The organism is Nonomuraea sp. NPDC003727 (assembly GCF_053586935.1).
Window position 1 is genome coordinate 453,663 of record NZ_JBSFNE010000005.1, and the last position, 44,956, is coordinate 498,618.

37 protein-coding genes and 1 other RNA gene (1 of these 38 running past the window's edge) are annotated in these 44,956 nt (G+C 71.9%); 24 read left to right on the forward strand and 14 right to left on the reverse strand.

Annotated features, from left to right (window positions below):
- Positions 1-97: the final stretch of a hypothetical protein gene (locus tag ACWDLG_RS16275; RefSeq protein ID WP_449920498.1), read on the forward strand. It extends 176 nt beyond the left edge of the window; 97 of the gene's 273 nt are visible here — the last part of the coding sequence; the start codon falls outside the window, past its left edge; it ends in the stop codon at positions 95-97.
- A 65-nt stretch (positions 98-162) separates the two neighbouring features.
- On the opposite strand, the gene ACWDLG_RS16280 is transcribed toward ACWDLG_RS16275, so the two are convergent.
- Entirely contained in the window at positions 163-1,314 is a 1,152-nt protein-coding gene (locus ACWDLG_RS16280) for an alpha/beta hydrolase family protein (RefSeq protein ID WP_449920501.1), read from the reverse strand.
- A 191-nt stretch (positions 1,315-1,505) separates the two neighbouring features.
- On the opposite strand from ACWDLG_RS16280, the gene ACWDLG_RS16285 reads away from it, so the two are divergent.
- The gene (locus ACWDLG_RS16285; RefSeq protein WP_449920503.1) at positions 1,506-3,167 is read left to right on the forward strand and encodes a BBE domain-containing protein; all 1,662 of its coding nucleotides are present in this window, start codon (positions 1,506-1,508) and stop codon (positions 3,165-3,167) included.
- A 144-nt stretch (positions 3,168-3,311) separates the two neighbouring features.
- Here the strand turns inward: ACWDLG_RS16285 and ACWDLG_RS16290 are convergent, their stop codons facing one another.
- Positions 3,312-4,901 carry a penicillin-binding transpeptidase domain-containing protein gene (locus ACWDLG_RS16290; RefSeq protein WP_449920506.1) on the reverse strand — a complete coding sequence of 530 codons (1,590 nt, stop codon included), beginning with the start codon at positions 4,899-4,901 and terminating at the stop codon, positions 3,312-3,314.
- Between the two features lie 87 nt (positions 4,902-4,988).
- On the opposite strand from ACWDLG_RS16290, the gene ACWDLG_RS16295 reads away from it, so the two are divergent.
- The 3 genes from ACWDLG_RS16295 to ACWDLG_RS16305 are packed head-to-tail and all read left to right on the forward strand — an operon-like array spanning position 4,989 to position 8,767.
- The gene (locus tag ACWDLG_RS16295) at positions 4,989-5,924 is read left to right on the forward strand and encodes a LysR family transcriptional regulator (protein WP_449920509.1); all 936 of its coding nucleotides are present in this window, start codon (positions 4,989-4,991) and stop codon (positions 5,922-5,924) included.
- Positions 5,921-6,763 (forward strand): serine hydrolase, encoded by an 843-nt coding sequence (locus tag ACWDLG_RS16300; protein WP_354911213.1) that lies wholly within the window; start codon positions 5,921-5,923, stop codon positions 6,761-6,763. The genes ACWDLG_RS16295 and ACWDLG_RS16300 overlap by 4 nt, the downstream gene beginning before the upstream one ends.
- 57 nt (positions 6,764-6,820) lie before the next feature.
- Entirely contained in the window at positions 6,821-8,767 is a 1,947-nt protein-coding gene (locus tag ACWDLG_RS16305; RefSeq protein WP_449920513.1) for an acetoacetate--CoA ligase, read from the forward strand.
- A 154-nt stretch (positions 8,768-8,921) separates the two neighbouring features.
- On the opposite strand, the gene ACWDLG_RS16310 is transcribed toward ACWDLG_RS16305, so the two are convergent.
- From ACWDLG_RS16310 to ACWDLG_RS16335, 6 genes are all read right to left on the reverse strand, one after another.
- Positions 8,922-9,560, reverse strand: a complete 639-nt coding sequence (locus ACWDLG_RS16310; RefSeq protein WP_449920514.1) for a GNAT family N-acetyltransferase — start codon at positions 9,558-9,560, stop codon at positions 8,922-8,924.
- Positions 9,561-9,618: 58 nt separating this feature from the next.
- A complete protein-coding gene (locus ACWDLG_RS16315; RefSeq protein WP_449920517.1) occupies positions 9,619-11,031 on the reverse strand; it encodes an FAD-binding protein in 1,413 nt (470 codons plus the stop codon).
- Between the two features lie 73 nt (positions 11,032-11,104).
- Positions 11,105-12,565: an NADH-ubiquinone oxidoreductase-F iron-sulfur binding region domain-containing protein gene (locus tag ACWDLG_RS16320; RefSeq protein WP_449920520.1), complete on the reverse strand. Its 1,461-nt coding sequence runs from the start codon at positions 12,563-12,565 to the stop codon at positions 11,105-11,107.
- Positions 12,562-13,275 (reverse strand): hypothetical protein, encoded by a 714-nt coding sequence (locus ACWDLG_RS16325; RefSeq protein WP_449920522.1) that lies wholly within the window; start codon positions 13,273-13,275, stop codon positions 12,562-12,564. Before ACWDLG_RS16325 ends, ACWDLG_RS16320 begins: the two co-directional genes overlap by 4 nt.
- A gap of 71 nt (positions 13,276-13,346) precedes the next feature.
- The gene (locus ACWDLG_RS16330; RefSeq protein ID WP_449920524.1) at positions 13,347-14,414 is read right to left on the reverse strand and encodes a DUF1996 domain-containing protein; all 1,068 of its coding nucleotides are present in this window, start codon (positions 14,412-14,414) and stop codon (positions 13,347-13,349) included.
- Positions 14,411-15,052, reverse strand: a complete 642-nt coding sequence (locus ACWDLG_RS16335; RefSeq protein WP_449920526.1) for a DUF4142 domain-containing protein — start codon at positions 15,050-15,052, stop codon at positions 14,411-14,413. Before ACWDLG_RS16335 ends, ACWDLG_RS16330 begins: the two co-directional genes overlap by 4 nt.
- A gap of 109 nt (positions 15,053-15,161) precedes the next feature.
- On the opposite strand from ACWDLG_RS16335, the gene ACWDLG_RS16340 reads away from it, so the two are divergent.
- The 4 genes from ACWDLG_RS16340 (at position 15,162) to ACWDLG_RS16355 (ending at position 21,690) form a co-directional block, all read left to right on the forward strand.
- Positions 15,162-15,692, forward strand: coding sequence for a sigma-70 family RNA polymerase sigma factor (locus ACWDLG_RS16340; protein ID WP_354911232.1), 531 nt, complete (start codon positions 15,162-15,164; stop codon positions 15,690-15,692).
- On the forward strand, positions 15,692-15,892 hold the full coding sequence (locus ACWDLG_RS16345; protein WP_449920528.1) for a zf-HC2 domain-containing protein: 201 nt from the start codon (positions 15,692-15,694) through the stop codon (positions 15,890-15,892). Before ACWDLG_RS16340 ends, ACWDLG_RS16345 begins: the two co-directional genes overlap by 1 nt.
- Before the next feature lie 90 nt (positions 15,893-15,982).
- Entirely contained in the window at positions 15,983-16,759 is a 777-nt protein-coding gene (locus ACWDLG_RS16350) for a tryptophan 2,3-dioxygenase (RefSeq protein ID WP_449920530.1), read from the forward strand.
- A gap of 44 nt (positions 16,760-16,803) precedes the next feature.
- On the forward strand, positions 16,804-21,690 hold the full coding sequence (locus tag ACWDLG_RS16355) for an NAD-glutamate dehydrogenase (RefSeq protein WP_354911239.1): 4,887 nt from the start codon (positions 16,804-16,806) through the stop codon (positions 21,688-21,690).
- A 96-nt stretch (positions 21,691-21,786) separates the two neighbouring features.
- Here ACWDLG_RS16355 and ACWDLG_RS16360 read toward each other — a convergent pair whose 3' ends face one another.
- Both ACWDLG_RS16360 and ACWDLG_RS16365 read right to left on the reverse strand, forming a co-directional pair.
- Entirely contained in the window at positions 21,787-22,122 is a 336-nt protein-coding gene (locus ACWDLG_RS16360) for a MerR family transcriptional regulator (RefSeq protein ID WP_354911241.1), read from the reverse strand.
- A gap of 99 nt (positions 22,123-22,221) precedes the next feature.
- Positions 22,222-22,659 (reverse strand): Hsp20/alpha crystallin family protein, encoded by a 438-nt coding sequence (locus tag ACWDLG_RS16365; RefSeq protein WP_354911244.1) that lies wholly within the window; start codon positions 22,657-22,659, stop codon positions 22,222-22,224.
- A 177-nt stretch (positions 22,660-22,836) separates the two neighbouring features.
- Between ACWDLG_RS16365 and ACWDLG_RS16370 the strand changes: the two genes are divergently transcribed.
- Both ACWDLG_RS16370 and ACWDLG_RS16375 read left to right on the forward strand, forming a co-directional pair.
- Positions 22,837-23,337 (forward strand): GNAT family N-acetyltransferase, encoded by a 501-nt coding sequence (locus ACWDLG_RS16370; RefSeq protein ID WP_354911246.1) that lies wholly within the window; start codon positions 22,837-22,839, stop codon positions 23,335-23,337.
- A 69-nt stretch (positions 23,338-23,406) separates the two neighbouring features.
- Positions 23,407-24,174 carry an SAM-dependent methyltransferase gene (locus ACWDLG_RS16375; protein WP_354911249.1) on the forward strand — a complete coding sequence of 256 codons (768 nt, stop codon included), beginning with the start codon at positions 23,407-23,409 and terminating at the stop codon, positions 24,172-24,174.
- Between the two features lie 23 nt (positions 24,175-24,197).
- Here the strand turns inward: ACWDLG_RS16375 and ACWDLG_RS16380 are convergent, their stop codons facing one another.
- Positions 24,198-25,184: a hypothetical protein gene (locus ACWDLG_RS16380; protein ID WP_449920535.1), complete on the reverse strand. Its 987-nt coding sequence runs from the start codon at positions 25,182-25,184 to the stop codon at positions 24,198-24,200.
- Positions 25,185-25,230: 46 nt separating this feature from the next.
- On the opposite strand from ACWDLG_RS16380, the gene prfB reads away from it, so the two are divergent.
- The gene (prfB, locus tag ACWDLG_RS16385; protein ID WP_354911253.1) at positions 25,231-26,346 is read left to right on the forward strand and encodes a peptide chain release factor 2; all 1,116 of its coding nucleotides are present in this window, start codon (positions 25,231-25,233) and stop codon (positions 26,344-26,346) included.
- Positions 26,347-27,015: 669 nt separating this feature from the next.
- On the opposite strand, the gene ACWDLG_RS16390 is transcribed toward prfB, so the two are convergent.
- Positions 27,016-27,195, reverse strand: a complete 180-nt coding sequence (locus ACWDLG_RS16390) for a hypothetical protein (protein ID WP_354911255.1) — start codon at positions 27,193-27,195, stop codon at positions 27,016-27,018.
- Positions 27,196-27,409: 214 nt separating this feature from the next.
- On the opposite strand from ACWDLG_RS16390, the gene ftsE reads away from it, so the two are divergent.
- From ftsE to ACWDLG_RS16420, 6 genes are all read left to right on the forward strand, one after another.
- Positions 27,410-28,099, forward strand: a complete 690-nt coding sequence (gene ftsE, locus ACWDLG_RS16395; protein WP_354911258.1) for a cell division ATP-binding protein FtsE — start codon at positions 27,410-27,412, stop codon at positions 28,097-28,099.
- 19 nt (positions 28,100-28,118) lie between these two features.
- Complete coding sequence (gene ftsX / locus ACWDLG_RS16400) at positions 28,119-29,030, forward strand: permease-like cell division protein FtsX (RefSeq protein WP_354911261.1); 912 nt, start codon at positions 28,119-28,121, stop codon at positions 29,028-29,030.
- Between the two features lie 22 nt (positions 29,031-29,052).
- The gene (smpB, locus tag ACWDLG_RS16405; RefSeq protein ID WP_354911263.1) at positions 29,053-29,520 is read left to right on the forward strand and encodes an SsrA-binding protein SmpB; all 468 of its coding nucleotides are present in this window, start codon (positions 29,053-29,055) and stop codon (positions 29,518-29,520) included.
- Positions 29,521-29,558: 38 nt separating this feature from the next.
- Positions 29,559-31,391 carry a penicillin-binding transpeptidase domain-containing protein gene (locus tag ACWDLG_RS16410; RefSeq protein WP_449920541.1) on the forward strand — a complete coding sequence of 611 codons (1,833 nt, stop codon included), beginning with the start codon at positions 29,559-29,561 and terminating at the stop codon, positions 31,389-31,391.
- Between the two features lie 283 nt (positions 31,392-31,674).
- Positions 31,675-32,059: a transfer-messenger RNA gene (gene ssrA / locus ACWDLG_RS16415) on the forward strand.
- Positions 32,060-32,284: 225 nt separating this feature from the next.
- The gene (locus ACWDLG_RS16420; protein WP_449920543.1) at positions 32,285-32,809 is read left to right on the forward strand and encodes a DoxX family protein; all 525 of its coding nucleotides are present in this window, start codon (positions 32,285-32,287) and stop codon (positions 32,807-32,809) included.
- On the opposite strand, the gene ACWDLG_RS16425 is transcribed toward ACWDLG_RS16420, so the two are convergent.
- Positions 32,728-33,798, reverse strand: a complete 1,071-nt coding sequence (locus ACWDLG_RS16425) for a hypothetical protein (protein WP_449920545.1) — start codon at positions 33,796-33,798, stop codon at positions 32,728-32,730. The genes ACWDLG_RS16420 and ACWDLG_RS16425 overlap by 82 nt on opposite strands.
- 113 nt (positions 33,799-33,911) lie before the next feature.
- Here ACWDLG_RS16425 and ACWDLG_RS16430 point away from each other — a divergent pair, with 113 nt between their 5' ends.
- From ACWDLG_RS16430 to ACWDLG_RS16440, 3 genes are all read left to right on the forward strand, one after another.
- Entirely contained in the window at positions 33,912-35,036 is a 1,125-nt protein-coding gene (locus ACWDLG_RS16430) for a sensor histidine kinase (RefSeq protein WP_449920547.1), read from the forward strand.
- The gene (locus ACWDLG_RS16435; RefSeq protein WP_449920549.1) at positions 35,033-35,677 is read left to right on the forward strand and encodes a response regulator; all 645 of its coding nucleotides are present in this window, start codon (positions 35,033-35,035) and stop codon (positions 35,675-35,677) included. The genes ACWDLG_RS16430 and ACWDLG_RS16435 overlap by 4 nt, the downstream gene beginning before the upstream one ends.
- A 103-nt stretch (positions 35,678-35,780) precedes the next feature.
- The gene (locus tag ACWDLG_RS16440) at positions 35,781-38,960 is read left to right on the forward strand and encodes an AfsR/SARP family transcriptional regulator (protein ID WP_449920552.1); all 3,180 of its coding nucleotides are present in this window, start codon (positions 35,781-35,783) and stop codon (positions 38,958-38,960) included.
- Between the two features lie 61 nt (positions 38,961-39,021).
- Here ACWDLG_RS16440 and ACWDLG_RS16445 read toward each other — a convergent pair whose 3' ends face one another.
- The gene (locus tag ACWDLG_RS16445; protein WP_449920554.1) at positions 39,022-40,083 is read right to left on the reverse strand and encodes a S1C family serine protease; all 1,062 of its coding nucleotides are present in this window, start codon (positions 40,081-40,083) and stop codon (positions 39,022-39,024) included.
- Positions 40,084-40,345: 262 nt separating this feature from the next.
- Here ACWDLG_RS16445 and ACWDLG_RS16450 point away from each other — a divergent pair, with 262 nt between their 5' ends.
- From ACWDLG_RS16450 to ACWDLG_RS16460, 3 genes are all read left to right on the forward strand, one after another.
- Positions 40,346-41,236, forward strand: a complete 891-nt coding sequence (locus tag ACWDLG_RS16450; RefSeq protein ID WP_449920555.1) for a hypothetical protein — start codon at positions 40,346-40,348, stop codon at positions 41,234-41,236.
- Positions 41,237-41,280: 44 nt separating this feature from the next.
- Complete coding sequence (locus ACWDLG_RS16455; protein ID WP_449920557.1) at positions 41,281-43,470, forward strand: acyl-CoA dehydrogenase; 2,190 nt, start codon at positions 41,281-41,283, stop codon at positions 43,468-43,470.
- 140 nt (positions 43,471-43,610) lie between these two features.
- Positions 43,611-44,741: an NAD(P)H-dependent flavin oxidoreductase gene (locus tag ACWDLG_RS16460; RefSeq protein WP_354911289.1), complete on the forward strand. Its 1,131-nt coding sequence runs from the start codon at positions 43,611-43,613 to the stop codon at positions 44,739-44,741.
- Positions 44,742-44,956 lie beyond the last annotated feature (215 nt).

Genomic DNA, 44,956 nt, shown 5'->3' on the forward strand with positions numbered 1-44,956 from the left:
TCCGTACCTGCCCCTGCTCCCGCCGGACGAGCCGGGCAGGACGAGCGTGCAGGCCTCGTGGTCGTCGTCCGACGCCCGCGCGGACGCCACGCCGTAGCCGATCCCATGGCATCGGCCGGGCACCGCGGGTACGCACCCCGCAGCGGTGCCCGGCCGATCGTCCTAGCGTACGAATCTCACGTCCGGGTGGTCGGGCGACTCGCCGCGCAGCAGCGGGCGCGTCCGGTGCTTGAGCGACTGGTCGAAGAAGGCGCCCAGGTAGGCGCGCTGGGCGGCGACGCTGCGCGTGGGGTCGACCGTCCCGATGCGCTTGGCGCGGACCTCCGGCACGACGTCCAGCCGCTCGTCGAGCTGCGGCAGGAACGACTGCAGGTCGGTGAAGCTGTAGTGCATGGCCTCCGGCATCGACAGGTCGCGCTTCCAGCCGGAGGACCGCTCCCAGAACGACTTCCACGACGGCGAGGTCAGGTGGCTCCTGCCCTGGCCGTCGCGGGTGCTGCCGGGTGAGCCCATCAGCAGGAACGGGCGGGCGGTGCCCTCGACGGCGGCGCGCGTGGGGGCACGGCCGTCGACGTCGTAGGCGAGCCAGCCGTCCAGGTCGGCGCCGGCGTCGACGCGTCCGTCGGCGACCATCACCTCCGCCGCGGTGTCCCCGCCGAAGGAGTGGCCGAACATGCCCACCCTCGACAGGTCCATCGCCCGCGCGAGGCCGTCCAGGGTAGGCAGCCGATCCAGGACGAACCGGATGTCGCGCAGCCTGGTCTCCATCCTCGCGCGCAGGCCCTGCGACGGCTTGGCGACCTCCAGCCGGCCGCCGGGGAACTCGACGACGGGCGCCTCGTGGGTGTGGTCCACGGTCACCACGACGTACCCCCTGCTGGCCAGGTCCTCGACGGTGGCGGTCCCGAGCGCGCGCAGCGAGCCCGCGCCGGGGGAGTAGAGCACCACCGGCCACCGGCCCTTCGGCCGCGCGTCCTGGCGGGCGTGGGTGCGGACCGCGGCCCAGTCCACCTGCCCCGGCCGCAGGCCCATGGCCGGGGCGCCCTGGTCGAAGTATCCGGCCGCGCCGGCCCGCAGGTACGGCGCCCGCGGTTCCGCCCCGGGCCCGGCCGGATACCACACGCTCACCATCAGCTCCCGGTCACGCTCCGCGTCCACCAGGTGGACCTCGCGTACGCCGATCTCGTGCGCTCCCGTGGGGTCGGGAAGCTCGAAGGTCACCTTGGCGGGGGAGGCGGTGTCGGCCCGCGCCGTACCGGCGGGAACGGTCAGCAGGGCGGTGGTGGTGAGCAGGGCGGTCATCGTGTTTCGCATGGCCCCAATCTGGCCGCCGGACCCACGCCGGCACCTCTGCCGTCCGTATCGTCCCGACCCTGACTTTCGTCAGGTCGACCGGGTGCACCTACCCCCACCCCTGCCGGGGGCCTGAGCCCATTCTCGCGCCACGACCCCGCCTCTACCGTCGAGGAACAGCACGTCACACGCACACCAGGGGGTTGTCGACCATGGGTGAGGTCACCCGCAGGGGATTCATCGGCACCACGGCGGCGGTCGGCGGCGGGGCGGTCACGGCGGCCCTCGGGTCCGTCGCGTCCGCCGCGGCGCTCGATCCCGTCGCGTCCGCCATGTCCGCCGCGACCACGGGCGGGCCGCCGTTAGGACCCGTCGTCGTACGGCCCGGCGACCCGCGCTACGAGGACCTGGCGGTCCGCCGGACGAACCAGCGCTTCACGCCCAGACCCGAACATTTCCACGTCGTGGGCTCGACCGAGCAGGTCGTCAAGGCGGTCGGCGACGCGGTCCGCGCGGGCCGCCGCGTCACCGTCCGCAGCGGCGGGCACTGCTACGAGAACTTCGTCGGCGAGGGCGCGCAGGTCGTGATCGACCTGTGCGAGATGTCCGGCGTCTCCTTCGACGAGCGGCGCGGCGCGTTCGCCATCGAGGCGGGCGCCACGCTGATGCGGACCTACCGCACGCTCTACCTCGGCTGGGGCGTCACCATCCCCGGCGGCCAGTGCGGGGGCGTGGCCGCGGGCGGCCACATCGCGGGCGGCGGCTACGGCCCGCTGTCCAGGCGCGACGGCCTGACCGTCGACTACCTGCACGCGGTGGAGGTCGTGGTGGTCGACCGCGGCGGCAGGGCGCGCGCGGTGGTGGCGACCAGCGACCCCGCCGACCCCAACCACGACCTGTGGTGGGCGCACACCGGCGGCGGCGGGGGCAACTTCGGCGTCGTGACCCGCTACTGGATGCGCGACCCGGGGGCCAGGGGGAACGACCCGAGGCGGCTGCTGCCGCGCCCGCCCGCCGAGGTGCTGTCCGGCGTGGCCATCTGGTCGTGGGACGGCATGACCAAGGAGTCGTTCCGCAGGCTGCTGCGCAACCACGGCGAGTGGCACGAGCGCAACAGCGCGCCCGGTACCCCCGCCGCCTCCCTGTGGGGCTCGCTGCTCATCCCCGGCCGCAAGGCGGGCGCCGACCCCGGCGGGATCATCCTGCCCACGCAGGTCGACGCCGCCGTGCCGGGCGCCGAGAAGCTGCTGCGCGACTACTTCGCGGCCGTCGCCGACGGCGTCACCCCCGGGGTGATCGTCCCGCCGTTCCAGCGGATGCCGTGGTTCCAGGCGGTCCGCACCCTGTCGCTCGGCGAGGCCACCGAGTCGGGCCGGTACAAGGGCAAGTCGGCCTACCTGCGCAGGCGCTTCACCGACGAGCAGGCCGACGTCGCCTACGACCACCTCGGCACCGCGGGCGAGGTCTCCTCGAACGGCTTGCTGTGGCTCCTGTCGTACGGCGGGCGGGTCAACACGGTGGACCCGGCGGCGACCGCCACGGCGGAGCGCTCGTCGATCCTCAAGATGATCCACCTGGCGGCATGGGACGAGACCCAGGACGGCGCGGACCACCTGGCGTGGGTGCGTCGGCTCCACCGCGAGACGTTCGAGGCCACGGGAGGCGTGCCGGTGCCCGGAGGCAACTGCGGCGGCGCCTACATCAACTACCCGGACATCGACCATGCCGACCCGGCGTGGAACACCTCGGGCGTGCCCTGGTCGACGCTCTACTACGGGGACAACTACGCCAGGTTGCAGCGGGTGAAGGCGCGCTGGGACCCGCGCGACGTCTTCCACCACGCGCTGTCGGTCCGCCCTCCCGGCGGCTCCTGACCGCTCACGCGGCCCGTCCCGCGAGTGGGGGGCGCCCGGCTGGGTAGGTCACGCTCCCCGGCCGTCCCGCGAGCGGGCGGGGCTCCTGACCGGTCACGGCCCCGGCGTCCCGCGAGCGGGCGCCGGGGCGGGTCCGCCGGCGGGTCAGCCGCTTCCGTCCAGGTTCTGCAGGAAGCGGGCGGCCACGGGCGCGGCCACGGCCGCTCCTGCCCCCGCACCCTCGACGATCACCGCGAACGCCAGGTCGCCGTGATACCCCACGAACCACGAGTGCGCGGGCGGCTCCTTGCCCGAGCCGTACTCCGCCGTCCCGGTCTTCCCCGCCGACCCGGCGGGGAACCGTACGGCGTGGGCGGTCCCCTCGGAGACCACCGCCGGCATCAGGTCGCGCAGTGCCCGCACCACCTCGGGCTCCAGCTTGCGCGGCCCGGAGCCGCCCGGAGGCACCAGGTCGGCCGGGACGAGCCGCGGGGGCCGCCAGGTGCCGTTCGCGATGGCGGCGGCGACGGCGGCCATGTTGAGCGGGCTGGCCAGGACCCGGCCCTGGCCGATGGCGGCGGAGGCCAGGTCGGTGTCGTCCTTGGGCTCGGGGTACTCCGCCCGTACGGCCGGCACGCCCGGCATGATCGGCGCGCCGAAGCCGAAGCCGGCCGCCACCTCGCCCAGCCGTCCGCCCTTCAGCGACGAGACCGCCATGGCGCCGAAGGTGGTGTTGCACGAGTGGGCGAAGGCGTTCCTGAACGACAGCGTCCCGTAGTCGTGGAATCCGGCGTTGTGGAAGGGGAAGCCGCCGATGTTCTGCTCGGGCGGGCACTTCACGGTCTTGTCGGGCGCGACGCCGTCGGCGACGAGGGCGGAGGCGGTGACGACCTTGAAGGTGGATCCCGGCGGGTACTTGCCGAGCAGCGCCCGGTTGAAGCCGCCCGGCTTGTTGACCGCGGCGAGGATCTCGCCGGTCGAGGGGCGCAGCGCCACCAGCGAGGCGGGCTTGGCGACGTCGTCGAGCGCTTCGGCGCCGGCCCGGTGGACGCGCAGGTCGATGGTGGTCTTCAGCGGCGTGCCCTCGGTGGCGCCCTTCTCGGCCACCGTCTCGACCCGCCTGCCGTCGCGGTAGAGGTCGAGCCTGGTGGAGGAGCTGCCGGTCAGCCGGTCCTTGTAGGTCTGCTTGAGCCCGTCGACGAGCTGCTGGACCGAGCCGGGCGCGTCCGTGCCGTCGATGCGCCTGCCGTCGGCGGAGCTGATGGCGGCGGTCTCCGGGTCGGAGACCTCCAGCTTGAAGACGGCCCCGCGGCCGAGCTCCGGGTGGACGGTCGTGGGCGACCAGTCGACCTGCCACGTGCCGTCCCATTCGCCGACGTGCAGCCGGCCCTGGTAGGTCCAGTCGACGGCGCCCTTCAGCCGGGCGGTGAAGGGGACGACACGGCCTTCCTCCAGCTCCTTCACGTCCTCGCCCACCTCGAAGGCGGCGGAGGTGATCCGGAGCTCCTTGAAGAAGCTCTGGTAGGTCGTGGTGAAGTCGGGCGGGGGCGCGTGGACGAGGGCCTGCATGGCCGGGTAGTCCCGCCTGGACCAGGCGGCGAGGAACGACTCCGCGGTCTCCTCGGGGGAGCCCGCGGTGCGCGTCACCCAGATCACCCCGCCCCCGACCAGGAGCGGCACCAGGAGCCCCGCGGTGACCAGCGGCCACCGTCTCCTGCGCCTCCGCTCCGATCTGAGGTTGCTGAGTTCGTGCATGCGGGCGAGCAGACCAGACGCCGGACCGTCCTGTCCAATAGGGATATCAGCCCTGTATTCATTCGATTTGCGATATGGTCGCAGGTCGTGGACCTTGTGCGGCACCTCTACTACTTCACGGTCGTCGCCGAAGAACGTCACTTCGGCAACGCCGCGATCCGCCTCGGCATGGCCCAGCCCCCGCTCAGCCAGCGCATCAAGCGACTGGAGGAGGAGCTGGGCGTGCGGTTGTTCGACCGTTCGTCCCGTCATGTCCGGCTCACCGAGGCGGGGCGGCTGCTGCTGCCCGAGGCACGCGAGGTGATCGCCCGCGTCGAGCGCCTGCGCGAGCTCGTCCGGCACGGCGAGGCCCGCACGCTCAAGGTGGCCCTCCCTCCCGACCTGGGAGCGACGGCCATCGCCGCTCTCGTGGCCCGCTTCCGCGAGGAGAACCCGGAGCTCCGGCTGGCCCCCGCCGAGATGTGGACGGCCGACCAGGTGGCCGCGCTGGCCGAGGGCACGATCGACGTCGGCGTGGTGCGCCATCCCGTCACCGCGCCGGGTCTGCGCTTCGGCGAGGTGCTCGTGCAGGCTGCCGGCGTGCTGCTGGCCGAGGCCGACCCGCTGGCCGTCGCCTCCAGCGTGCACCTGCAGGACCTGGCCGACCGGGAGCTGCTGCTGTTCCCGCAGGAAGGCGAGCCCGGCGCCCACGCCGAGACGCTCGCCGACTGCCGCAGGCACGGCTTCGTCCCCGCGGAGGTGCATCATGGGATCGGGCTGGGGCTGGTGCTCGCGGGCTCGGCGGTGGCGTTCGGCCCGCGCGAGGCCGAACGGCTGGCGCCGGAGGGAGTGATCTGGCGGCCGCTGCTGGGCTCGCCGCTGATCTGGCGGGTCTCGACGGCGTGGCGGGCGGGGACGCCCGAGGTGGCGGCTTTCGCGGCGGTGGCCGTACAAGCGCTGAAGGAGAGTGGCGGGATGGCCGAGGAGGGCGTCGCGCCCGCACGGCAGGTCAGGAGGCGTCCGGCGATGGGTTTCCTGGCATGAACATGGAGGAGGTCTTCCGCCGGGCGGGCGTGGCCGGCTGGCTGCACGCGACCGACATCGACGGCGACGCCGAGGTGTCCTACCGCGCCGACGAGCTGGTGCCGATGGCGTCGGTGTTCAAGCTGCCGGTGCTGGTGGAACTGGCCAGGCAGGCCGACACCGGCGTGCTCGACCCGCGCCGGCACGTGACCGTCACCACGCGTACGGCCGGCGACACGGGCGTGGGCGCGATGCTCGACGACGTCACGATGTCGCTGCGCGACCTGGCCTACCTGATGATCGCGGTGAGTGACAACACCTCGGCCGACGCGGTCGTGGCCGGCATCGGGCTGGAGAGCGTCAACGCCATGCTCGACGCGTTCGGGCTCCGGCGGACGCGGGTGATCGACGACTGCGCCGCGCTGCTGGCCAAGCTGAAGGAGGACGCCGGCTCCGAGGTGCCGATCGCCGACCCCGAGACGCTCGCCCGGCTGCGGGTGCTCGACCCCGCCGCCACGAACCGGACCACGCCCGAGGAGATCACCAGGCTGCTCGCCATGATCTGGCGCGACGAGGCCGCCTCGCCCGCGCAGTGCGCGTGGATGCGGCGGCTGCTCGGGCTGCAGGTGTGGCCGCACCGGCTGTCGTCGGGCTTCCCGTACGACGACGTGGCGGTCAGCGGCAAGACGGGCACGCTGCCGACGATGCGCGCCGAGGTGGGTGTGGTGGAGTATCCCGACGGCGGCCGTTACGCGGTGGCCGTCTTCACCCGTTCCTTCAGCCCCGCGCTCAACCAGCCGCGCGCCGACGCGGTCATCGGCACGGCCGCGCGTATGGCGGTGGACCACCTGCGCGCGTAGGGGGATGTGTGGGCGGCGATGATGACTTTCCACTCTCGCGACGACAGGATGGGACACATGGTTGCTGAAGGTGCACTGCTGTGGGAGCCGACGCCGTCCGTGGTGGCGAACGCGAGGATCACCCGTTATCTGTCCGGCGTCGGGCGCGCGGACTACGACGACGCATGGCAGTGGTCCGTCGAGAACCCCGAGGAGTTCTGGACGTCGATCTGGGACTACTTCGGCGTGATCGGTGAGCGTGGTGACGGGCCCGTCATGACTGGGACGATGCCCGGCGTCGAATGGTTCACCGGCAGCTCGCTCAATTACGCGGAGAACGCCCTCAGCCGCGAGGACGGCACCGCCGTGATCTTCCACGCGGAGGACGGCACGCGCCGTGTCATCACCATGGCCGAGCTGCGCGAGGAGGTGGCACGGGTCAGGCGGGGCCTGGCCAGGCTGGGTGTCGGCAAGGGCGACAGGGTCGCCGGCTACCTGCCGAACATCCCGGAGGCGCTCGTCGCCTTCCTCGCCACCGCCTCGCTGGGCGCGATCTGGTCGGCCGGATCTCCCGATTTCGGGGTGCCCAGCATCGTGGACCGTTTCACCCAGATCGAGCCCAAGGTGCTGATCGCCGTCGACGGCTACCGGTACGGCGGCAAGTCCTTCGACCGGTCGGCCGCCGTCGGCGAGATCGTGGCCGCGCTGCCGTCCCTGCGCGCGACCGTCTGGATCCCCTACCTCGCCGCGGCACCGGGCGGCCGCCCCCCGCGGCCGGCCGCGCCCGCCGCCGAGCACCCGGCGCCCGCCGCCGCGCTGCCGCAGGGCGAGGTGCTCGGCTGGGAGGGGCTGCGCGCGGAGGAGGGGCCGCTGGAGTTCGAGCGCGTGCCGTTCGGCCACCCGCTGTGGATCCTGTACTCCAGCGGCACGACCGGGCTGCCCAAGCCGATCGTGCACGGGCACGGCGGCGTCGTGCTCGAACACCTCAAGTCGCTCTCCTTCCACCAGGACCTGGGGAAGGGCGATGTGTTCTTCTGGTACACCACCACGGGCTGGATGATGTGGAACTACCTCATCGGCGGCCTCCTGGTCGGATCCACCGTGGTGCTGTACGACGGGGCGCCCACCGACCTGTGGGCGATCGCGGCGGCCGAGAACGTCACGTACTTCGGCACCGGCGCGCCGTACATCGTCTCGTGCATGAAGGGCGACAAGCGGCCCGCGGGCCTGACGGCGCTGAAGGGCATAGGGTCCACCGGATCGCCGCTGCCGCCCGAGGGGTTCGCCTGGCTCACCGAGGTGCTGCCCGGCGTGCCGGTGGGCTCGTTCTCCGGCGGCACCGACGTGTGCACCGGCTTCGTGGGCGCCACGCCGCTGCACCCGATCCGCGCGGGCGTCATCCCCTGCCGGTCGCTGGGCGCGCGGGTGGAGTCGTTCGACCCCGCCGGCGAGCCGGTCATCGGTGAGGTGGGCGAGCTGGTGCTGACCCGGCCCATGCCGTCCATGCCGGTGATGTTCTGGAACGACCCGTCGGGCGAGCGGTACCGCGACAGCTACTTCGACGTCTACCCGGGCGTGTGGCGGCACGGCGACTGGATCAAGATCGACCAGGACGGCAGCTGCGTGATCTACGGGCGGTCCGACTCCACCCTGAACAGGGGCGGCGTGCGGATGGGCACCAGCGAGTTCTACCGGGTGGTCGAACGCTTCCCGGAGATCGCCGACAGCCTGGTCATCGACACGGGACAGCTCGGGCAGGAAGGGCGGCTGCTGCTGTACGTGACGCTGGCCGAGGGCGAGGTGACGCCCGAGCTGGAGGCGCGGCTGAAGGCGGCGCTGCGCGAGGAGCTGTCACCCCGGCACGTCCCCAACGAGATCATCGCGGTGCCCGGCATCCCGCGCACGCTGTCGGGCAAGAAGCTGGAGGTGCCGGTACGGAAGATCCTCCTCGGGACACCCGTCGAGCAGGCCGCCAACCGCGACGCGATGGCCAACCCGGAGGTGCTGCAGCACTTCAAGCCCTGACCGGGCGGGCCGTGGCGCGGTGCCGTTCCCTGAGGCCCGCGGTCAGGCGCGGGCGGCACCGGTCCCGCGGTCAGGCAGGGGCGGCGCCGGTCCCGCGGTCAGGCAGGGGCGGCGCCGGTCCCGCGGTCAGGCCGGGGCGGCGCCGGTCCCGGGGTCAGGCAGGGGCGGCGCCGAAGAAGGGCAGGCACGGCTCGAGGCCGTGGATCGAGACGTCCCCGGCAGGAGTCCAGTCGGCGCGGGACAGGCGGAACCGGAGCTGCGTGGCCGTCGTCCCCTGCCGGTTGAGGATCGCGATGCCGTCCTCCCGGTAGCCGAGCTTGCGCGTCACCCCCAGCGACGCCGCGTTGTCCTCGTACGCCCCGGTCGTGGCGTACCGCGCGCCCAGCCCCTCGAACGCGAAGTGCAGTGCCGCGCGCCGCATCTCGGTGCCGATGCCCTGCCCCTGGAAGCGCCGCCCGAGCCACGACCCGGTCCCCACCTCGCGGGTGATCGCGAAGTCCGTGGCCGTCACGCCCTGCACGCCGATCACCTCGCCGTCGAGGAAGACGCCGAACTCGCACGCCCACGACTCCGGGGTCCACGCGCCCCACACGCGGAACTGGTACTGGACAGCGGCGCGGGCGCGCTCGGCGGGCGGCGCGTCCGTCCACGGGACGAAGAACGGCATGAACCCCGTCTCGTGGACGCCCTCGGCCGCCCGGTCGCCCAGCGCGTCGAGCTCAGCGATGCTCGGCAGGCGCAGCTCCAGCCTGGGTGTACGGACGGCCAGGTCGAAGATCGGCAGGTGGCGCATGCCGGTCATTATCGCGCCCGGGCCCGATGAAGATCATCCCATTATCGAAGATCGCCGGTCACACCCCTTGGGGCAGGGCGAACAGCCGGCCGGGGTCGTAGGCCGCCTTCACCGCCGCCAGCCTGGCCGCGTTCGCCCCGTAGTAGGCCTGCCGCCACTGCGTGATGTCGGGGTCGATGTAGTTCACGTACGCGTGGTCGCCGAGGTAGGGCCCCATCGCCTCGCGGGTGCCGCGCAGCCACGCCCGGTCCGAGCCCTCGGCGTAGTACTGCACGCTGAACAGCGCCTGCCGGTGGGGGAAGGCGGTCGCGTCGGACCGCACCCTGCCGATCGCCCCGCCCATGGCGTCCAGCAGCACCGAGTGGCCGCCGGGGCGCGCGACGCGTGCCGCCAGCTCCTTGGCCCCCTCGGTGGACAGCTTCGCGTAGCCGAGATGGGAGGTGGCGACGAACGCCTCGCGGGGCATCCGGCGGCACTGCGCGACCGTCTTGCCGGCGCAACCTGCCATGATCATGTTGGCCTGCATGGTGGTGCGTTCCACCACGTACCGGGACGACGGCGTTCCCGCCGCCCTGACCAGGCCGTCGAGCAGCTTCGCGCAGGCCGTCCTGCCGCCCACGTAGAGCCCGGCGACCTGTACGTCGAGGTCGCCGCCCGCGCGGGTGAGGTGGAGGGTCGACCACATGGCGTCGGGGGCCGCCGGCGCCCACGACTGCCACGCCTTCACCACCGACACCGCCTTCGACCAGGGCCAGTGCAGGAAGAACACCGTGACGTCCCCGACCGGGTGGGTGCGGAAGGTGAAGGAGACCGCCACGCCGAAGTTGCCGCCCCCGCCGCCCCTGCACGCCCAGAACAGGTCGCTGTGGTTGTTCTCGTCGCAGGTCAGCACCCGCCCGTCCGCCGTCACGATGCGCACCGACTCCAGCGCGTCACAGGTCAGGCCGTACTTCCTGGACACGACGCCGATGCCGCCGCCGAGGGTGAGCCCGGCGATGCCGACCGTCGGGCAGCTGCCGGCGGGGATGCCGACGCCCCTGGCGTGCAGCCCGTCGTAGACGTCGATCAGCTTGGCGCCCGCGCCGACGGTCGCCAGGCCCGAGCGGTAGCTGACGGTGTTCATCCGCGACACGTCGACGACCAGGCCAGGGCCCGTGGACCAGCCCGCGTAGGAGTGGCCGCCGGAGCGGGAGGTGAGCGGGACGCGCTCCCTGCGCGCGAAGGCCAGGCACGCGGCGACGTCGGCCGGCGTGGCGCAGTAGGCGACGCCGCGCGGCCTGACCGTGTCGAAGGTGGGGTTGTAGAGGCGGCGGGCGGCGTCGTAACCGGCCTCGCCCGGCCGTACCAGCCGACCGTCGAGGCTCCTGCCCAGCGCCGTCCAGTCGGGCGCGCTCGCGGCCGGAGCGGCCACGGCGGAGGACGTGCCCAGCGCGCCGAAGGCGGCGGTGCGGAGGAAGCTGCGGCGGTCCATGTGATCTCCCTGTAGTCCTGCTGAACCGAAGGGTGAGACGCACGAAAGGAGCGGCCGGTTGGTCACGTTCCTATCACTGGCCCGGCACCAGCCGGAGGGCGAGAGCAGGACACATCTCCACGGCCCTCCGTGCCTCCCTGCCCATCCACCCTGGCACCTGCCGGAAGGACGGGTAGCCGTGGCCGTCCAGCTCCACGAACTCCGGCAGCAGGTGCGCGCACAGGCCGTGGCCCTGGCAGCGGGTCCAGTCGACGTCGAGCCGGTAGCGCGGCTCCTGCCCGGCCTCCTGCAGCGGCAGCGCGCCCCGGACGGGCCGCCCGCACGAACCGCGCTCCTCGTGCCGCTCGACGTCGGCGGCGAAGGCCTCCAGGGCCGACAGCACGAACCTCGCGGTCCCGTCGGGGTGGAAGCAGGCGCCCCTGCGCTCCACCGTGCGGACGGCGCGCCGCACCTCGTCGGCCGAACCGGCGCCCTCGGTGAGCGCGCACAGCGCCCTGGCCACCTCGGGCAGCCCGAGGCGGCACGGGCCGCACTGCCCAGACGACTGCGCGGACAGGTAGGCGGCGACCCTGGCCACCTCGCCGAGCGGGCAGGTCGTCGCGGGCAGCGGCACCACGATGCCGGCTCCCAGCACGCCGCCCGCCAGCCGCATCCCCTCGCGGGAGACCACGGCCGCCTGCGCGGCCCGCGCGCTCAGCCACGCCCCGTGGTAGCCGCCGACCAGCACCCCCTCACCCGGGTCGAGCCCGCACTCCTCCAGCACGGTGGCCAGGGGGACGCCGGTCATCACCTCGACGACCGCCTCGCCGCCCACGGTGAGCAGGACGGTGCCCGGCTCGCGCGGCGTGCCCACCTCGGCGTACCCGATGGGGCCCAGCTCGGCCAGGACGGCGAGCTGGGCGAAGGTCTCCGCGTTCGACAGCAGCGTGGGCAGGCCGCCGACGCCCTCCTGCGTCGCCCTGCGCCGCCGCCCGGCGGGGACGGCGTCGAGCCCGTTCACGCCGCGGACGAGCGCGCCGCCCTCCCCGCTGATGAACCGTTCGGGCAGGCCGGCCACGCGCATCCGCCCGCCGTACCGCTCGGCCGCCCCCGACACGGTCGCCGCGCGCCGTTCCTCCATGGCCGCGATCATGGACGCGTGCGCCACCTCCCCCTCGACGGCGGCGACGACCACCTCGCGCGCCCCCAGCGCCTCGGCCGCCAGGAGCGCGCCGTCCAGCACCAGATGCGGGGCGCGGACCAGCAGCATCGCGTCCTTGGCGCTGGCGGGCTCGCCCTCCACGGCGTTGACCAGCACCACCCGCTCGCCGGGCGCCACCGCGCGGAGCTTGCGCGCGAAAGGGAAGGCGGCCCCGCCGCGACCGCGCAGGTCCACTCCCTCGGCCATGGCGATCAGCGCGTCGAGGTCGCGACGTGCCGGCTCGCCGTGCAGCGCCCGGTGCGCGGGCAGGTCGAGCCGCCTGCAGTGGTCGAGGCCCGCGGTGAGCCTGGCGGGCGCCAGCCGCAGCACGCGCGGCACCCGGTGCGGGATCATCCCGCCCTCCTTCGGCGCAGGTCGTCGAGGCTGACCAGCTCGCCCACGACCAGCTCGCCCGCCACCCGCTCGCCCACCCTGGGCTCGGCCACGGCCTCCGGAACGGCAGGCGGCCGGCGCAGCGTCGCCACCGCCCTGACCAGCAGCGCGGACACGACCGCCGCCAGACAGCCGACGTAGGACCACGCCACCCACCCGGCAGGCGTACGGCCCGCGGTCAGCCCGTGCAGGACGGCGACCGGCCAGGCCAGGTAGGCGGCGCCGTGCAGCACCCGCCACAGCCACGGTCGAGGCGTGCGGGCGAACCAGCCGCGTGCCATCCCCGTCGTCGCGGCCAGCGCGAACAGGGCCAGCGCCGCCAGCCCGGTCAGCGAGGACGACTTCAGCGCGGCGTGCGCGAGCAGGAAGCCCATCCCCGCCGCCGCCGCGACCCGGTGGACGAGCTGGGCGCGGACCCGGTTGGGCGGGGTGAGGAAGACGCGCTCGGTGGCGACCAGCCCGAGCGCGACGGTGGCGGTCAGCGTGACGAGGGCGAACACGCCCACGTAGAACTCCAGGAAACCAAGGCCGCCGGCGAGCAGCTGGATCCCGCGCTCGGTGCGGGCCAGCGCGACGGCCGACAGGATCAACGCCGTCAGCGACGCGGTGGCGCCCAGGCGCAGCCGCCTGGTGTCCAGCCCCGCGTGGCGCGGCTGCTTGCGGTGAAGCATCGATTCCCTCCCAGGAGATGGGTGAGGTGTGCCGCCCGGGAAGTCGTCGACAGACGAGCTAGACGGACGAGCTAGCAGCGCCGGCCGCGGTTGATGCAGTTCACGGCGAAGGCCATCAGCCGGTCCGGCATGACGTTGGCGAAGTCGGCATGGTCGGTGACCGGGTTGTGCAGCTGCTCGGGAAAGGCGTCAAGGGCGTAGGACGGGCCCTGCGGGACGCTGTAGGCGAGGATCATCCGCAGCTGCGGGATCGCCCTGGCGCCCTGCGGGCAGGCACCGCCCTGACCGGGGAAGACCACGTGGGTCCGGTGGTTGGCGCTGTCGGTGTTCTGCCCGTCCCAGCAGCTCGGGAAGTCCAGCACGCGCAGCACCAGGCTGCCGCGCGGGCACAGCGGGTACCTGGTGGTGACGCGGTCGGTGAAGCCGGCGCACGTCCACGCGGCGCGCGCGTTGGCGCCGCCGTTCGTGGCCGCCTTCGCGTCACCGGTGATCATCCGGAGGAAGCGGGGCATGACGCTGACCCGGCTCGCCGCGTTGCCGCGGAACTGCATGATCACCTGGCGGGGGCGCAGCACCTGGCCCACGTTGCCGTCCGGGTCGCCGACGTTGTCGTCGATCTTCCTGTTCCTGAGGACGGGCCAGAAGTAGGTGGACCTGTCGCCGAAGCGGCACGTGGTGCCCGCCGCGGCCAGCGACTGGTCGGTGGAGAAGGCGTCGGTGGACAGGTTGCCCACGTAGTCGTGCAGGTGGTGGGCGCCGTTGGAGACGCCGGGCGCGACGATGAAGTTGTCGGGGTTGTTGTGACGGTTGCCGTTCGTGCCGCACTGGGAGACGAACGTGCCGCGCGAACCGGACCTGGGGCCCGCCAGGATGTCGCCGCCCGGCGGCACGGCGCGGATGTCGACGAAGTCGGTCACGAACGGGCCGAGGTCGGCGCAGTCGTCGCCGCCCTGCGACGCGGTGGGGGAGGGTGCGGGGCGGGAGCGAAGCTGGTCCTGCCGGTTCTGTTCGGGGTGTCCGGCGGGGTCGCAGTGGTCGGCGAAGGCGGGAAGGGCGGGGATGACGGCCGCGGACACCATGCCGCCGGCCACCAGGGCCAGCGACGACATGGCCGCGGCCAGCCGTCTGGATGCGATCACTGGTTCTCTCTCCTTGAATCGGCCGCCGCCATGGCGACGGGAGCGGGCGAAGGCGTCGGAGGTTCGGGCAGCGCCTCGTAGTCGACGAGCCCCGTGCTCTCCAGCAACGTCATGTGCTTGAGCACGAACGCGTTGGCCGTCGTGGCGAACTTCCTGATCTCGTCGTTCCTGGTGCCGGCCCGGACCAGGGCGATCACGCTGAAGACCTTGCCGTGGGCGGCCCGCAGCAGGTTCGCGAAGTCCTTGTCGTAGGCGGCGCCGCTCTCGGCGGACAGCTGGGCCATCCAGCGCTGCTGGTCGGGTGTGGGCTGGCTGGGCAGCACCACGCCGAGGCGGGAGGCCACCGCGATGACCTCCTTGTCGAGCTTCAGATGGTCCTCGACGAGGTGCTTGCCGACGTCTTTCACCCGCCGGCTGAGCGCCCGTTGCTGGGCCTGCTGCCCTGTGGGGATCTCCCACAGTCCCGCCTGCCGTACCTTGATCAGCAGATCCTGGTCGGAGGTGGTCGGCGCCACTGGCGAGGTGAGGGCGGCGGGCCCCGGCACGACCAGCAGCACCGTGACCGCGGCCGCCACGGCGAAGCCGCCCAGCAGGAGCAGCTCGCCGGCGGCGGGCATGCGGCGTAGAAGCCTGTGCATGGTCGGAGGTACGCGCTTCCGACCGCCGGAGTTCACGGCAAGTGACGAGATAGTCAGAAATGACTGGAGTTATCGGAGTGGCTACCGAGGCGATAACGAAGGTGTAAAGATGTGCCCCGTGCTAGGTCACCTCGACGACATGGAGCACCGAATACAGGCGCTCTATGAGCAGTTCGGCGGGCCTTTGCTCCGCCACGTGCGCAAGACCACAGGAAACGACCTGCAGTGGGCCGAGGACGTCGTGCAGGAGACGATGGTCAGGGCCTGGCGTCATTCCGACCGGCTGCAGTGGGAGCCCGGTCTTGTCTGGGCGTGGCTGCTCACCGTGGCCCGCCGCATCGTGATCGACGGAAGGCGCCGTAGAAGCGCCCGGCCGCCCGAGGTCGAACCGCCCGAGGCGGACACCGTCGCCGTCTCCGACGGCTGCGATCGGGCGCTGTCGGCGATCGTGGTCGCCGACGCGCTGCGCGGCCTGTCGCGAGAACACCGTGAGGTCATCGAGCAGACTTATCTCAGGGATCGTACGATTAGTGAGGCGGCGGAGATTCTGGGGATCCCGCCGGGCACGGTCAAGTCCAGGCTCTATTACGGGATCAGGGCTCTGCGGGGGCTGCTGCGGGACAAGGGGGTTGCCGGCTGATGCATCCAGAGGTGGCGGCGTACGTGCTCGGAGTCCTTGACGAGGCGGACCTTCCGTCGTTCGAGCGCCACCTCGACTCGTGCGCGCGTTGTCAGGCCGAGCTGCGGGAGCTGCAGGAGGTTCCCGATCTGCTCGACAGTCTCAAGCTCCAGGCCACGGCGTCAGAGGACGACGACCCCCCGATACCGACGTCACGTTGACGTCTGTGGGCTTTTCGGGTGATATCGGGTACGTCCGGTCAACGAGGACCGGGCTTGTGGGGGAGGTGCCCGGTGGTGGGGACAGGAGCGATGCCTCCTGACCGGAGTTTCGGCGAGGAGGGCGCACGCCTGTCCTACGGCGGCTACCTCCGGCTCCCCAGCCTGCTCGAGCAGCAGCAACCCCAGTCGTCCGTGCCTGACGAGCTGCTGTTCATCACCGTCCACCAGGTCTACGAGCTGTGGTTCAAGCTGCTGCTCCACGAGCTGGAGGGCGCCAGGACGGCGATGACGGCGGGTGAGCTCTGGCATGCCAGACATCTGTTCAAGCGGGTTCACGCCGTCGAGCGTGTCCTCGTCGAGCAGGTGGAGGTCCTGGAGACGATGACCCCCCAGGACTTCCTCGAGTTCCGCTCGAAGCTGGCACCGGCCAGCGGCTTCCAGTCGGTCCAGTTCCGCGAGCTGGAGTTCCTGTCGGGAGTCAAGGATCCCCGGTTCCTCGAGCGGGTACGCGCCGGCGACGGCGAACTCGCCAGGCTGCGCAGGCGGCTGGAGGAGCCCACCCTGTGGGATGCTTATCTCACCGCCCTCTCCCAGCGCGGCCTCCCGGTCTCCGACGAGGAGGTCATGGCCTCGTTGCTGGTCGTGGCGAGGGACCGCCGGTCGTACGACGACCTGTGGCAACTGGCCGAGGATCTGCTCACCCATGACGAGACGTGCGCGCTGTGGCGCATGCGTCACGTCCAGATGGTCGAACGGCAGATCGGCACCAAGTCGGGCACTGGCGGCTCGACAGGCGCGCCGTACCTGCGGGAACGTACGCGCTTGCACTATTTTCCCCTGCTTTGGGAACTAAGAGGCTGGTTGTGACCAGCATCCGATATGGCGAACCCTCACAAAGGAGTGAGAGCGAAATGCCGCTCGACGAGGCCAAGGACGAGCTGCTCCAGAACGCCGCGCAGATCTGCGCGGCGGGCAGCGGAGACCACGGGAGCCCCGAGGAGGCTCTGGCCTACCTGCGCGTGTACTACCGGCACGTGGCGGCCGAGGACCTTCTCGACCGTGATCCTGTCGACATCTACGGCCCGGCGATGTCGCACCGGCAGCTTGCCGAGGTGCGACCGCAGGGCAGGGCGCTGGTGAGGGCCTACACGCCCTCCGTCGAGGAGAACGGGTGGGACCCCGGCCACTCCGTCGTCGAGGTGGTCACCGACGACATGCCGTTCCTCGTCGACTCGGTCACCATGGAGCTCGACCGGCACGACATCGGCGTCCACCTGGTGGTCCACCCGCAGCTGCGGGTCCGCCGCGACATGACCGGCCGCATCCTCACCCAGGAGCAGGAAGCCGTCACCGGCATGATGCTGGTCGAGTCGTGGATGCACATCGAGATCGACCGGCAGGCCGACCCCGCGGTGCTCAAGTCGCTCGAGACCGAGCTCCAGCGCGTGCTGTCCGACGTACGGCACGCCGTCGAGGACTTCCGCAAGATGCGGTCGGTCGCCGTGCAGACGGCCGAGGACCTGTCGATGAACCCGCCGCCGCTGGAGCCCGCGGAGGTCGAGGACAGCATCGACCTGCTGCGCTGGCTCGCCGACGGGCACTTCACCTTCCTGGGCTACCGCGAGTACCGGCTGGAGGCGTCCGAGCAGGGCGACGCGCTGCGCGCGGTGCCCGGCGCCGCCCTCGGTATCCTGCGCGACGACAAGCCCGGCTCCCAGAGCTTCTCCGCCCTGCCGCCCGAGGTGCGCGCCAAGGCCCGCGAGAAGCAGCTGATGATCATCACGAAGGCCAACTCCCGTGCCACCGTGCACCGGCCCGCCTACCTCGACTACGTCGGGGTCAAGGTCTTCTCGCCCGAGGGCGAGGTGATCGGCGAGCGCCGCTTCCTCGGCCTGTTCACCCACGTGGCCTACAACGAGTCGATCTCCAGGATCCCCGTCCTGCGGCGCAAGCTCGCCGAGGTGCTCGACAAGGCGGGGCTGACCCCCGAGAGCCACGACGGCAAGGACCTCATCGAGATCCTCGAGACCTACCCGCGCGACGAGCTGTTCCAGACGCCGGTGGACGAGCTGCTGCCGATCGCGCTCGGCGTGCTACGCCTGCGCGAGCGCAAGCAGGTCAAGCTGTTCATGCGGCGCGACGACTACGGCCGCTACATCTCGTGCATGGTCTTCCTGCCGCGTGACCGTTACACCACCAAGGTCAGGCTGCGGATGCAGGACGTCCTGCTCAAGGCGCTGGGCGGTTCGTCCCTCGACTACAGCGCCATGATCGGCGAGTCCGCGCTGGCCCGGCTGCACGTCGTCGTCCGCGGCGAGCGCGGCACGCCGCTGCCGCACTCCGGCGTGGACCTGGAGGAGCTGGAGTCCAGGCTCGCCGCGATCACCAGGTCCTGGGAGGACGACCTCGCCGCGGCCATCGGCGAGATGACCTCGGAGGAGGAGGCGCCGCGGCTCGTCAGGCGCTACCACGCCGCCTTCCCCGAGGGCTACAAGGCCGACTTCCCGCCGAAGATGGCCGTGGCCGACCTGCGCCGCCTGGAGGAACTGGCCGGCAAGCCCGACGACGAGATCGGCCTCAACCTGTACGAGCCCTTCGACGCGGGCGAGGGCGAGCGGCGGCTGAAGATCTACAAGCTCGGCGCGCCGATCTCCCTGTCCCACATGCTGCCGTTCATCCAGCGGCTCGGCGTCGAGGTGGTCGACGAGCGGCCGTACGAGATCGACCGCGACACCGACCCCGCCACCAAGAACGCCTGGATCTACGACTTCGGGCTGCGCTACACACCGTCCCCGGACGTCGACCGCAACGACTTCAAGCGGCTGTTCCAGGACGCCCTGCGCGCGCTGTGGACCGGCGCCGTGCAGGCCGACAACTTCAACGCCCTCGTCCTGGCCGGCGGCCTGACCTGGGAGCAGGTGGAGATCCTGCGGGTCTACGCCAAGTACCTGCGCCAGGCAGGCAGCACCTTCAGCCAGCGCTACATGGAGCGCGTGCTGGTCAACAACGTACGGCTGGCGCGGCTGCTGGTGCGGCTGTTCGAGGCCAGGCTCGACCCCAAGCGCTCCGACGACGTGCGGGCCGACCTCAGCGCGGCGCTGGACGAGGAGATCCTGGGCGCGCTCGACGAGGTCGCCTCGCTCGACGAGGACCGGATCCTGCGGGCCTACCTGGAGATGATCCAGGCGACGCTGCGGACCAACTACTACCAGCGCACGCCCGACGGGCAGCGCAAGCCGTACATCTCGCTGAAGGTCGACCCGCAGGCGATCAGCGTGCTGCCGTTGCCGCGTCCGCGCTACGAGATCTTCGTCTACTCGCCGCGTGTCGAGGGCGTCCACCTGCGCTTCGGCAAGGTCGCCCGCGGCGGCCTGCGCTGGTCCGACCGCATGGAGGACTTCCGCACCGAGATCCTCGGCCTGGTCAAGGCGCAGATGGTCAAGAACACCGTCATCGTGCCCACGGGCTCGAAGGGCGGCTTCGTCGTCAAGCGCCCGCCGGCCTCCGGCAAGCGCGAAGAGGTCATGGCCGAGGGCATCGCCTGCTACCGGATGTTCATCTCCGGCCTGCTCGACCTCACCGACAACCTGGTCGACGGCAAGGTCGTGCCGCCCGCCGACGTCGTACGGCACGACGGCGACGACCCCTACCTGGTCGTCGCGGCGGACAAGGGCACGGCGACGTTCTCCGACATCGCCAACAGCGTCTCGGCCGAGTACGGGTTCTGGCTGGGCGACGCCTTCGCCTCCGGCGGCTCCATCGGCTACGACCACAAGGCCATGGGCATCACCGCGCGTGGCGCGTGGGAGTCGGTGAAGTACCACTTCAGCACCACGGGCGTCGACATCCAGAGCACCGACTTCACCGTGGCCGGCATCGGCGACATGTCGGGCGACGTGTTCGGCAACGGCATGCTGCTCTCGCAGCACATCCGCCTCGTGGCCGCCTTCGACCACCGCCACATCTTCGTCGACCCCGACCCGGACGCCGCCCGTTCCTTCGCCGAGCGGCAGCGCCTGTTCGAGCTGCCGCGCAGCTCGTGGGCCGACTACGACCCCGAGCTGATCGCGGCCGGCGGCGGCGTCTTCCCGCGTACCGCCAAGTCGATCCAGATCACCCCGCAGATGCGGGACGCGCTGGACATCCCGTCCGACGCGATCTCCATGACGCCGAACGACCTCATCAGCGCGATCCTGCGGGCCCCCGTCGACCTGCTGTGGAACGGCGGGATCGGCACCTACGTCAAGGCGTCGTCCGAGTCGAACGCCGACGTCGGCGACAAGGCCAACGACTCGCTGCGCGTCAACGCGAACGACCTGCGCTGCAAGGTGATCGGCGAGGGCGGCAACCTGGGCTTCACCCAGCTCGGCCGCATCGAGTTCGCCCTGAACGGCGGGCTGGTCAACACCGACTTCATCGACAACTCGGCAGGCGTCGACACCTCCGACCACGAGGTCAACATCAAGATCCTGCTCGACCAGGTGGTGCGCGACGGCGAGCTCACCGACAAGCAGCGCAACCAGGTCTTCACCTCGATGACCGAGGAGGTCGCGGGCCTCGTCCTGCGCGACAACTACGCGCAGAACGTCGTCCTCGCCGCCGCTCGCGCCCAGGCGCCGGAGATGCTCCACATCCACGCCCGCTACCTGCGCCGCCTGGAGCGCGACGGGCTGGTCAACAGGGAGCTGGAGTTCCTGCCGTCGGACAAGACGCTCGCCGAGCGCCGCCAGCAGGGCATCGGGCTCACCGCGCCCGAGTTCTCCGTCCTGCTCGCCTACACCAAGCTGGTCGCCGACGCCGAGCTGCTCGGCACCGACCTGCCCGACGACCCGTACCTGGCCTCGTGGCTGGTGTCGTACTTCCCGTCCGCCCTGCGCGAGCGCTTCCGCAGCTACATGGACGCCCACCCCCTGCGCCGCGAGATCATCACCACCTGCGTGGTGAACGAGCTCGTCAACTCGGCCGGCACCACGTTCATGTTCCGCTTCGGTGAGGAGACCGGCGCCTCCACCCAGGACATCGTCCGCGCCTACCTGGTGACCAGGGAGGTCTTCGACCTGGCCAGCTTCCAGCGCGGCGTCGAGGCGCTGGACAACAGGGTCGACACCCGTACCCAGCTGGCCATGCTTCTGGAGGCGCGCAAGCTCGCCGAGCGCGGCACCCGCTGGCTGCTCAGCAACCGGCGTCCGCCGCTCGACCTGGCGGCCTCGGTGAACTTCTTCGTCAAGGGCGTCGACGGCCTGCTCACCCACCTGCCGAAGCTCCTGACCGGGCCCGACCTGCTGGCCTACGAGGAGCGCCGCGACAGCTTCGTGGCCCGCGGCGTCCCGCTGGAGCTGGCCGAGAGGGTGGCGGCCATGGTGCCGGCCTACTCCACCTTCGACCTGGTCGAGATCTCCTCGCTGACGGGCCGCCCCGTCAACGAGGTCGCCGAGGTCTACTTCGACCTGGCCGACCGGCTCCAGCTGGCCCGCCTGCGCGAGCGCGTCATCGCGCTGCCCCGGGACAACCGGTGGAACTCGATGGCCCGCTCGGCGCTGCGCGACGACCTGTACGCCGCGCACGCCTCCCTCACCCACGACGTCCTGGCGCACAGCACGCCGGGATCGTCGCCCGAGGAGCGGCTGGCCGCCTGGACCGAGGTGAACTCGGCGGCGGTCTCCCGGGCCAAGCAGACGCTGTCGGAGATCTGGGAGAGCGACAACTTCGACCTGGCGACGCTGTCGGTGGCGCTGCGGGCGGTCCGCACGCTGGTGGCCACGAGCAGCCTGCCGCCGCACGCCGAGCCGGAGTCCTGACGGGCTGCGGTCATGTGCCCGGGGCGCGTACCCGCGTCCCGGGCTGCTGCCGGCCGGGCCGTACGGGGTCGGGGACGTGTCCGGTCGGCGCTGTGGTCAGGGGTGCGCCGGGGGCCGACGTTCGGCCCTCAGCTCGGCCAGCACACGGGCCAGCTCGTCGCGCTCCCGCGTGACCTCGATGAGCCGGAGCTGCAGGTCGAGGATGAGGCGTATGGCCGGCAGCGTCATCCCCTGGTCCATCATCACCACGACCTGCTGGATGCGGCCGATCTCATGGCGGCTGTAGCGGCGTTGCCCGCCGGCCGAGCGCTGGGGCGAGACCACCTGGTGGTCGTCGATGCGGCGCAGGAACGCCTGCTGCACCTGGAGCATCGAGGCGACCTGACCCACCGTGAACAGCGCCGCGTGCTCGTCGTCGAAGGGCAGGTTCATGGTCGTTCCTCCTGGTGCCGACTGGCCGCGGGCAAAGACGGGCGGCCCCGCCGCGGTGCCGTTCACCGCGACGGGGCCGCGCCCGCTCCGTCCCGTGTGTCAGCTCTTGATCGCTTTGTAGGTGTCGCCGGTCTGCTGGACGGCGACCTTGCGCGGCTTGGCGCGCTCGAGCACCGGGATCCGGACGGCCAGCACGCCGTTGTTGTAGGCGGCTTCGACGGTCTCGGCGTCGAGGTGCTCCGACAGGTAGACGCGCCGGGTGAAGGTGCCCATCACCCGCTCGCGGACGAAGACGCGCTCGTCCTCACCGAACTCCTCCTCGCGTCGCGCGGTCACCGTCAGGACGCCGCGGTCGACGGTGACCTCGATGGAGTCGGGATCGATGCCGGGCAGGTCGAACCGCAGCACCACATCGTCGGCGCGGCGGATCCCGTCCATCGGCATGATCGCACCGCTGCCCTGGGCGGTCTGGCGGGTCAGGCGGTCGAACTGGCGCTCGAACTCCTGCACGAACGGGTCGATCGACGTGAGCAGCATCGTGTCCACCTCCGAAGATCCCCGGGGCCTCCTGGTCACCCGGGATGCCTGTCCTCCAAGAGGAAACCTACAACTCCGATTGTATCTTTTCTCCATGTGTCGTTGTCAATAATGGGGCGTTCGGCCGCCGTCAAAAAGGACATGAGCGCGACCGGGCGCCCCGATAGCCTGGCGGGCGTGGACCACACTCTCGTGACCGATCGCCTCACCCTGACCCCGGTGCGCCCCCAGGAGCACGCGGAGCTGCTCGTCCACTGGACCGACCCGGACGTGCGGCGGTTCCTGTTCGACGGGGCCGTCCTGTCGCCGGCCGAGGTCACCGAGGTCATCGAGGAGAGCGTCCGCGGCTTCGCCACCGACGGGTACGGCCTGTGGCTGGTGCGGGAGAAGGGCAGAACCGATCTGGTGGGTACGGCAGGGCTCCGGCCGCTGGAGGACCTCGGCCCCGAGATCGTCTACAGCCTGGCACCCGGCGCCTGGGGCAAGGGTTACGCCACCGAGGCGGCCCGCGCCGTCGTCGAGCACGCGCTCGGCGACCTCGGCCTTCCCGAGGTGCTGGCGGAGATCGACGAGGGCAACGCCGCCTCCGTCGCGGTCGTCGAACGGCTCGGCATGACCGCCTTCGAGTCGGTGCCCGGCCTGCTCGGCCCGATGACGCGCTACCGCAGAACCCCCTGACCCGCGCCCATCCCCGGAGTGGAACACGGGTTTGCCGGTGTCCGGCTCGCCGTGCTGTCATGACAGGCTGTGACAGCGCTTCGCGCCCTCGTGCGCCCCGACGACTACCCGCTCTCTTCCCGCTACGACCCCGCATGGCTGGTCGGCCTGGACATGGGCCCCAACCCGCTGTGGCTGCTCGAGGACCTGTCCCGCGACCTCGACCTCAAGCCCGGCATGCGGGTCCTGGACCTCGGGTCGGGGATGGGGGCGACCTCGGTGTTCCTCGCCCGCGAGTTCGGCGTGGACGTCGTGGCCGCCGACCTGTGGATCGCCCCGGAGAAGGCCGAGGCCGTCTTCGCCGAGGCGGGCGTGGCCGGCCAGGTGAAGGCGGTCGGGGCGGAGGCGCACGCGCTGCCGTTCGAGAAGGAGTCCTTCGACGCGGTCGTGAGCATCGACGCCTACGAGTACTTCGGCACCGCCGACAGCTACCTGGCCTACATCACCCGCTTCCTCAAACCCGGCGGCCGGCTGGGGATCGCCACCCCCGGCATGACCCGCGAGGTCCGCGACATGGGCGCCATCCCGCCGCACATCAAGGAGCTGGTCGGGTGGGAGGCCATCGCCTGGCACACCGCCGAGTGGTGGCGCTTCCAGTGGGAGATCACCGAGCTGGTCACCGTGACCTCGGCACGCCTGCAGCCCGGCGGCTGGCACGACTGGCTGCTGTGGACACGCGCCTGCCTGGAGCACGGCGCCACCGACAGGGACGCCGCGGAGCGGACCATCGCGATGCTGGAGGCCGACCAGGGCAGGTATCTGTCCTTCGCCCTGGTGACGGCGGTCGTCACCCGTTGACCGTGGCGACGGCGCGGACGAGCTCAGCTGCCGGTGGCCCGCGTGATCGCGCCGTCGTAGCCCACCACCGTGGCCGCGGCGGCGCGCGGCACCACGGCGACGTACTGCTGCGTCTCGTAGATCTTCAGGGTCTGCCGGTAGGAGCCGGTCAGCGCCCACCGTCCCGAAGGCGGGACGGGCAGGTACGGGCTGACGAACAGCATGTTGTTCATCGACGTCGTGCGCAGCAGGGAGTACTGGACCAGCGCGCCGCCGTCGGCGGTCCGCAGCGCGTAGACGGGGTACTCGGCCGCGCTGAAGATCGAGTCGTAGCGGAACCCGTCGGTCTTGGCGGTCCTCCGGTTGTCGGCGATCGCCGTCGCCGTCTCGGTCGTGTAGGGGCCGGGCGCGACGAGGTTGGCCGCGATGCCCGCCGGGCCGCGTTCGGCGATGGTGGCGTGGAGCGGGGCGACGTATCGCGGGCTGATCTGGACGCTCTGGTCGTCGAGACCGACGACCTCGGCGTAGCCGGCCGCGTCGCGCTTGACCTCGGGCAGCTTCTGCCCGGGGAACAGCAGTGACAGCGAGCTCAGCCGCCAGTCGGTGCCCTTGGCGAAGGTGAGCACGGCGGTCTGGTCACCGCGCGGGACGACGGCGGTGAACCACAACGGCTCGTCGGGACGCAGCCGGGGCACGAGGAAGGACGGCGTGCCCCAGGTGTAGCGGACCGGACTGTCGCGGGTGGAGGCGTACTCGGCGTTGACCAGATCGGTGCGGCCGTCGCGGGTGATCTCCCTGGCCAGCCGCCTGTCGCCGGCGGCGCGCAGCAGGTTGTCGGTGAGGACGTACTCGTTGAAGGCGTTGGCCGCCTCGCTCAGCGACACGCCGGGAGCGGTGGTGGGAACGGCGCTGACGGACGAGGTGGCCGCCACCGGCGAGGGCTCGGGAGCGGCAGAGCCGGAACAGCCCGTCACCGCGGCCAGCAGGCCGACGGCGAGAGCCGGCCATCCCCGCCACCCGTATGCACGCACCTGGCCATGTTATGGGGTGCGCACAGGTCGCGTACCCTTGGTAGACGTGGCAGACATCGATCCGGCAGAAGAGATCAACGCGCTCGCGGGCACGCTGCGGAGCATTCAGGACGTTCTCGACCTCGACTCCATGCGCAAGCAGATCGAGGAGCTGGAGCAGCAGGTCGCCGCGCCCGATCTGTGGGACGACCCTGAGCAGGCGCAGAAGGTCACCAGCAAGCTGTCCCACCTGCAGGGCGAGCTCAACCGCGTCGAGGCGCTCGGCCGCAGGATCGACGACCTGAGCGTCCTGTTCGAGCTGGCCGCCGAGGAGGACGACGCCGACACCAGGGCCGAGGCCGACAAGGAGCTGGCCGCGCTGCGCTCCGACATCGGCGCGATGGAGGTCCGCACGCTGCTGTCGGGCGAGTACGACGCGCGTGAGGCGCTCGTGACCATCAACTCGCAGGCGGGCGGCGTCGACGCGGCCGACTGGGCGGAGATGCTGCTGCGCATGTACCTGCGCTGGGCCGAGCGCAAGGGCTACGCCACGGAGGTCTACGACACCTCCTACGCCGAGGAGGCGGGCATCAAGTCGGCGACGTTCACCGTCAAGTCGCCCTACGCCTACGGCACGCTGCGCGGCGAGCACGGCACCCACCGCCTGGTCCGCATCAGCCCCTTCGACAACCAGGGCCGCCGCCAGACCTCGTTCGCCGGCGTCGACATCGTGCCCGTCGTCGAGCAGACCGACCACATCGAGATCAACGAGGACGACCTGCGCGTCGACGTCTACCGCTCCAGCGGTCCCGGCGGCCAGGGCGTCAACACCACCGACTCCGCGGTGCGCATCACCCACATCCCGACGGGGATCGTGGTCTCCTGCCAGAACGAGCGCTCCCAGCTGCAGAACCGCGCCTCGGCGATGAACGTGCTGCAGGCCAAGCTGCTCGAGCGCAAGCGGCAGGAGGAGGCGGAGAAGATGTCGGAGCTGCGCGGCGCCTCGACGACGTCGTGGGGCACCCAGATCCGCAACTACGTGCTGCACCCGTACCAGATCGTGAAGGACCTGCGCACGGGTCACGAGGCGGGCAACCCGTCGGCGGTGCTCGACGGCGACCTCGACGACTTCATCGAGAGCGAGATCCGCTGGATGCGCCGCCAGGAGACCGCGGAAGCCTAGCCGCCCGCGTTCCCGTGGCTGCGTCTTCACGGCACGCACGGGAGGGCGCCCCCGTGCTCACCGGCGGGCGCCTGTCCAAGGGACGCTCCTCGAGCGGCGCCCCTTCCCGCCGTCACGGCGCCCCTCAACAGGCGTCGATCCTCACGCGCGTCGATCCTTACGCGCGTCACTTCACGTGCGTCGATACGGGTGTCTGCTCACGCGCGTCGGTCCTCACGCGCGTCGGTCCTCACGCGCGTCGATCCCCACGCGTGTCGCCTCACATTCGTCGCCTCGTGGGCCGAACTCACGGCGCGTGACTCGCTCGGACGGGGACGCGCGGGCGAGTGGTGCGGCGCCTGCCTTCGTCCCGCCCAGCCGCCTCGGGGCCGTGCGGGCGCGAGTGCATGGGTGGCGGGTGCGTGGCGGTGGCGTACGGGCGCGGCGGCTCGCAGGCCGCGCGGTGCCGGCACGGTCGCGGTGAGGCCCGGTAGAGCCGTCTCAGGCGTGCCGAAGGGGTCGTGCGAAGCGTGGCGAAGGGGTCGTGCGTAAGCGTGGCGAAGGGGTTGTGCGTAAGCGTGCCGAAGGTGCCGGGCGGAAGCATGGCGAAGGTGCCGTGCTGAAGCGTGGCGCGTCCGCGCATGCGTCGGGCGATGCCGCGCGCCCGGGGCGGCCTGCCGTACCGGAGGGTCAGCCGACCACGTGCTGGAGCGCGAGCGCGAGGAACAGCAAGGTCAGCAGGGCGATGAGGATCAGCATCGGAGAGATCCCGTGCTGGTGCATGCGCTCACGATTGGCGCGGCACAGCGCGCAGCGTCCCTCGATGACGGGGTGCGCGCACTGGGCGCAGACGAGGTGTTCGCAACTCATGTCACCATCCACTGTAGACGGTTCTCAGGCAACGAAATCGTTTTGTTTCCGTTATGGACGTTCCATGCCAGTCTTCCCCCTAGACTGTCCTGCAGCCAAGCGGAACGTCGATCATCAGTAAAGACGGGCGTCCCCGCTGGCGGGCGGCAGGAAGTGGGTATGTGCCACCCTCGCTTCCGTCCCGACCCCTAGACTGGCACGTCGTGATGCGCTCGTGATCCATTTCGAAAATGTGACCAAGGTCTACGCGAACCAGAACAGGCCCGCTCTCGACCACGTGTCTGTAGACGTGGACAAGGGCGAGTTCGTGTTCCTCGTCGGTCCCTCGGGATCCGGGAAGTCCACCTTCCTGCGGCTGATCCTCAAGGAGGAGAAGCCCAACTCCGGCGCCATCCATGTCGCCGGGAAGGATCTCGCGAGGCTGTCCAACTTCAAGGTGCCGCACCTGCGCCGCCGTATCGGCTGCGTCTTTCAGGACTTCCGGCTGCTCCCGAACAAGAACGTCTACGAGAATGTGGCGTTCGCGCTCGAGGTCATCGGCAAGCCGCGGCGGTTCATCCGCAAGGTGGTACCCGAGGTGATCGAGCTGGTCGGTCTGGAGGGCAAGGCACACCGCATGCCCGACGAGCTGTCCGGTGGCGAGCAGCAGCGGGTCGCGATGGCTCGCGCGTTCGTCAACCGGCCCATGATCCTGCTCGCCGACGAGCCGACGGGCAACATCGACCCCGCCACGAGCATCGGCATCATGAAGGTGCTCGACCGGATCAACAGGACCGGCACTACTGTCGTCATGGCGACGCACGACGCCGCCATCGTCGACTCCATGCGGAAGCGGGTCGTGGAGCTGGAGGACGGCAAGATCGTCCGCGACCAGTCGCGTGGCGTCTACGGCCAGGCGTACTGACAGGAGTTATAGGCAGAACATGCGGGCGAACTTCATCCTCTCCGAGGTCTGGATCGGCCTCCGTCGCAACCTGACCATGACAATCGCGGTGATCGTCACCGTGGCTGTCGCCATGGCGCTGCTAGGCGTCGGGTTGATGATCAGCGCGCAGGTCTCCCTGATGAAGGACTACTGGTTCGACAAGGTCGAGATCTCGGTCTACCTGTGCAAGAAGGACTCTCCCTTCCCCAACTGCAAGGCGTCGCCGAAGGGTGTCAGCGCGGCCGAGCGTGAGCAGTTGCAGCAGCAACTGAAGGCGCTGCCCGACGTGCAGGAGGTCACCTACGAGACCCAGAAGATGGCCTTCGACAACTTCAAGCGGACCCAGTCGGCCTCGTCGATCCTGGCGCAGGTCGTCGACGTCAACGACATGCCCGAGTCGCTGCGGGTCAAGCTGAAGGATCCCGAGAAGTACCAGCCGGTGATCGCCGCCGCGCAGGGGATGAAGGGCATCTCGACGGTCGTCGACCAGCGGGCCCAGCTCGAGAGCTTCTTCGGGATGCTCGAGAAGCTCCGCTACGCCGCGCTGGCGGTGGCGCTGATCCTGGTGCTCGCGGCGATCCTGCTGATCGGCAACACGGTGCGGCTCTCGGCGTTCAACCGGCGCAGGGAGACGGGCATCATGCGGCTGGTCGGCGCCTCCAACATCTACATCCAGCTGCCGTTCGTGATGGAAGGCATGATCGCGGGCCTGGTCGGCGGCGTGGTGGCGGCCGTCATGCTGATCGTGGCGAAGGTCTTCCTGTTCGAGGGGACGACCTCGGCGTTCGCCGCCAACAGCCAGCTCGGCTGGAACGACGTGGCGTGGGTCATCACGCTCACGATGATCATCGGCGTGGTGATCTGTGTGCTCGCGTCCTTCGTAACGCTTCGCCGTTACCTGAGGGTCTGACGAACCCGGGTAAGGTCGAAGCATGCCACGTGAGACCGGGCGCAAGCTCATCGCCCAGAACAAGCGTGCCCGCCACGACTACCACGTCGAGGACACCTTCGAGGCGGGTCTGGTGCTGCAGGGCACCGAGGTCAAGTCGCTGCGCGCGGGCAAGGCGTCGCTCATCGACGGCTACGCCTCCATCGACGACGGCGAGGCGTGGCTGCTCAACGTCCACATCCCCGAGTACTCCCAGGGGACGTGGACCAACCACGCGGCCCGCCGTAAGCGCAAGCTGCTGCTCAACCGCAAGGAGATCGACAAGCTCGCCGCCAAGGTCAAGGAGGGCGGGCTGACGATCGTGCCGCTGTCGCTGTACTTCAAGGACGGCAGAGCCAAGATCGAGATCGGGCTCGCGCGCGGCAAGAAGGACTGGGACAAGCGCCAGACCTTGAAGGAACAGCAGGACAAGCGGGAGATGGCCCGGGCGATCCGCCAGCGCAACCGATGAGACCTCAGGTTCGCAGAGTCCTGGCCGCGGCTGTCACGATGGCGGTCGCGAGCACGACGCTGACCGGGTGCTTCGAGGAGCCCTCGGCGCACGAGGCCGTGCGTGACTTCCTCGTCGGCTGGCAGTCGGGCGACTACGCGCTGGCGGCCGGCCGTACCGACGGTGACCCCAAGGTGGTCGCCAAGGCGCTGGAGGACACCCGCGTCCACCTCGACGCGGCCTCCTTCCGGTTCAAGATCAAGAACTTGACCCAGAACGGCGAGGAGTCCACGGCCGACTTCACCGCCGAGGTCGACCTGGGCGAGAACAACTCGCTGTGGGAGTACACCAGCCGGCTGCCGCTGCACCTGGTCGACGGTGTGTGGAAGGTGCGCTGGTCGCCCAGTGTCATCCATCCGCAGCTGCACGAGGGGCAGCGGTTCGCGGTCAAGCCGGAGCCGGAGTCGCGCCGTTCGGTGCTCGACCGCACCGGCGACCCGCTGCAGAAGAACGCGACGCTGTACGTCGCGGGGGTGACGCCCGCCACGCTGGGTGACAACGCGGAGAAGGTCGGCGAGCAGCTCGCCAAGCTCACCGGCTTCGCCCAGGACCGGCTGCTGAGCCGGATCAGGTCGGCGCCGCCGAGCGACTTCGTGCCGCTGGTGCACTTCGGCCGGGTGAAGTACCTCCAGCTCCAGTCGAAGCTGGAGGCCATCCCCGGCGTGACCATCGACGAGCAGGAGATGCCGGTCGCGCCGGCGCCGCCCGAGCAGGTCGTCGGCATCGTGAGCGCGCTGACCGCCGAGACCGAGCAGAAGCTGGGCGGCCCCCAGCGGGCGGGTGACTCGGTCGGCCTGACCGGGCTGCAGAAGGCCTACCAGGACCACCTGACCGGCTCCACGCAGACGTCGGTGATCACGCTCGATCTCAAGACGGGCGAGCAGGTCGCCGAGCTGAAGAAGTGGCCGGGCCGGCCGAACGCCCCGGTCGAGACCACGATCGACAGCTCGGTCCAGGGGGCGGCCGAGACGGCGCTGGCCGGCACCAGGTCGGCGGCCCTGGTCGCGGTCAAGGCCTCCACCGGCGAGGTGCTGGCGGTGAGCGCCTCCTCCAACCTCAACGAGGAGAAGGACGCGCTGGCCGGCAAGTATCCGGCGGGCACGGCCTTCTCGATCATCGCGGCGCAGGCGCTGCTGAAGAAGGGCGTCAAGCCGAGCCAGCGGCTCGCCTGTCCCGCCGAGCGCACGGTCGGCGGGGCCAGGTTCGAGCAGGCGGGGCTGGCGGCCGCCACCACGCAGAACTTCCAGTCGAGCTTCGCCAGGAGCTGCGTCACCGCGCTCGCCTCGCTCGCGCGCCGGGTCACCGAGGCCGACCTGGCCAAGGCCGCGTCCGACTTCGGCATCGGCAAGCCGTGGAAGCTGCCGCTGAAGTCGTTCAGCGGCAAGATGGCCAAGCTCGACTCCGACGCCGACAAGGCGAAGGCCATCGCGGGGCAGAACGTCGAGGTGAGCCCGCTGGCGATGGCGCTGGTCGCGGGGGCCGTCGCGAAGGGCACCTGGCATCCGCCGCTGCTGGTGGTCAAGCCGGCCACGCCCGACCCGGCCGCCGAGGTGCTGCCCGCCACGCCGCCGCCCAGCGTGGCGATCGACCCGAAGACGCTGCCGGCGCTGCAGGCGATGATGCGGGCCGGGGTCACCTCGGGTACGGCGACCGCCGCGGCCACCGGCGGCGAGCCGGTCGCGGGCATCACCGCCCCCGTCACCGGCAAGGACGAGAAGCAGGCGTGGTTCGTGGGATGGCAGGGCGATGTCGCCGTGGCCGTCCTGGCCGAGAACGCCGACCCGGCCGCCTACGCGGGCCGCTTCTTCTCGGCGATGCGCGACCCTGCGTAAAGACTTAGTCACGCAGAGCAACCATGGGGGGGCCCGGCTGCGTCTTCCTGAGTGACCAGGCCTGATCGGGGGGTTGCGGACCTGGTCGTCGCGATGAGAAGGACTTCATCTCGGGGGAAGTCCTGCCGTCCGGACCGGCGCTACCCTGCCGGTCACCCCCGGGGGTGTCTCGCATTGTGCGCGCCTCCGGGGGTTCGCCCGGGAATTGGGTTGGCGTTCGCCGTGTTGTCACATGTATCTTCATGTTGCACGGCCGTTCGCGGCCGTGTTGACAACTGAACAGGGGGGTGATCGGTTTCGACTTTGACCTTGCAAGTCAGGAGAAGCGGGCCGAGGACTGCGGACATAACCTCGTTAATCCTGTGACCGCAACCAACAAGTGCCAACTCTAAGCGCACTGAGGTCAGCCAGGGTTCCCTGGCTCTCGCTGCCTAAGTAGCGAAACCTCTGTCAGCCCGGGCATGCCTTCGGCTCGGGATCTGGCATCGTGAGAAGGCTCAACCGCTCGACCCGGCCACGGGGGAGAGCGGGAAACCAAACAGTGGCTGAGCCTGTCGGCGACGCGCCTGCGTGAGCGCCGGGGCTGAGAAAACGTTAAGCAGGCTGCGCCCGGAGAAGCCCTGCCTTGGGGTTGAAGGACGCGGGTTCGATTCCCGCCACCTCCACCGATCTGGCGTCACGCGGCCACGGCTCTCGGAGAGTCGTGGCGAGTGACGCGCTGCTGAGCGACGGCGGTGTCCATGTGGACACCGCCGTTTCGCGTTTCCGCCCCTGGGTCCCGCGTGAGGGCAGAGCCCCGCCGGCCCGGTTCCCGATGAGGGGACCGGGCCGTTTCCGTTCCAGGCGCCAGGTGTGTTGCCCCGTCGGCTCTCATTGGATAGCATCACTATCCAATGAGAGAGGAGCTCATCGTGATCGTCCTGATCGTTCTCGCCGCGAGCACGCTTGTCTTCCGCCTGCTGGGCGCCCTCGGCGTCAGCCGCTTCCACACCTGGGCCGCGTCCGCCGCGCACGGCATGGCCGTGATGCTGGTGGTGGCCGCCAGCGCGCACTTCGTCCCCGCGGGCGTCACCGTCATGCCCAACCACGCGGACATGGTGGGGATCGTGCCGCCGTTCGTGCCCTTCCCCAGCCTGATGGTCTACGTGACCGGCGTGCTGGAACTGCTCGGCGCGCTCGGGCTGGTGATCCCCTCGACCCGGTGGGCCGCGGGGATCGCGCTGGCGCTGCTGTTCGTGCTGCTGCTGCCGGCCAACATCTACGCCGCCGTCGCCGGCATCCCCTTCGGCGGCAAGGCCGCCACGCCGCTGTGGCAGCGGATCCCCGAGCAGGTCCTCTACATCACGATCGTGCTGCGGGCCGCGGCCACGGCACCGCGCCCGCAGTGGGCGCAGCGGCCCCTCCTGCGCAGGCCGTAGGCGAGGGCGGCGGCGGCGAGGGCCGCTCCCCAGACCGGCCAGAAGCACTCCGGCAGCCACGCGCCCCACATGTCCATGGCGAAGGCGCCCGCGAGCGCGCGCCTGATGTAGGTCAGCCCCGCCATGATCACGATGGCCGCGACGAGGGTGGCGGGGACGATGGCCAGAAGCGGCGGCACCCGCCTGCCCCGCAGACCGATCATCCAGCGCGGGAAGACCTCACCCCAGCGCTGCACCAGGCCCAGCGTGAGCACCGCGCCGAGAGCGCCGAAGGTCGCCAGGTAGGCACCGGCCAGCCAGATGCCGGGCGCGTCCTTCTCACCCTCCACCAGGAAGCTCTCGCTGACGCCCACCGGGATGCCCAGCGCCCACGCCCACCGGGTGGCGCTGTAGATCAGCGGGACGGCCACGGCGACGGCGACGGCCGTCCGCCCCCATCGGGCGGCCGCGGCGGGACCGGTCCAGCCGCCGGCCTGATCGGTGCGGCCGCAGGCCACGCACGCGTCGCGGCGGCGGCGCTGGGCCGCCACGGCCGCCGCGGCGAGCAGGGCCCCGCCGAGGGCGCACAGCAGCTGGTTGAGCACCGGCCACGGCCAGGCGTCGGCGAGGCCGACCTGGCCCCACGGGCCGTCGAGGAAGACGGCCACGCTCAGCAGCGGCGTGTAGGCGACGCCCATCATGAGCCGGGAGTCCGGGACCACCAGGACGAGGAAGGCCGCCAGCGGCCACGCCACCACCAGCGGGATCCCGCCGCGCCCCCGGACGAGCGCCACCGACGTGGCCGCGCACAGCAGCGCGAAGGCGGCGATCCACCAGCCGCCCGGGTCGGGGGTCAGCCCGGCCAGGAGGGAGAGCGCGCCGTCGGGATCGGGGTCGCTCGCGCCCCAGGGAAAGCCGGGCGCGCCCAGCGCCCAGGCCACCCCGAGCACCGCGTAACCGGCGGACCAGGCGGCCGCCGCGTGGCCCGCCTTGGAGATGATCCTTGTCATGCCTCCACCCTCGGGCCGCCACCCGGTGCGGGACCATGTGCCGTTCGGCAGGTCGTGCGGTCCGCGAGGGCGTGCGGGGTGCCGAACGGCACATCCTCCGTATGGTTGCTGCCGTGGAATTCTGGGTGGTGCCGCTGATCGCGGCGGTGGGGGCGCTGGTGTGGACGGTCCCCGGCGGCAGGCGTGCGCACCTGCCGGTGGCGGCCTCCGTCGCCGCGGGGCTCTCCCTGGCGGTCACCTGCTGGTACGCGATCACCGGCCCGCGCCGCGGCGAGGACCTGATGGGGCTGGTCGAGAGCCTCGTGCTGACCGCGCTGGTCGGCCTGATCGCCCGGTGGGCCCCCGTACGGCAGGCCGTGCCGTCCGGCGTGGCGGCGGGTCTGGCGGCCGCCACGTGGCTGCTGCGCTACCTGGTGCCCGTCTCCCCGCTGGAGGGCCTGGGCATGTGCGCGTTCTGGGGAATCGGCGTGTGCGGTGCCGCAGGTGTGGGGATCTACCTGCGCTCGCTCGACACCCGGCGGGTGCGGGCCGTCGAGGAGGAGCGGGCCGGGCAGCGGCTGCGCCTGGCCAGGGACCTGCACGACTTCGTCGCCCACGACGTCAGCGAGATGGTGGCGCAGGCACAGGCGGGGCAGGTGGTCGGGGCCGTCGAGCCCGCCCAGGCGCTGGCGGCGCTCCAGCGGGTGGAGCGGGCGGGGCTGCGGGCGATGGCGACGCTGGACCGCACGGTGCTGGAACTGCACGACAGTCCGGGCCTGACCGGGCTCGCCGACCTGGCGGGCAGGTTCACCGCAGCCGGGCCCACCCGCGTGGAGCTGGCCGTCCCCGACATGGAGGTGCCGGAGGAGGTGGCAGGGCTGGCCTACCGGATCGTCGTCGAGGCCCTGACCAACGTCCGGCGGCACGCCCCCGAGGCCACCAGGGTGGACGTCGCCGTCCGGGTGGAAGGCGGGACGCTCGTGGTGATCGTGGCCGACGACGGAGCCGCGGACCGGCCTGCGCCTCGGGACGCGGGACGCGGCGGGAACCGGCACGCGGCTCGCGACCAGGCGGGACGCGGCGGGGAGCCGGACGCGGGTCCGGGCAGGACGGCCGCCGGCGGGCAGGAGCGGGCCGGGGGTGGTGGGTTCGGGCTGCCGTCGCTGTCCGAGCGGGTCGAGGCGATGGGCGGGACGCTGCGGGCCGCCGCCGTACCCGGAGGGTGGTCGCTGGTGGCGCGCCTGCCTCTGGCACGATGAACGGCGTGCCCACCCGGATCCTCATCGCCGACGACCAGGAAGGCATCAGGAGCGCGTTCCGGCTCGTCCTCGACGCGCAGCCCGACATGACCGTGGTGGCCGAGGCGGCCGACGGCGTCACGGCCGTCGAGACCGCGCTCGCGATCCGCCCCGACGTGGTGCTCGCCGACATCAGGATGCCCCGCGCCGACGGCATCGAGGTCACGCGGGCGCTGGCGGAGACCGGCATCCACGTGGTGGTCGTGACGACGTTCGGGCAGGAGGAGTACGCGCGGGCGGCGCTGCGCCACGGCGCCGCGGGGTTCGTGCTCAAACGCTCGGGGCCCACGCTGCTCGTCGAGGCGGTGCGGGCCGCGATGAGCGGCGACGTGCTGATCAGCCCGCAGCTCACGGTGGGCCTGCTGCGCGGGGCCGAGCGGCCAGGCGCGGTCCTGGACGACGCCGGGCTCACCGGCAGGGAGATCGAGGTCGCCCGTCTCGTCGCGCAGGCCAGGACCAACGCCGAGATCGCCGAGGAGCTCTTCCTGTCGCCCGGTACGGTCAAGAACCACATCGCGAGCATCCAGCGCAAGCTCGACGTGAAGAACAGGGTCGGCATCGCGGCATGGGCCTGGCGCACGGGCCGGGCGCGCACACCGTGATTCGATAGCATCGTCGGGCTATGGCCGCGTTCATGACCGATGGGGCGGGACATCCCCCTTGCCGTGCCCGCTCGTTCGCCCCTGACCTGCCGTACGAGGCCGAGTGACCAGGTTCGGGATCCTCGGGCCCGTCGAGGCGCGGCGAGCCGACGGCGAGGCGATCACCGTCGCCGGCGCCCGCCTGCGCGCCCTGCTGGCGCTGCTGATCCTCGACGCGGGCAGGATCGTGCCCACCGAGCGGCTCATCGAGGGCCTGTACGGCGAGCAGGCCGTGAGCGGAGAGACCAACGCGCTGCAGTCGCAGATCTCCCGGCTGCGCAGGACCCTGGACACCCCGATCGAGTTCCACCCCGCCGGTTACCTGCTGGCCGTGGACCGCGAGCAGGTCGACGCCCACCGCTTCGCACGCCTGGTCCGCGAGGCGCGTGCCACGCTCTCGGCCGCCGAGCGGTCCGAGCTGCTCGGCCAGGCGCTGCGGCTGTGGCGCGGGCCCGCGCTGGCTGACGTGCGCGCGGCGCCGTTCGCGCCCGCCCAGGTGGCGCGGCTCGAGGAGGCGCGGCTCGGCGCCACGGAGGACCGCGTGGAGGCCGATCTCGAGCTCGGGCGACACCGGGGGCTGGTGGCCGAACTGCAGGAGCTGGTGGCCGCCCACCCGGTCAGGGAGCGGCTGCGCGGCCAGCTCATCAGGGCCCTGTACGCCACGGGACGGCAGGCCGAGGCGCTGGCCGCCTTCGAGGACGCGCGCCGGACCCTGGCCGACGAGCTGGGCGTCGACCCCTCGCCGGAGTTGCGGGAGATCCACCTGGCGGCGCTGCGCGGCGAGCTCCACACGCCGGGCGGCGGCGCGCCCCCGCCACGCCAGGCCACCGCGCCGCCGCCCGCCGAGCGGGGCCAGGGCGCCGCGCCTCCCCTCGCCCGGGATTCCGGTGCCGCAGGGCCTCCCGTGTGGGGTCCGCGTGCCGCGCCGCCCTCCGAGCGGGGGTCGCGCGCCGCGCTGCCCGCGCAGCTGACCAGCTTCGTCGGCAGGGAGGACGACCTGACCGCGGTCCGCGGCCTGCTGGAGCGGTCCCGGCTGGTCACGCTGACCGGTCCGGGCGGCGCGGGCAAGACCAGGCTCGCCGTCGAGGCCGCGGCCACGGTGCCCGGCGAGGTGGGCTTCGTCGAGTTCGGCGCGCTGCCCGAGGGCGGCGACGTGGCGCAGGCCGTGCTCACCAGGCTGGGGCTGCGCGTCGGCCAGGACGTCCCGGACCCCGCCGACCGCCTGGTCGGCGCGCTGGCGGGGCGGGCGATGCTGCTCGTCCTCGACAACTGCGAGCACGTCGTCGAGGCGGCGGCCGGGCTCGCGTACCGCCTGCTCACCGCCTGCCCCGACCTGCGGGTCCTGGCCACCGGCAGGGAGGCGCTCGGCATCACGGGCGAGCGGGTCTGGCCGGTCCCCCCGCTCGCCGGCTCGCCCGCCGTCCACCTGTTCGAGGACAGGGCGGCCGCGGTGCGCCCGGGGTTCGCGGTGGGGGAGGGCAACCGCCCCGACGTGTGGCGGATCTGCGCGGCACTCGACGGCCTGCCGCTGGCGATCGAGCTGGCCGCCGCCCGCCTGCGCTCGCTGTCGGTGGCCGAGGTCGCGGCCAGGCTGGAGGGCGGGCTGGGGCTGCTGTCGCGCGGCAGCCGTACGGCCGAGCCACGGCACCGCACGCTGCGCGCGGTGGTCGAGTGGAGCTGGGGCCTGCTGGACGAGAGGGAGCGGGAGGTGGCCCGGCGGCTGACGGTGTTCGCGGACGGCGCCCGGCTGGAGGCGGCCGAGCAGGTCTGCGGCTCGGCGGACACCGTCGAACTCCTCACCGGGCTGGCCGACAAGTCGCTGGTCGAGCTGGTCGGCGACCGCTACCGGATGCTGCAGACGATCCGCGCGTTCTGCGCCGAACGGCTGGACGAGGCAGGCGAGGAGGCCCGCTGCCGCGGGGCGCACGCCGCCTACTTCCGCGGCCTGCTGCGCGAGGCGGCCCCTCACCTGCTGCGGGCCGAGCAGCTGGAGTGGGCGGCCCGGCTCGACCCCGAGCACGACAACCTGCTGGCGGCGCTGGGCTGGGCCACCGAGCACGACCCGGCCATGGCGTTGCGGATCTTCGCGGACCTGTCGACGTACTGGTGGCTGCGCGGACGCCGGGGCGTCGGCGTGCGGCCCGCCCGCGCCCTGCTGGCCGCCGTCGGCACCCGGCCGCCCGACGGGCTCGAGGCCGAGTACGTCATCTGCGTGACCAGCGCGGCCGCGGCCGGCGAGCACCTGGAGGCGGCCAAGCGGCTGATGCGGGAGACGGACCTGATCGCCGAGCGTCCCCAGCTGTCGTTCTTCTGGGGCAGCTTCGCCGGCCCCTCCGTCGAGGACGGCTTCCTCGGCGTGATGATGGAGCGCGTGCAGGCCAGCGCCGACCCCTGGGTGAACGGCCTCAAGCACGTCGGGCGGGGGTTCCTCTGCCATCTGATGGAGAGCGACGTGGAGGGGACCGAGCGGGAGTTCGGGCTCGCGCTCGACTACTTCCGCTCGCTCGGCGAACGGCTCGGCATGGCGATGGCCCTGTCGGAGCTGGTCAGGGTGGCCGCGTGGCGCGGGCAGCGGGAGCGGTTCACCGAACTGATCGAGGAGGCGCTGCGCCTGGTCGGTGAGCTCGGCGCGCAGGAGGACATCGCCGACCTGCTGAGCCAGCGCGGCGAGGGATGGCTGCTCCTCGCCGACCTCGACAGGGCCGAGGCCGACTTCCGGCAGGCGGCCGAGCTGGCCCGCGGGGTGGGCGCACTCGAGGGCACCACGAGGGCCGCCTGCGGCCTGGCCGACGTGTCGAGGCTGCGCGGCGACCTCGATGACGCGCGCCGCCGCTACGAGGAGGTGCTGCGGGACGGGCAGGCGAGCGGGTCCTTCGGCGAGTCGCTGACGGCCGTGCACGTCGGTGTCGCGCTCGGCCGGATCGCGGCGGACTCCGGCGCCGTCGAGCTCGCCGCGTCCAGGCACGAGGAGGCCTTCGCCGCGGCGTTGCGCGTGCAGAGCCTGCCCGCGCTGGCGATCGCGGTGGAAGGGCTCGCGGGCCTGGCCGCCCTGCGCGGCGACCACGAGCGGGCGGCGCTGCTGCTGGGCGTGGGCGAGGGGCTGCGCGGCATGGCGCTGCCCGGCGACAGCGACGTCGCGCGGGTGCGGGAACGGGCGCGCGCGGTGCTGGGCGAGCAGGACTTCGCCCGCGCGTACGCCAGGGGCGTGGCGCTGCCGCGTGAGGACGTGGCGGGGCTGCTCTGACGGCTCGGCTGATCGGCGTCTTGCCGGTCGGGCGGTGAGCTCGGTCAGGCGGTGAGCTCGGTCAGGCGGTGAGCTCGGTCAGCGTCACGTTCACCGTGACGGTGGAGCCGTCCTGCTTGAGCACCTCGACCTTGGTCTGATCTCCCGGCTTCAGCGTCGCCAGCACCTCCGAGAGGGCGGCCATCGACGGGGTGTCGGTCCCGTTGATCGAGAGGATCACGTCGCCCTCCTCGATCCCGGCGTTGGCCGCGCTCTTGCCCCTGGTGACGCGGACCACGCCGACGCCCGCCTCGGCGCCGCCGCGGCCGATCACCGTCCGGCCGAGGATGCCCAGCGCGGCCTTGCGCGAGTTGCTGACCTTGCCGTCCTTCACGATCTGCGCCGCGATGTCGGTGGCGGTGTTGCTGGGGATGGCGAACCCGATGCCCGGCGCGGTGCCGCTGCCCAGCTCGGGGTCGGTCGCGGTCAGCGTCGGGATGCCGATCACCCGCCCGGACATGTCGACCAGCGCGCCGCCGCTGTTGCCGGGGTTGATCGCGGCCGAGGTCTGGATGGCGTTGGCGATCGTCGCGACCGTGCCGCCGGAGTCGCTCTGCGGCTCGCTGATCGTCCGGCCGACCGCCGAGACGATGCCGTTGGTGACGCTGCCGGAGAAGCCCAGCGGATTGCCCATGGCCAGCACGATCTGGCCGACGCGCGCCTTGGCGGAGTCGCCGAACGTGGCGGGGGTCAGCCCCCGGGGGTTGGCCACTTTGATCACCGCCAGGTCGCCCGCCTGGAAGGAGGAGACCAGTCTGGCCTTGCGCGCGGCCCCGCCGGTCGCCGGGGTGACCTCCATCTGGGTCGCCTCGCCCACGACGTGGGCGTTGGTCACGATGTGCCCCGCGGTGTCGTAGACGATGCCCGAGCCGAGGCCGGCGCGCGTGTTGATCTGCACGATGGACGGCAGCACGTCCTGGATGACCTTCTCGTAGGCATGCTCCAGCTCCAGGGCGGAGGCCGTCGTGGGGGCGGCGCTGGGCCGCGGCGACGTCGGTTGCGCAGGCGTCGAGCGCGAGATGGAGCCCGTGCAGCCGGAGATGAGCACAGCTGTCGCTACGGTGCCCACGACGATCATCCTCATGCGCGGTTACCTTCCCCGAATCACCGGGAAAGATACGTCTCCCTGACGTCGCGCCTGCTCAGCTTGCCTGTGGGAGTGCGCGGCAGGCTTGCGCGATACTCGATCACGCGGGGGTGCTTGAGCCGCGCCAGGCGCGGCTCGCAGTGGCGCAGCAGCCGCGCGGTGAGCTCGTCGCCCGGCCGCGCGCCGCGCCCCTCATGCGGGCGACCATACAGAATGACATTCTGTCCAAGGAAGAGTGTCGATCACGTAGCCTCGGAACATGGCTCACAATCCGGGACAGGAGCCGTATCAGCCCTCCTATGACGCGCCCACCACTCCTTTCCAGCGAGTGGAGCTTCCGCCGGCCGACCAGACCGTCAGCGTGCCCATGCCGCCGACGGCCGGACCGTTCAGGCCGCCGCCGGCACCGCCGCGCAGGGGGTTCGTCGGACGGCTCATGACCAGCGTCGGCGACATCCCGATCAAGGTGGTCTACCTGCTGGCCGCGGTGGTCGCCACCGTGCTCGCGGTGGTCGCGATCTTCGCGCTGTTCTCCGGCGACCAGCCGAACAGCGCCGAACAGCAGCGGGCGCAGGACGCCGGGCCCGCCGCGGCGCCGGGGGTGCAGGACGCGGTCACGGCGCCGGCGCCGGACAGCCTCGCCTTCCCCGCGCTGCCGGGCAAGGCGAGCAAGGTGATCGGCACGGTCGTCGACGAGCGGACCGGCATCAGCTACCCCAAGCTCGGCAAGCCGTGGGCGGCCAGGTCGTTCGCGCCCTTCGTGATCGCCCAGCGGGTGGGTGAGGCGGAGGTCCCGCACACCATGGTGGCTTCGGCGCCGCTGCCCGTGACCGCCGACAAGCCCAGGACCAGCGCCGACTACCGGGATCTCGCGGTCAGGGCGGCCCGCTGGTCGCTGCGCACCCAGCACCCCGAGGGCGGCACGGTCACCTGGACGGGCTCGCAGAAGCTGGCCAAGGGCAAGGGCTGGATCGTCGGGTTCAGGGTCGACTACACCCTCGACGGCGAGCGGCGCTCGTCGCAGGCGCTGGCCGCGGTGGTCGAGGCGGGCAAGAAGAAGCCCGCGATGCTGCTGGCGACGATTCCGGAGAGCGGCAAGAGCCACTGGCGCGATCTCAACACTCTGGTGAAGGGCCTACGTTCGGCATAGAAGCATCCTCTAGAATATGGTTCTGGGAACCATAGGAGGCTGACATGGCGATCGGGTTGAGCGAGGAGCACGAGGCGCTCCGCGAGTCGGTGGCAGGCTGGGCGGAGCGCAACGTGGCCGCCGAGGTCGTGCGGTCCCAGGAAGACGGGCGTCCGCCGTTCTGGGCGGGCCTGGCCGAGCAGGGGCTGCTCGGCCTGCACCTGCCCGAGGAGTTCGGGGGCTCCGGCTACGGCCTGCTGGAGACGGCCGTCGCCGTCGAGGCGCTGGCCGAGCGGATGGCGCCGGGCCCGTTCGTGCCGACCGTGCTGGCCAGTGCCGCCATCGCCGCCTCCGCGTCCGAGAAGGCGCGCGCCGAACTGCTGCCGGGGCTCGCCGACGGCTCGCTGACCGGCGCCGTGGCCCTGTCGGCCGCTCTCACCGGCGACGGCCTGCTGTCGGCCGCTCCCACGGAGGGCGGCGACTCCGTGGTCGTCTCGGGTACGGCGACGCACGTGCTCGGCGGCGCGATGGCCGACGTGCTCGTGCTCCCCGTCGGCGACGTGTGGATCGCCGTGGACGCCGCGCAGGCCGAGGTCGAGCGCGTCAGGTCGCTCGACATCACCAGGGCCGTGGCCACCGTGACGCTGGACGGGGTGACCGTACCGGCCCACAGGGTGCTGGGCCGGGTCGGCGTGCGGAACCTGGCGGCGATCATCCTGGGCGCCGAGGCGACCGGGCTGGCGGCCTGGTGCGTGCGCGCGGCGGCCGACTACGCCAAGGTGCGCGTGCAGTTCGGCCGGCCGATCGGGCAGTTCCAGGGCATCAAGCACAAGCTGTCGCGCATGCTCGTGGCGCTGGAGCAGGCGCGCGCCACGGTGTGGGACGCGACGAGGGCCGGCGGCGAGGAGCTCGACTACGCGGCGGCCATCGCGGGCGTCATGGCGCCCGACGCGGCCGTCCAGTGCGCCAAGGACGCGATCCAGACCTTCGGCGGCATCGGCTACACCTTCGAGCACGACGCCCACCTCTACTACCGGCGCGCGCTCACCCTCAGGGCGCTGCTCGGCTCCTCGTCGTCGTGGGCGGCCACCGTCGCCTCGCTGGCCCTGTCCGGCGTGCGGCGGCCCATGGAGATCGCGCTGCCGGACTCGGCGGCGGCCCTGCGTTCCTCGATCGCCGCGGAGATCGCCGAGATCGCCGCCCTCGACGGCGTCGAGCAGCGGCGGGCGCTGGCCGCGGCCGGCTTCGTGATGCCGCACCTGCCCAGGCCGTGGGGCCGTGACGCGGCCCCGCTGGAGCAGATCCTCATCCAGCAGGAGCTCAAGGCGGCCAAGGTCAGGACACCCAACATGATCATCGGCGCGTGGGTGGTGCCCTCCATCGTCGCGTACGGCACGCGCGAGCAGCAGGAGCGCTTCCTGCCCACGACGCTCAGCGGCGAGCTGATCTGGTGCCAGCTCTTCTCTGAGCCCGGCGCGGGCTCCGACCTCGCCTCCCTGCAGATGAAGGCCACGCGGGTGGAGGGCGGCTGGGCCCTGTCCGGGCAGAAGATCTGGACCTCCGTCGCCCACGTCGCCGAATGGGGCATCTGCATCGCCCGCACCTCCTCGGCCGGGTCCAAGCACGAGGGCATCACCTACTTCCTGGTCGACATGAAGTCGCCGGGGGTCACGGTCAGGCCGCTGACCGAGATGACCGGCGAAAACCTGTTCAACGAGGTGTTCCTCGACGACGTCTTCGTGCCCGACGAGCTGGTGGTCGGGCGGGTCGGCGAGGGCTGGAAGGTCGCCAGGAACACGCTGTCCAACGAGCGGGTGTCGCTGTCGTCGGGCTCCGGCGGGACCGGCGCCTCGGTGCCCGACCTGCTCGGGCTGGTCTCCCGGCTGGGCAGGCCGCTGACGGCGGTCGAGGAGCAGGCCGTCGCCGCCGTCGTGTGCGAGGGGCACTCGATCGACGCCCTGTCGCTCAGGGTGACGCTCAAGCAGCTGGCGGGCGCCGAGCCCGGCGCCGACGCCTCGGTGCGGAAGCTGCTGTCGACCTCGCACGCGCAGCACGTGTCGGAGAAGGCGGTGGACCTGCTGGGCGAGGCGGCCACCGTGGCGGCGGACATGAAGCTGGGCGACGCCGGCTACTGGAACAGGGCGGTGCTGGCGACCAGGGCGATGACCATCTACGGCGGCACCACGGAGGTGCAGCTCAACATCATCGGTGAGCGGATGCTCGGCCTGCCCCGCGACCCGGAGCCCGGCAAGTAGACGGTTCGCGCGACCGGCTCCCGCCGGAGGGCGGGAGCCGGTCCGTCGCGTGCCGGAGACCACTCGGTGCGGGGGACCGACCGAAGGTTCTAGAGTAGAACGCGTTGCAGTTTTCCTCGCCCCGATCGTATGGTCAGGCCATGCGGACACGAGTCACCGACCTGTTCGGGATCGAGTTACCGATTTTCGCCTTCAGCCACTGCCGGGACGTCGTCGCCGCGGTCAGCCGCGCGGGCGGGATGGGTGTCCTGGGCGCCCTCTACTTCACCCCGGAAGAGCTCGAGATGGAGCTCAAGTGGATCGACGACCACGTGGACGGCAAGCCGTACGGCGTCGACGTGGTCATGCCGGCCTCCTACGAGGGCGCCGACTTCCCGGCCGAGGAGCTGGTCTCCCGCCTGCAGGGCATGATCCCCGAGGGCCACCGGAGGTTCGTCGAGAACCTGCTCGCCGAGCACGGCGTACCCCCGCTGTCGGACGACGCCGACCCCGGCAAGGTGCTGCTCGGCTGGACGGACGCCACCGCCAGGCCCCAGGTCGAGGTGGCCTTGCGGCACCCGATCGCGCTGCTGGCCAACGCGCTCGGCCCGCCCCCCGCCGACGTCGTCGAGCTGGCCCACGCGCACGGGGTGAAGGTGGCCGCGCTCGCCTCCACTCCCCGCCACGCCGTCAAGCAGGCCGAGGTCGGCGTGGACGTGGTCGTCGCGCAGGGCACGGAGGCCGGCGGGCACACCGGCGAGATCTCCACGATGGTGCTGATCCCCCAGGCCGTGGACGCGCTGCGGGGCGCCGGGCCGGACGGCTCCGACGTGCCGGTCCTGGCGGCGGGCGGCATCGGCGGCGGCAGGCAGATGGCGGCCGGCATGGCCCTCGGCGCGGAAGGCGTGTGGACGGGGTCGATCTGGCTGACCGTCGAGGAGGCGGACACGCCCGAGCTGGCCAGGCGGCGCATCCTGTCGGCCACCTCCAGGGACACCGTTCGCTCGCGCAGCTGGACCGGCAAGCCCGCCAGGCTGCTCAGGAACGAGTGGACCGACGCCTGGGAGGCGGCGGACTCGCCCGGCACGCTGCCGATGCCGCTGCAGTTCATGCTGGTGTCGGACGCCCTGCGACGCATCGGCAGGTCCGACGCGGCCGAGCTGGCGACCTTCCCCGCCGGGCAGATCATCGGGGCGATGAACCAGGTCAAGAGCGCGCGTGACGTGGTGTTCGAGATGGTCGAGGAGTACATCGAGGCCATGGAGCGCCTCGGCCGCATCACCGAGTCCTGACCGGCGGCCCCCGGCCCCCGCTCTCCGCCCCCCAGCCCCGGCTCCCGCTCTCCGCCCCCCAGCCCCGGCTCCCGCTCTCCGCCCCCCGGCCCCGGCCCTCCGCCGACGTTCCGCGGCGGAGGGCGGGCGAGCCCGGGACGGCGGTGCTCAGCGCCCGGGACGGCGGTGCTCAGCGCCCGGGACGGCGGTGCTCAGCGCCCGGGACGGCGGCGCAG

What these genes read in the sequence shown, in the direction of transcription:
- ACWDLG_RS16335 (WP_449920526.1), bottom strand. Translation starts at nt 15,052, where the DNA reads ATGCACAGGCTTCTACGCCGCATGCCCGCCGCCGGCGAGCTGCTCCTG.
- ACWDLG_RS16315 (WP_449920517.1), bottom strand. Translation starts at nt 11,031, where the DNA reads ATGGACCGCCGCAGCTTCCTCCGCACCGCCGCCTTCGGCGCGCTGGGC.
- ACWDLG_RS16320 (WP_449920520.1), bottom strand. Translation starts at nt 12,565, where the DNA reads ATGATCCCGCACCGGGTGCCGCGCGTGCTGCGGCTGGCGCCCGCCAGG.
- ACWDLG_RS16360 (WP_354911241.1), bottom strand. Translation starts at nt 22,122, where the DNA reads ATGAACCTGCCCTTCGACGACGAGCACGCGGCGCTGTTCACGGTGGGT.
- ACWDLG_RS16420 (WP_449920543.1), top strand. Translation starts at nt 32,285, where the DNA reads ATGAGAGAGGAGCTCATCGTGATCGTCCTGATCGTTCTCGCCGCGAGC.
- ACWDLG_RS16340 (WP_354911232.1), top strand. Translation starts at nt 15,162, where the DNA reads ATGTGCCCCGTGCTAGGTCACCTCGACGACATGGAGCACCGAATACAG.
- ACWDLG_RS16425 (WP_449920545.1), bottom strand. Translation starts at nt 33,798, where the DNA reads ATGACAAGGATCATCTCCAAGGCGGGCCACGCGGCGGCCGCCTGGTCC.
- ACWDLG_RS16390 (WP_354911255.1), bottom strand. Translation starts at nt 27,195, where the DNA reads ATGAGTTGCGAACACCTCGTCTGCGCCCAGTGCGCGCACCCCGTCATC.
- ACWDLG_RS16325 (WP_449920522.1), bottom strand. Translation starts at nt 13,275, where the DNA reads ATGCTTCACCGCAAGCAGCCGCGCCACGCGGGGCTGGACACCAGGCGG.
- ACWDLG_RS16410 (WP_449920541.1), top strand. Translation starts at nt 29,559, where the DNA reads ATGGCGGTCGCGAGCACGACGCTGACCGGGTGCTTCGAGGAGCCCTCG.
- ACWDLG_RS16460 (WP_354911289.1), top strand. Translation starts at nt 43,611, where the DNA reads ATGCGGACACGAGTCACCGACCTGTTCGGGATCGAGTTACCGATTTTC.
- ACWDLG_RS16365 (WP_354911244.1), bottom strand. Translation starts at nt 22,659, where the DNA reads ATGCTGCTCACGTCGATCGACCCGTTCGTGCAGGAGTTCGAGCGCCAG.
- ACWDLG_RS16345 (WP_449920528.1), top strand. Translation starts at nt 15,692, where the DNA reads ATGCATCCAGAGGTGGCGGCGTACGTGCTCGGAGTCCTTGACGAGGCG.
- ACWDLG_RS16450 (WP_449920555.1), top strand. Translation starts at nt 40,346, where the DNA reads ATGGCTCACAATCCGGGACAGGAGCCGTATCAGCCCTCCTATGACGCG.
- ACWDLG_RS16300 (WP_354911213.1), top strand. Translation starts at nt 5,921, where the DNA reads ATGAACATGGAGGAGGTCTTCCGCCGGGCGGGCGTGGCCGGCTGGCTG.
- ftsX (WP_354911261.1), top strand. Translation starts at nt 28,119, where the DNA reads ATGCGGGCGAACTTCATCCTCTCCGAGGTCTGGATCGGCCTCCGTCGC.
- ACWDLG_RS16355 (WP_354911239.1), top strand. Translation starts at nt 16,804, where the DNA reads ATGCCGCTCGACGAGGCCAAGGACGAGCTGCTCCAGAACGCCGCGCAG.
- ACWDLG_RS16280 (WP_449920501.1), bottom strand. Translation starts at nt 1,314, where the DNA reads ATGCGAAACACGATGACCGCCCTGCTCACCACCACCGCCCTGCTGACC.
- ACWDLG_RS16350 (WP_449920530.1), top strand. Translation starts at nt 15,983, where the DNA reads ATGCCTCCTGACCGGAGTTTCGGCGAGGAGGGCGCACGCCTGTCCTAC.
- ACWDLG_RS16455 (WP_449920557.1), top strand. Translation starts at nt 41,281, where the DNA reads ATGGCGATCGGGTTGAGCGAGGAGCACGAGGCGCTCCGCGAGTCGGTG.
- ACWDLG_RS16285 (WP_449920503.1), top strand. Translation starts at nt 1,506, where the DNA reads ATGGGTGAGGTCACCCGCAGGGGATTCATCGGCACCACGGCGGCGGTC.
- ACWDLG_RS16435 (WP_449920549.1), top strand. Translation starts at nt 35,033, where the DNA reads ATGAACGGCGTGCCCACCCGGATCCTCATCGCCGACGACCAGGAAGGC.
- ACWDLG_RS16290 (WP_449920506.1), bottom strand. Translation starts at nt 4,901, where the DNA reads ATGCACGAACTCAGCAACCTCAGATCGGAGCGGAGGCGCAGGAGACGG.
- ACWDLG_RS16305 (WP_449920513.1), top strand. Translation starts at nt 6,821, where the DNA reads ATGGTTGCTGAAGGTGCACTGCTGTGGGAGCCGACGCCGTCCGTGGTG.
- ACWDLG_RS16310 (WP_449920514.1), bottom strand. Translation starts at nt 9,560, where the DNA reads ATGCGCCACCTGCCGATCTTCGACCTGGCCGTCCGTACACCCAGGCTG.
- ACWDLG_RS16445 (WP_449920554.1), bottom strand. Translation starts at nt 40,083, where the DNA reads ATGAGGATGATCGTCGTGGGCACCGTAGCGACAGCTGTGCTCATCTCC.
- smpB (WP_354911263.1), top strand. Translation starts at nt 29,053, where the DNA reads ATGCCACGTGAGACCGGGCGCAAGCTCATCGCCCAGAACAAGCGTGCC.